At 67.8% G+C, this 56478-nt stretch carries 52 protein-coding genes and 1 riboswitch (2 of these 53 only partly in view); of the genes, 25 read left to right on the plus strand and 27 right to left on the minus strand.

The genetic code is table 11. The features are described 5' to 3' along the window. Positions 1 to 279, minus strand: partial view of a hypothetical protein gene (locus KF907_RS04190; protein WP_291218499.1) — the 5' portion only. Its footprint begins 12 nt before the window's first position; 279 of the gene's 291 nt are visible here — the first part of the coding sequence; the start codon lies at positions 277 to 279; its stop codon lies beyond the left edge, outside the window. Positions 280 to 391: 112 nt separating this feature from the next. Here KF907_RS04190 and KF907_RS04195 point away from each other — a divergent pair, with 112 nt between their 5' ends. From KF907_RS04195 to KF907_RS04215, 5 genes are all read left to right on the plus strand, one after another. Continuing rightward, a complete protein-coding gene (locus KF907_RS04195) occupies positions 392 to 1717 on the plus strand; it encodes an FAD-binding oxidoreductase (RefSeq protein WP_291218501.1) in 1326 nt (441 codons plus the stop codon). Continuing rightward, positions 1714 to 2445, plus strand: a complete 732-nt coding sequence (locus KF907_RS04200; protein WP_291218503.1) for an SDR family NAD(P)-dependent oxidoreductase — start codon at positions 1714 to 1716, stop codon at positions 2443 to 2445. The genes KF907_RS04195 and KF907_RS04200 overlap by 4 nt, the downstream gene beginning before the upstream one ends. 78 nt (positions 2446 to 2523) lie before the next feature. Further along, the gene (locus KF907_RS04205) at positions 2524 to 3180 is read left to right on the plus strand and encodes a ubiquinone biosynthesis accessory factor UbiJ (protein WP_291218506.1); all 657 of its coding nucleotides are present in this window, start codon (positions 2524 to 2526) and stop codon (positions 3178 to 3180) included. 8 nt (positions 3181 to 3188) lie between these two features. Continuing rightward, positions 3189 to 4838: a ubiquinone biosynthesis regulatory protein kinase UbiB gene (ubiB, locus tag KF907_RS04210; protein ID WP_291220244.1), complete on the plus strand. Its 1650-nt coding sequence runs from the start codon at positions 3189 to 3191 to the stop codon at positions 4836 to 4838. Positions 4839 to 4840: 2 nt separating this feature from the next. Next, positions 4841 to 5554: a pseudouridine synthase gene (locus KF907_RS04215; RefSeq protein ID WP_291220246.1), complete on the plus strand. Its 714-nt coding sequence runs from the start codon at positions 4841 to 4843 to the stop codon at positions 5552 to 5554. 123 nt (positions 5555 to 5677) lie between these two features. On the opposite strand, the gene KF907_RS04220 is transcribed toward KF907_RS04215, so the two are convergent. The 3 genes from KF907_RS04220 to aceK form a co-directional block, all read right to left on the minus strand. Further along, a complete protein-coding gene (locus KF907_RS04220) occupies positions 5678 to 6235 on the minus strand; it encodes a pseudouridine synthase (protein WP_291218509.1) in 558 nt (185 codons plus the stop codon). A gap of 58 nt (positions 6236 to 6293) precedes the next feature. Beyond that, positions 6294 to 7205, minus strand: coding sequence for a class I SAM-dependent methyltransferase (locus tag KF907_RS04225; RefSeq protein WP_291218510.1), 912 nt, complete (start codon positions 7203 to 7205; stop codon positions 6294 to 6296). 97 nt (positions 7206 to 7302) lie between these two features. Further along, positions 7303 to 8997: a bifunctional isocitrate dehydrogenase kinase/phosphatase gene (aceK, locus tag KF907_RS04230; RefSeq protein WP_291220248.1), complete on the minus strand. Its 1695-nt coding sequence runs from the start codon at positions 8995 to 8997 to the stop codon at positions 7303 to 7305. A gap of 456 nt (positions 8998 to 9453) precedes the next feature. Here aceK and icd point away from each other — a divergent pair, with 456 nt between their 5' ends. Then, a complete protein-coding gene (gene icd / locus KF907_RS04235) occupies positions 9454 to 10701 on the plus strand; it encodes an NADP-dependent isocitrate dehydrogenase (RefSeq protein ID WP_291218512.1) in 1248 nt (415 codons plus the stop codon). Positions 10702 to 10785: 84 nt separating this feature from the next. Here icd and KF907_RS04240 read toward each other — a convergent pair whose 3' ends face one another. From KF907_RS04240 to KF907_RS04290, 11 genes are all read right to left on the minus strand, one after another. Continuing rightward, entirely contained in the window at positions 10786 to 11268 is a 483-nt protein-coding gene (locus tag KF907_RS04240; protein ID WP_291218515.1) for a hypothetical protein, read from the minus strand. Between the two features lie 17 nt (positions 11269 to 11285). Continuing rightward, positions 11286 to 11606, minus strand: coding sequence for a LysM peptidoglycan-binding domain-containing protein (locus KF907_RS04245; protein ID WP_291218517.1), 321 nt, complete (start codon positions 11604 to 11606; stop codon positions 11286 to 11288). Positions 11607 to 11736: 130 nt separating this feature from the next. After that, positions 11737 to 12567 (minus strand): NADPH-dependent 7-cyano-7-deazaguanine reductase QueF, encoded by an 831-nt coding sequence (queF, locus tag KF907_RS04250; RefSeq protein WP_291218519.1) that lies wholly within the window; start codon positions 12565 to 12567, stop codon positions 11737 to 11739. A 193-nt stretch (positions 12568 to 12760) separates the two neighbouring features. Further along, complete coding sequence (locus KF907_RS04255; RefSeq protein ID WP_291218521.1) at positions 12761 to 13936, minus strand: ABC transporter permease; 1176 nt, start codon at positions 13934 to 13936, stop codon at positions 12761 to 12763. After that, on the minus strand, positions 13933 to 14667 hold the full coding sequence (locus KF907_RS04260; protein WP_291218523.1) for an ABC transporter ATP-binding protein: 735 nt from the start codon (positions 14665 to 14667) through the stop codon (positions 13933 to 13935). The genes KF907_RS04255 and KF907_RS04260 overlap by 4 nt, the downstream gene beginning before the upstream one ends. After that, a complete protein-coding gene (locus KF907_RS04265) occupies positions 14664 to 16214 on the minus strand; it encodes an alpha/beta fold hydrolase (RefSeq protein WP_291218525.1) in 1551 nt (516 codons plus the stop codon). Before KF907_RS04265 ends, KF907_RS04260 begins: the two co-directional genes overlap by 4 nt. After that, positions 16211 to 16660: a hypothetical protein gene (locus KF907_RS04270; protein ID WP_291218527.1), complete on the minus strand. Its 450-nt coding sequence runs from the start codon at positions 16658 to 16660 to the stop codon at positions 16211 to 16213. Before KF907_RS04270 ends, KF907_RS04265 begins: the two co-directional genes overlap by 4 nt. A 12-nt stretch (positions 16661 to 16672) precedes the next feature. After that, positions 16673 to 16867: a helix-turn-helix transcriptional regulator gene (locus tag KF907_RS04275; RefSeq protein WP_291218528.1), complete on the minus strand. Its 195-nt coding sequence runs from the start codon at positions 16865 to 16867 to the stop codon at positions 16673 to 16675. Next, the gene (locus tag KF907_RS04280; protein ID WP_291218529.1) at positions 16864 to 17256 is read right to left on the minus strand and encodes a hypothetical protein; all 393 of its coding nucleotides are present in this window, start codon (positions 17254 to 17256) and stop codon (positions 16864 to 16866) included. The genes KF907_RS04275 and KF907_RS04280 overlap by 4 nt, the downstream gene beginning before the upstream one ends. A 94-nt stretch (positions 17257 to 17350) precedes the next feature. After that, positions 17351 to 18640 (minus strand): M50 family metallopeptidase, encoded by a 1290-nt coding sequence (locus tag KF907_RS04285; protein ID WP_291218531.1) that lies wholly within the window; start codon positions 18638 to 18640, stop codon positions 17351 to 17353. Further along, positions 18637 to 19386: an FAD-binding oxidoreductase gene (locus tag KF907_RS04290; protein WP_291218533.1), complete on the minus strand. Its 750-nt coding sequence runs from the start codon at positions 19384 to 19386 to the stop codon at positions 18637 to 18639. Before KF907_RS04290 ends, KF907_RS04285 begins: the two co-directional genes overlap by 4 nt. Positions 19387 to 19460: 74 nt before the next feature. On the opposite strand from KF907_RS04290, the gene KF907_RS04295 reads away from it, so the two are divergent. Continuing rightward, entirely contained in the window at positions 19461 to 20408 is a 948-nt protein-coding gene (locus KF907_RS04295) for an ABC transporter ATP-binding protein (protein WP_291218535.1), read from the plus strand. Continuing rightward, positions 20405 to 21178, plus strand: a complete 774-nt coding sequence (locus KF907_RS04300) for an ABC transporter permease (RefSeq protein WP_291218537.1) — start codon at positions 20405 to 20407, stop codon at positions 21176 to 21178. The genes KF907_RS04295 and KF907_RS04300 overlap by 4 nt, the downstream gene beginning before the upstream one ends. 94 nt (positions 21179 to 21272) lie before the next feature. Here KF907_RS04300 and KF907_RS04305 read toward each other — a convergent pair whose 3' ends face one another. After that, positions 21273 to 22016, minus strand: coding sequence for a hypothetical protein (locus tag KF907_RS04305; RefSeq protein ID WP_291218540.1), 744 nt, complete (start codon positions 22014 to 22016; stop codon positions 21273 to 21275). A gap of 151 nt (positions 22017 to 22167) precedes the next feature. Next, a riboswitch (yybP-ykoY riboswitch) is annotated at positions 22168 to 22277 on the plus strand. 58 nt (positions 22278 to 22335) lie between these two features. Between KF907_RS04305 and KF907_RS04310 the strand changes: the two genes are divergently transcribed. From KF907_RS04310 to KF907_RS04325, 4 genes are all read left to right on the plus strand, one after another. Beyond that, entirely contained in the window at positions 22336 to 22929 is a 594-nt protein-coding gene (locus KF907_RS04310) for a TMEM165/GDT1 family protein (RefSeq protein ID WP_291218542.1), read from the plus strand. Positions 22930 to 23041: 112 nt separating this feature from the next. Further along, positions 23042 to 24082, plus strand: a complete 1041-nt coding sequence (locus KF907_RS04315) for a two-component system sensor histidine kinase NtrB (protein ID WP_291218544.1) — start codon at positions 23042 to 23044, stop codon at positions 24080 to 24082. After that, complete coding sequence (gene ntrC / locus KF907_RS04320; protein WP_291218546.1) at positions 24079 to 25473, plus strand: nitrogen regulation protein NR(I); 1395 nt, start codon at positions 24079 to 24081, stop codon at positions 25471 to 25473. The genes KF907_RS04315 and ntrC overlap by 4 nt, the downstream gene beginning before the upstream one ends. A gap of 167 nt (positions 25474 to 25640) precedes the next feature. Continuing rightward, positions 25641 to 25868 (plus strand): hypothetical protein, encoded by a 228-nt coding sequence (locus tag KF907_RS04325; protein WP_291218549.1) that lies wholly within the window; start codon positions 25641 to 25643, stop codon positions 25866 to 25868. A 90-nt stretch (positions 25869 to 25958) separates the two neighbouring features. Here KF907_RS04325 and KF907_RS04330 read toward each other — a convergent pair whose 3' ends face one another. Continuing rightward, positions 25959 to 26765: a hypothetical protein gene (locus tag KF907_RS04330; RefSeq protein WP_291218551.1), complete on the minus strand. Its 807-nt coding sequence runs from the start codon at positions 26763 to 26765 to the stop codon at positions 25959 to 25961. Between the two features lie 65 nt (positions 26766 to 26830). On the opposite strand from KF907_RS04330, the gene KF907_RS04335 reads away from it, so the two are divergent. From KF907_RS04335 to KF907_RS04350, 4 genes are all read left to right on the plus strand, one after another. Further along, positions 26831 to 27754: a class I SAM-dependent methyltransferase gene (locus KF907_RS04335; protein ID WP_291218553.1), complete on the plus strand. Its 924-nt coding sequence runs from the start codon at positions 26831 to 26833 to the stop codon at positions 27752 to 27754. Positions 27755 to 27771: 17 nt separating this feature from the next. Further along, positions 27772 to 29064, plus strand: coding sequence for an acetyl-CoA C-acetyltransferase (locus tag KF907_RS04340; protein ID WP_291218555.1), 1293 nt, complete (start codon positions 27772 to 27774; stop codon positions 29062 to 29064). 61 nt (positions 29065 to 29125) lie between these two features. After that, positions 29126 to 30427 carry an RDD family protein gene (locus KF907_RS04345; protein ID WP_291218557.1) on the plus strand — a complete coding sequence of 434 codons (1302 nt, stop codon included), beginning with the start codon at positions 29126 to 29128 and terminating at the stop codon, positions 30425 to 30427. A gap of 104 nt (positions 30428 to 30531) precedes the next feature. Next, positions 30532 to 32085 (plus strand): RDD family protein, encoded by a 1554-nt coding sequence (locus tag KF907_RS04350; protein WP_291218559.1) that lies wholly within the window; start codon positions 30532 to 30534, stop codon positions 32083 to 32085. Between the two features lie 177 nt (positions 32086 to 32262). Here KF907_RS04350 and KF907_RS04355 read toward each other — a convergent pair whose 3' ends face one another. Then, positions 32263 to 33450 carry a putative peptide maturation dehydrogenase gene (locus KF907_RS04355; protein ID WP_291218561.1) on the minus strand — a complete coding sequence of 396 codons (1188 nt, stop codon included), beginning with the start codon at positions 33448 to 33450 and terminating at the stop codon, positions 32263 to 32265. A 182-nt stretch (positions 33451 to 33632) separates the two neighbouring features. On the opposite strand from KF907_RS04355, the gene KF907_RS04360 reads away from it, so the two are divergent. Next, positions 33633 to 33908 carry an NHLP-related RiPP peptide gene (locus tag KF907_RS04360; RefSeq protein WP_291218563.1) on the plus strand — a complete coding sequence of 92 codons (276 nt, stop codon included), beginning with the start codon at positions 33633 to 33635 and terminating at the stop codon, positions 33906 to 33908. Here the strand turns inward: KF907_RS04360 and KF907_RS04365 are convergent. Both KF907_RS04365 and KF907_RS04370 read right to left on the minus strand, forming a co-directional pair. Continuing rightward, the gene (locus tag KF907_RS04365) at positions 33900 to 36554 is read right to left on the minus strand and encodes a putative peptide modification system cyclase (protein WP_291218565.1); all 2655 of its coding nucleotides are present in this window, start codon (positions 36552 to 36554) and stop codon (positions 33900 to 33902) included. The two genes, KF907_RS04360 and KF907_RS04365, sit on opposite strands and share 9 nt — an antisense overlap. Positions 36555 to 36644: 90 nt before the next feature. Then, positions 36645 to 36983: a hypothetical protein gene (locus KF907_RS04370; protein ID WP_291218567.1), complete on the minus strand. Its 339-nt coding sequence runs from the start codon at positions 36981 to 36983 to the stop codon at positions 36645 to 36647. Positions 36984 to 37286: 303 nt separating this feature from the next. On the opposite strand from KF907_RS04370, the gene KF907_RS04375 reads away from it, so the two are divergent. The 3 genes from KF907_RS04375 to KF907_RS04385 all read left to right on the plus strand — a co-directional run bounded on the left by KF907_RS04375 (position 37287) and on the right by KF907_RS04385 (position 41413). After that, positions 37287 to 39221: a pyridoxal phosphate-dependent decarboxylase family protein gene (locus KF907_RS04375; RefSeq protein ID WP_291218569.1), complete on the plus strand. Its 1935-nt coding sequence runs from the start codon at positions 37287 to 37289 to the stop codon at positions 39219 to 39221. Then, positions 39218 to 40306: a PLP-dependent cysteine synthase family protein gene (locus KF907_RS04380; protein ID WP_291218571.1), complete on the plus strand. Its 1089-nt coding sequence runs from the start codon at positions 39218 to 39220 to the stop codon at positions 40304 to 40306. The genes KF907_RS04375 and KF907_RS04380 overlap by 4 nt, the downstream gene beginning before the upstream one ends. A gap of 273 nt (positions 40307 to 40579) precedes the next feature. Next, complete coding sequence (locus tag KF907_RS04385) at positions 40580 to 41413, plus strand: pirin family protein (protein ID WP_291218573.1); 834 nt, start codon at positions 40580 to 40582, stop codon at positions 41411 to 41413. 36 nt (positions 41414 to 41449) lie between these two features. Here the strand turns inward: KF907_RS04385 and KF907_RS04390 are convergent, their stop codons facing one another. The 3 genes from KF907_RS04390 to KF907_RS04400 form a co-directional block, all read right to left on the minus strand. Further along, positions 41450 to 42448, minus strand: a complete 999-nt coding sequence (locus KF907_RS04390; protein WP_291218575.1) for an NAD-dependent epimerase/dehydratase family protein — start codon at positions 42446 to 42448, stop codon at positions 41450 to 41452. A 256-nt stretch (positions 42449 to 42704) separates the two neighbouring features. Next, entirely contained in the window at positions 42705 to 43088 is a 384-nt protein-coding gene (locus tag KF907_RS04395; protein ID WP_291218577.1) for a DUF4156 domain-containing protein, read from the minus strand. Positions 43089 to 43226: 138 nt separating this feature from the next. Next, complete coding sequence (locus KF907_RS04400; RefSeq protein WP_343214751.1) at positions 43227 to 46055, minus strand: M16 family metallopeptidase; 2829 nt, start codon at positions 46053 to 46055, stop codon at positions 43227 to 43229. Between the two features lie 252 nt (positions 46056 to 46307). Here KF907_RS04400 and KF907_RS04405 point away from each other — a divergent pair, with 252 nt between their 5' ends. Continuing rightward, positions 46308 to 47138, plus strand: coding sequence for a lysophospholipid acyltransferase family protein (locus KF907_RS04405; RefSeq protein WP_291218579.1), 831 nt, complete (start codon positions 46308 to 46310; stop codon positions 47136 to 47138). Then, positions 47135 to 48154: a YheT family hydrolase gene (locus KF907_RS04410; protein WP_291218581.1), complete on the plus strand. Its 1020-nt coding sequence runs from the start codon at positions 47135 to 47137 to the stop codon at positions 48152 to 48154. The genes KF907_RS04405 and KF907_RS04410 overlap by 4 nt, the downstream gene beginning before the upstream one ends. Before the next feature lie 77 nt (positions 48155 to 48231). Here the strand turns inward: KF907_RS04410 and KF907_RS04415 are convergent, their stop codons facing one another. Next, positions 48232 to 48618: an MAPEG family protein gene (locus KF907_RS04415; protein WP_291218583.1), complete on the minus strand. Its 387-nt coding sequence runs from the start codon at positions 48616 to 48618 to the stop codon at positions 48232 to 48234. Between the two features lie 110 nt (positions 48619 to 48728). Then, positions 48729 to 50204, minus strand: coding sequence for an AAA family ATPase (locus KF907_RS04420; protein ID WP_291218585.1), 1476 nt, complete (start codon positions 50202 to 50204; stop codon positions 48729 to 48731). Between the two features lie 144 nt (positions 50205 to 50348). On the opposite strand from KF907_RS04420, the gene KF907_RS04425 reads away from it, so the two are divergent. The 3 genes from KF907_RS04425 to KF907_RS04435 are packed head-to-tail and all read left to right on the plus strand — an operon-like array spanning position 50349 to position 54453. Then, on the plus strand, positions 50349 to 52457 hold the full coding sequence (locus tag KF907_RS04425; RefSeq protein ID WP_291218586.1) for a tetratricopeptide repeat protein: 2109 nt from the start codon (positions 50349 to 50351) through the stop codon (positions 52455 to 52457). 21 nt (positions 52458 to 52478) lie between these two features. Beyond that, a complete protein-coding gene (locus KF907_RS04430; protein WP_291218588.1) occupies positions 52479 to 53111 on the plus strand; it encodes a YbhB/YbcL family Raf kinase inhibitor-like protein in 633 nt (210 codons plus the stop codon). A 7-nt stretch (positions 53112 to 53118) separates the two neighbouring features. Beyond that, complete coding sequence (locus KF907_RS04435; RefSeq protein ID WP_291218590.1) at positions 53119 to 54453, plus strand: aspartyl/asparaginyl beta-hydroxylase domain-containing protein; 1335 nt, start codon at positions 53119 to 53121, stop codon at positions 54451 to 54453. Between the two features lie 20 nt (positions 54454 to 54473). Here the strand turns inward: KF907_RS04435 and KF907_RS04440 are convergent, their stop codons facing one another. Next, entirely contained in the window at positions 54474 to 55733 is a 1260-nt protein-coding gene (locus KF907_RS04440) for a heme biosynthesis HemY N-terminal domain-containing protein (protein WP_291218592.1), read from the minus strand. After that, on the minus strand, positions 55730 to 56478 hold the 3' portion of the coding sequence (locus KF907_RS04445; protein ID WP_291218594.1) for a uroporphyrinogen-III C-methyltransferase. 331 nt of this gene lie beyond the right edge of the window; 749 of the gene's 1080 nt are visible here — the last part of the coding sequence; its start codon lies off the right edge, out of view; its stop codon occupies positions 55730 to 55732. Before KF907_RS04445 ends, KF907_RS04440 begins: the two co-directional genes overlap by 4 nt.

Consider the following 56478-nt stretch of genomic DNA (forward strand, 5'->3'; position numbering starts at 1 on the left):
CACTCGCGCACGCCGCCGCAGCGCGGCCAACCAGCGGTGGCGCGTCAGCCAGGCCATGTCGAGCAGCGGGGCGGCGCACAGCCAGAACGGCAGGGTTGCGCCGAGCAGGCCACCGCCGCGCAGGCCAGGTACGAACAACACGCCCAGGGTACCGAGCACGGCCCAGGACACGAGCCAGGGCGGCACGCGGCCGGGCGGGGCCGCGGCCGGGCGCTGGGCGCTGCGGCGCGCGCGGGTTGACGGCGATACATCGGCAAGACTGAACGGGGCAAGCAGCATGCGGGGGTCCTCCGGTTTCGCGCGAGCCTCGCAGCCGGCGTTCTCACCGGCTGAGAAGCCACCGTTGGGCCTCATGCGATACTCCCGCTGTGAAAGCCCCCGCATCAATGCCATGAGCGCCCCGCGCGGATTTGCCCTTGCCGAACGCGAGCTGCGCAGCTTCGATCGCGCCGTGTCGATACGCTGCACGGTGCAGCAACCGGACCGCTATCGCGCAATCGAGGCGCTGCCGACCGATGCGCCGCGCATCAGTCGCGGCGGTGGCGTGTCCTATGTCGGCGCAAGCTTCGGCGCCGGCATCATCAGCCAGGATCTCGGCGCCTTCGACCGCTTGCTCGCCTTCGATGACACGCGCGGCCTGCTTACCGTCGAGGCCGGCGCGCGCATCGGCGATGTTGTGCGCTTCGCGTTGTCGCGCGGCTGGCTCGTGCCGGTGGTGCCGGGCCATGCGCGGGCGACGATCGGTGGCTGCATCGCCGCCGACGTGCACGGCAAGAATCCGGCACGCGACGGCACCTTCCGCGACCACGTCGTTGCCCTCGAACTGTTCGACCCGCGCGAAGGCTGGCTCGGCGCGAGTGCGCACGAGCACGGCGATCGCTTTGCCGCCTGCTTCGCCGGTTTCGGCATCCCAGGCCTGATCGGCAACGCGACGCTGCGTCTTGTGCGCGCGCCCAACGCCTACGTCGTGCGGCGCCTGCCAGTGGCCAACCTGGTCGAGGCCGCCGAGGTTCTGCAGGCACATGCTGGCGCCCCCTTGCTGTATGGCTGGCACGATGGGCGCGCGAACCAGTTCGGCCGTGGCGTGATCCGCTTCGGACTCGAAGCACAGGAGGGGTTGCGTTCCACGCCGGCCGCCGATCTGCCGGCCGCGATCGAACCCTGGCGCCTGCGCGCATGGAATGCCGCCGGCATCACGGTGCTGAACAGCTGGATCCGGCACCGCTGGTGCCGGCCCGGCAGTTCAAGCGTCGATGTCCTTTCCGCGTTGTTCCCGCTCAACGGTGCGCGCGCCTACTACGCGGGCTTCGGCAAGGCCGGTTTTGTCGAGGCGCAATGGCTGATCCCACACGCACGCCATGCCGATTTCGCCGCTGCACTGTCCGATCATGTCGCGCGCACGCGGCCGCGCATCAGCCTGATCGCCAGCAAGCTGTTCGACGGCGAGGCCAAGGGTTTTTCGTTCAACGGTCGCGGCATCGCCTATGCGATCCAGTGCCCGTCACCGCGCGTGCCGGCACAGCGTGCATTTCTCGATGCGCTGGCGGATCTGGCGCTGACCCACGGTGGCCGGCCGAACCTGATCAAGGATTCAACGCTCGACGCAGCGGTCGTGCGTCGCGCCTGGCCGGATTTCGCGGGACGCCGCGCCGACCTGCGCGCATTCGATTCGTGCGGACTGCAGCAATCCGAACTGACGCGGAGGCTGGAACTGTGACTGCGATCGTGGTCGGCGCCTCGAGCGGACTCGGCCGCGCGCTGGCGGTCGAACTCGCGCGCGCCGGTCGCCCGCTGCTGCTGATCGCCTCCGATGCACGCGATCTCGATGCACTGGCCGCCGATCTGGTGTTGCGCCATGGCGGCGAGGTCGGCACGCTGGCGATCGACCTCGCTGCGGAGCCCAATCCTGGTGGGCGCATCCTCGAAGCACTCATTGGCCTGCCGCCACCGACGGCGCTCCTGCTGGTCGCCGGCCAGTCCCGCGGCGACGACGACGGTACCCTCGGCGCGGGTGCGATCGGCCAGTTGCTCGCGATCAACCTGCATGCGCCGCTGGCGATCGCGCATGCACTGTTGCCGCGCCTGATCGAAACGCGCGGCACCATCGTCGGCTTCGGCAGTATCGCCGCCGTGCGTGGGCGCCGCCGCAACATCGTCTATGCCGCCGCCAAGCGTGGTCTGGAAAGCTTCTTCGAGAGCCTGCGCCAGCGTCATGCGCCTGGCGAACTGCGCGTGCAGTTCCATCGCCTCGGCTTCGTGCGCAGCAACCTGACCTACGGCATGAAGCTGCCGCTGCCGGCGGCCGATCCGGCCGAGGTCGCGCAGCACGTCGTCGCCGCCCTTGGCCGCGCCTCGTTCGCCCGTTACGAGCCGCGCCACTGGTCCCTGGTCGCCCTCATCCTGCGCCACTTGCCATGGTTCGTGTTCCGGCGCATGAAGGATTGAACGCAACCACTATCGTTCGTCGGGATTGCACCCGACGTGATGCGTCGAACATCCCCTGCGCCGGCTAGAATACGCGGCATGCAAACCTCGACCGAGCCCGGCGCGCGCGCGCCGAATCCGATCCTCGCCGTGTTCGGGCGCGCGCTCGAAAACGCGCTCAACCATGGGCTCGACCTCGACCCCGACACGCAGGCGGCCCTGCATGGCCTCGATGGTCGCGCGGTCACGCTGACCTTCGCAGGCACGGGCCTGGCCATGCGCGTGACCGTCGATGGCCGCCAGTTGCGGGTCGGCCCGGCGTTTGGCGCTACCAGCGATCTTTCCATCACGGCGACGCCGGGACGCCTGCTCGGCATGGCGATCGCGCGCCTGCGTGGCGACGAGGACATCGCCCTGCCGGGGCGCATCGAGATCGCCGGCGATGCCGAACTCGCGCGTCGCCTCGAACGCCTCGCCTCGCGCTTCGCCCCCGATTTCGACGAGGTATTTTCGCGCGTGTTCGGCGACGTCGCCGGTTTCCAGATCGCGCGCGCGTTGCGTCGCGGTCTCGCCTTCGCACGCACTGCCGGCCAGGGCTTCCTGCGCGATGCCGCCGACTGGCTGGTAGAGGAGCGCGGCGATGTCGTCGCGCGCGCCGAGCTCGAGGGTTTCCTCGACCAAGTCGATGACCTGCGCGAGCGTGGCGATCGTCTCGAAGCGCGTGTGCGCCGCCTCGCCGGGCAGCGCGGCACATGAGTTCGACCCTGCGCCTGTTGCCGCGCCTGGTGCGCATCCTTGCGGTGACCGTGTGCTATCGCCTCGATGACGTCATCGACGATGCGCGGCGTGTGCGCGTGCTGCGCTGGATGCGCCGGCTCGTGCCGGCCAAGGCCGGCGTCGGCGAACTGCCACGCGGTCGTCGCCTCGTGCTCGCGTTGACCGAGCTTGGCCCGATCTTCGTCAAGTTCGGCCAGATCCTGTCCACGCGCCGCGACCTGCTGCCGGCCGACATCGCCGACGAACTGACCCAGTTGCAGGATCGCGTAGCGCCGTTCCCCGGTGCACGGGCACGCGCGGCCATCGAGGCGGCGCTCGCTGCCCCGATCGACACACGCTATGCCGCGTTCGAGGAGGAACCGCTGGCCTCGGCCTCGATCGCGCAGGTGCACGCCGCGCGCCTCCCTGATGGAAGGGAGGTCGTGGTCAAGGTGCTGCGTCCGGACATCCGCATGCGCATCGCCCGCGACGTCGACCTGTTGCGCGCGCTCGGCGAGCTCGCCGCGCGCACCCATCCGAATGCGGACAAGATCCGGCCGCTCGACGTGGTCGCCGAGATCGAATCGACCCTGTTCAACGAACTCGACCTGCAACGCGAAGGCGCCAACGCAAGCCTGCTGCGGCGTAATTTCCTCGGCTCCGCCGACCTGTACGTACCCGAGGTGGTCTGGTCGCACACGAATGCCGGCGTGCTCACCCTCGAACGTGTCCACGGCATCCCGGTCGACGACCTCGCCGCGCTGGATGCCGCCGGCATCGATCGCGTGAAGCTCGCCGAGAAGGGCGTGCGCCTGTTCTACACACAGGTGTTCCGCGACAACTTCTTCCATGCCGACGCGCACGCCGGCAACATCTGGGTCGATCCGACTCGCCGCGACGACCCGCGATTCATCGCTCTTGACTTCGGCATCATGGGCTCGCTGCCCGAGCAGGATCTGTACTGGCTGGCCGAGAACTTCCTCGCCCTGTTCGGGCGCGACTACCGGCGCATCGCCGAGCTGCATCTGCGTGCCGGCTGGATGCCCGGCCACGTGCGCGGCGACGAGCTTGAAGCGGCCGTGCGCGCGGTCTGCGAGCCTTATTTCACCCGCCCGCTGAGCGAGATCTCGCTGGCCGAAGTGGTGGTCAAGCTGTTCCAGACCGCGCGCCGCTACGAGCTGACCCTGCAGCCGCAACTGATTCTGCTGCAGAAGACCCTGCTCAACATCGAAGGCGTCGGTCGCCTCCTGCACCCGCAGATCGACATCTGGGCGGTGGCGCGGCCCGTGCTGGAACGGATCTGGTGGCAGCGGCGTGGGCCGAAGGCCGTGTTGAAGAGCCTGCGCCGTCGCCTGCCGGAATGGCTTGCCCTCGCGCCGGAGTTCCCGCAGCGCGTATACGATTTTCTCGATCAGCAGACACGTGGCGAAAGCCGCTTTCACATCCGCTCGGCCGAACTCGAACAGCTCGCCACGCGCTCGCGCATCGGCCAGCGCATTGCCGTGTTGCTGACATTTGCGGCGAGCAGCGCACTCGGCGCGGTTGCTCTGCAGTTGTTCGACACGCAAGGCGCGCGGCCCGGTGGTGTGTCCGTCTGGGCGCTCGGCGCGGCACTGGCAGCCGCCGCCGCCTTCGTCGGCGCCTGGCGCGCGCGCTGAGTCTGCGCGTGCGCATCCTGCATCTCGATGACGCGCTGGTCGTCGTCGCCAAGCCGGCCGGCATGCCGGTGCATCGCAGCCGTCTGGTCAACGACGACGAGGTCTATCTGATCGATGCCGTGCGTGCCGCCGTGCCGGGGCCGCTGCACCTGATCCACCGCCTCGACCGTGCGACCAGCGGCGTGCTGCTGATCGGTCGCGGCAGCGAGGTCGCGGCGATGCTCGGTCGGCAGTTCATGGCGCGCGACGTGGCCAAGACCTATCTCGCCGTCTGCCGCGGCTGGCCCGACGAGGAAGGCGTGATCGATTCCGCGCTGCCCGGCGTGCGTGAGCACAGCGAGCGCAAACCCGCGCTGACACGCTGGCGCCGGCTTGCCACGATCGAGGTGCCGATTGCGGTCGGGCGCTATCCCCAGCAGCGCTACGCGTTGGTTGAGGTCGATCCGGAAACCGGCCGATACCGCCAGATCCGTCGCCACTTCTCGCACATCCGCCACCCGCTGATCGGCGACACCAGCCACGGGCGTACCGAGCACAACCGATTGTTCAAGCAGTATTTCGGCGTGCACCGCCTGCTGCTGCATGCGTGGAAGCTTGCCTTCACGCACCCACTCGACGGGTGTCGCCTGTGCGTCGAGGCGCCGCTCGACGAAGCCTTCGCCGGGTTGCTTGCGAGATTCGGGTGGGTGCTGCCGGCGCCTCGAGAACCGCTGTAGGAAACGGCTTTAGCCGTGATGTTCTTTCTTTGCCGTGTTGTACGGCCAAGGCCTCACGGCTAAAGCCGTTTCCTACGATCGTTTCCTACGATCGTTTCCCGTGGTCGTTTCCCGCGGCCGTTGCTATGGCTTCCCTGCACGATCGTGCACGGCGACCTGCTGCTCTCCCGGCGCAAGGTCGCCAAGCTCATGCTCACCGACGCGAATGCGCACGAGGCGCAAGGTCGGTAGGCCGACGGCGGCGGTCATGCGGCGCACCTGGCGGTTGCGGCCTTCGCTGATCGTCAACTCGAGCCAGGCAGTCGGGATGTGCCTGCGGAAGCGCACGGGTGGATCGCGTGGCCAAAGCCAGTCCGGTTCGCCATCGAGTGTGCGCACGCGCGCGGGACGGGTCGGCCCGTCGTTGAGCACCACACCGCGACGCAGCGCGTCGAGCGCGGCCTCGGATGGCTTGCCTTCGACCTGCACGAGATAGGTCTTTTCCTGCTTGTGGCGCGGATCGGTGAGGCGATGCGCGAGCGCGCCATCGTCGGTCAGCAACAGCAGGCCTTCGGTATCGCGGTCGAGGCGACCGGCGGCATAGACACCCTTGCGCCGGATGAAGTCGGCGAGCGTCGGCCGGCCTTCGCTATCGGTGAACTGGCAGAGCACGCCATACGGCTTGTTGAAAAGGATCAACATCGATGGCCGAGGCGGGAGGCGTTCCCCGTCGATTGCGGCGACGGGGAACGCGGTGTTGTCACTTCTTCTCGCCGGCAATGCCGCTGTCGTTGCTCTGGCGGAAGATCTGGTCTCCGGCCGGCTTGACGAATCTGAGCGTCATGCGGTCCGACTCACCGATGGCGAGGTACTTGTCGCGGTCGACGTCCTTGAGCGCGAGTGACGGCGGCAGCGTCCACACGCCCTTCTCATGGTCCTTGGTGTCCTTTGGATTGGCATTGATCTCGCTCTGCTCGACCAGGTTGAAGCCAGCATCGGTAGCCAGCTTGATCACATGGTCGGTCGGCAGGTAGCCGGAATCCTTCACGGATTCGAGATCCTTGCCATCCGCAGCGCGATGCTCGACCACGCCGAGCACGCCGCCCGGCTTGAGCACGTTGAAGAAGGCTTTGAACATGCCCTCCGCGCTGTCGTTGCCGATCCAGTTGTGCACGTTGCGGAAGGTCACGACGACGTCGGCGGCACCCTCCATGCCGAGGTCCGGTGCCTTCGGGTCGAACTCGGCGAACTTCGCCGCACCGAACTGCGCCGGAGCGGCGGCGAACTTCTCGCGCAGGCGTTCGTTGCTGCGCTTGGCGTAGTCGCTGGAGCTGTCGAGCGGGATCGCGGCGACGTAGTTGCCGTTGTCCTTCAGCATCGGTGCGAGGATCTCCGCATACCAGCCGCCACCCGGGGTGATCTCGACGACGGTCTTGCCGTCGGTCACGCCGAAGAACTCGAGCGTTTCCTTCGGATGACGATGGGCATCACGCGCACGGTTTTCGGCGGAACGCCACTCGCCGGCGATCGCGGCATCGAGGCGGCTCTGCGCGGCCGCAACCGGCGGCGTGGTCGTGGCCGGCTGGTCGGAAGCGGCGGGAGCCTGGGGTGGCGCGGATCCGCCGCAACCGGCGAGGGCGAAGAGGGTGGCAAAGGCGAGCAGGCGTTTCATCGGGGGAACTCCATCGGGAAGTCAGCACGCGAGCGTAGAAGTCCCCGCCGCGCGGGTCAAATCGGCCAGCCCAAGGAATGCGATGCGCGGCGATTCCTCAGTCGCGCCCCAGCCGCGCCGACTGCGGATACGGCGGGATGTCGTTGTAGTCACCGTTGGCCAGCCGCTGCTGTACCTCGCGCCACCAGGCGGCGTCGAAGATCTCGCCGTGGCGCTCGACCAGCGCGTCGCGCAGGGCCTTGGGTACGCCGAGGAAGCGCACGAACAGCTCAGGGAAGACATCACCTTCACGGACGGTCAGCCATTCCTCGAGCGGGCGCGTCTCGTCCTCGTCGCGTGCCGGTGGCACCTGGCGGAAATTGCACGCCTCGAGCAGGCAGATCTCGTCGTAGTCGTAGAAGATCGCGCGCCCGCCCTTGGTGATGCCGAAGTTCTTCAGCAGCAGGTCGCCCGGGAAGATGTTGCTGCGCGCGAGATCCTTGATCGCCTGACCATAGTCGAGCATCGCGCGTTTCGCGTCGTCGGGCGCAGCCTCGCGCACGTACAGGTTCATCGGCCGCAGGCGTCGCTCGACGTAGCAATGGCGCACCAGCACCTCGTCGCCGTCGGCAACCACCGTCTCCGCGCAGCCGGCCAGCAGTTCGTCGAGCATGCCCGGTTCGAATTGCGCGCGGCGGAAGCGCAGGTCGCGGAATTCCTGCGCATCGACGAGCCGCCCGATGCGGTCGTAGCGGAACACCAGCCGGTACTTCTCCTCGACACCGCGCCGCGCGATGTCCTTCGGGTAGGCGAACTGGTCGCGGATCACCTTGAACACGAGCGGATAGCCGACCGGCGTGAACACCGCCATGACCATGCCACGCTCGCCGTCGGCGCGCACCAGGCGCTCCTCGGGATGGTGCGCGAGATGGCGGAACAGGTGACGATAGCGCTCGGTCTTGCCCTGCTTGGCGCGGCCGAGCACGGTGTAGATCTCCTCGATCGGCTTGTGCGGCATCAGGGCATGCAGGAACGCGACCGCGTCGGCGATCGTGGCAAGGTCGACATGGAAATAGCTGCGCGTGAATCCGAACAGGCGCGAGACCGTATCGAGGTCGGTCATGACCGCATCGGCGTGCACGCCGTCGGCTTCGCTGACGAAGGCGATGACCAGCGGCGCAACGCCGCCATCGCCGACGATGCGCCCGACCAGATAGGCGCGCCGCTCACGGAAGAACGTCGCCGGCAGCAGTTCCAGCGCATCCACGTGCATGCCGGAGCGCGTGGTGATCGCGGTGGCGATCGCACACGCGTCGGCGTCGGCATCGGCATGGCCGTTGGCGAACGGAAACGTATCGAGCACGCGCGCACATGCGGCCTGCAGACCATCGCCGGTCTCGAAACGATGCAGGTTGGCCGGTGTGGCCACGCCGCTGGTCGGCTCCACGTCGAGGTCGACAAACTCCAGTTCGGGTTCGACACCGGTGGTGTGGAAGTGCCGGCGCGAGAGCGAATTGAAGAAGGTCTTCGGCAGCTCGCGGTCAAGCAGTGGCTCGATCAGCGTGGCCAGGGCCAGGCGCATCGACGCCCACATTGCGCGCGAACGCATGCGTTCCTCGAGCAGCAGCTCGAGCCGACCCAGCGTCTCGCGTACGCAGACGTCGTAAAGGTCGATACGTGCCGCCGCATCGACGCGCACATACTTCCAGTCGCGTCGCTCGAAGCGCCGCCGCGCACGCCGCGTGATGTCGGCATAGCGCGCGTTGTAGTCGAGGAAGGCATCGAGAACCAATGCCGCCGCGCGTTCGTGCATCGGCGCGCTGCGTGCCGATGGGAGATGTTCAGCCACGCCGCCTCCGCTGGTCCTGCGCAGGCGATCATACGCCGTCCCGCCACTCCGGAATCGGGGGCTCGGATCACCTCGGGACATCGCCGCAGCAACCGGCCACCGGCGCTGCGCGAGGACGTCTTCCAGCGGTTGCGACCGTCTGGGGATGCTTTGATCAATCCCGCAATGATGTCGCCCCGCCATTGGGAATCAAAAGCTTGGGACCGTCCTGTGCGGGTGCAGCCCGGCGTTGCGCCGGCTCGACAGACGGCCAGTCCGGCTTCGCCGTCGCGCCTTGATCTGCGCCCGCACAGGACGGTGACGCCGTTGTGGAATTGACAAGAACATCCCTAGCGCTTTGCCACCCCACCCCCGGCGCGCGACAATACGCGTTCCCCGCGCACGCCTCCCGCCGCGCGACTTCCATCCCCGGAGACCCCCATGACCGCAGCATCCACCGCCGGCGCGAAGATCACCATCGCCAACGGCAAGCTCGACGTGCCCGACCAGCCGATCATTCCGTTCATCGAGGGTGACGGCACGGGGCCGGACATCTGGAACGCGTCGGTGCGCGTGTTCGACGCGGTGGTGGCGAAGACCTACGGTGGCAAGCGCAAGATCCATTGGCTGGAAGTGCTGGCCGGCGAGAAGGCGTTCAACGAAACCGGCAACTGGCTGCCGGATGCGACCGTCGATGCCTGCCGCGACTACCTCGTATCGATCAAGGGGCCGCTGACCACACCGGTCGGTGGTGGCATCCGTTCGCTCAACGTGGCCCTGCGCCAGATGCTCGACCTTTACGCCTGCGTGCGCCCGGTGCGCTGGTTCAAGGGCGTGCCATCGCCGGTGAAGGATCCGTCGAAGGTCGACATGACGATCTACCGCGAGAACACCGAGGACATCTACGCCGGTATCGAATTCCAGGAAGGCACCGATGAGGCGAAGAAGTTCGCTGCGCTGATCAAGGAGCACTTTCCGGAGCGTTACAAGAAGATCCGGTTTCCGGAATCCTCTGGCTTCGGCATCAAGCCGGTCTCGAAGGAAGGCACCGAGCGCCTCGTGCGCGCCGCGATCGAATACGCGATCGCCAACGATCGCGCCTCGGTCACCCTGGTACACAAGGGCAACATCATGAAGTTCACCGAAGGTGGCTTCCGCGACTGGGGCTATGCGCTGGCCCAGCGCGAATACGGCGCGGTCGAGCTCGACGGCGGCCCGTGGATGACCTTGAAGAACCCGAAGACCGGCAAGACGATCACCGTCAAGGACGCGATCGCCGACGCCTTCCTGCAGCAGATCCTGCTGCGGCCGGCCGAGTACGACGTGGTCGCCACCCTGAACCTCAACGGCGATTACCTCTCCGACGCACTGGCCGCGCAGGTCGGCGGCATCGGCATCGCCCCGGGCGGCAACATCAACTATGTGACCGGCCATGCCGTGTTCGAGGCCACCCACGGTACCGCGCCGAAGTATGCGGGCCTCGACAAGGTGAATCCCGGTTCGGTGATCCTCTCGGGCGAGATGATGCTGCGCTACATGGGCTGGAACGAAGCGGCCGATGCGATCATCGCGGCGATGGACAAGGTGATCGGCTCGAAGTACGTCACTTATGACTTCGCCCGCCTGATGGAAGGTGCCACCGAAGTAAAGTGTTCGGAATTTGCCGACCGTCTGATCGCCGCGCTCTGAGACGAAGAAGGGCGCCGTCGGCGCCCTTCAGGAAAAGCGCGGATCACGCCGCGCCCTTTTTGCTCGATCACGTTGTCGCCGGGCTTATTCGACCTCGAACGAGTCGCTGGCGACGGCGGTGCCGTCGAGGGTGATCTCGACCCTGTAGCTGCCGGCCGGCCAGCCGTCGGGCTTGGCGATGTGGAAGGTCGTCGTGGCCGGACCGGTGGGGGCGATGGTCTGGCTGCTTTCGTCGACGAGCTGGTTGTCGGCGCCGTAGGTCCAGCGTGCGCTGAGGGTGGCGCTGGCGGCGGTGCCGGTGGTGGCGACGCCGGCGTAGATCGTGTCGGTCTTGGCGAAGATCTTCTTCTCGCGGGTGACGGCCTTGGTCGCTTCGTCGAACTTTTCACCGACGCTCAGGCCGGCGAAGGCGACCGGAGCCGGCGCGGCGGGTGGTGCCTCGACCGGGGCCGGGGCCGGGGCCGGCGCGACGACCGGCGCGGGGGCCTGCTCCTTCTTGCCGCAGGCGGCAAGGGTGAGGCTGGCGAGGGCGGTGATGAGCAGTGGTGCGGGGCGGAACGAAGTCATGTTGGTCTCCGTATGTGTCAGGACTTGGCCGGGATCTTGAGGACCTGACCGGGCTTGATCCGGTCGGGGTTGTCGAGCTGGTCGGTGTTCGCTTCGAAGATCGGGCGCCACTTGTTGGCGTTGCCGTAGAAGTGCTTGGCGATCTTCGACAGGGTGTCGCCCTTGACGACCGTGTAGGTCTCCATTTCGGGCGGCGGTGGCGGTTCGACGATCGGCGCGGTCGATTCGACGCCGCTGCGGACATTGCTGAAGTCGGGCTTCGGCGCGGGTGCGGGTGCAGTCGAGGAGGCGCCGCTCTTCACGTTGGAAAAGTCGGGCTTTCCGGGTTCGTTGGCCATGATGGATGTCTCGGGGGCGTGATCGGGATGCCAACGGTACATCCAGTCCGAGTTAAGAAACCGTTCTGGTCAACGATGTTCACAGCCGCCGGGATCAATCCGAACGTCCCCAGAGCCTTGAGGGGGTGCTTCACTGGCGCGCGAGGCGAGGGTTGCCCGGGTCGGTGCCGGCTGCGCTGGCGCGCCAGGGATTGATGTCCAGACCGCCGCGGCGTGTGTAGCGGGCCTGCACGCGCAGGTGTTCGGGCGCGCAGCGCGCGAGCAGGTCGATGTAGATGCGTTCCACGCATTGCTCATGGAAATCGTCGTGGCGGCGGAATGAGACCAGGTAGCGCAGCAGGCCCGCGCGGTCGATCGGCATGCCGCGGTAGACAATCTGCACGCTGGCCCAGTCGGGCTGGCCGGTGACCGGGCAGTTCGATTTCAGCAGATGCGAGACGAGGTTCTCCTCGACTGCAGCGGCGCGGGTGTCGACGCGCAGGAAATCCGGGCATGGTGGACCGTAGTGGTCGATGTCCAGATCGAGGTTGTCGATGCAGATGCCGGCGAGCGAGGCGATGCGTGTGTCGACGAGCTCGTCGAGTGCATGCAGGGCGACATCGACATCGCCACCGCTGACCAGCGAGAGGTCGCGTGCGATCGTGGCGCGCACGGTTTCATGGTCGTCGAAGCGGGTCTCGTTGAAACTGTTGAGGTAGAGCTTGAGCGACTTCGATTCGATCAGGCTCGGCGAGTCGCACGGCACGTGGAACGTCGCGGTCGCCACCTGCGGCTTGCCGCGCGCGTCGAGCCAGGACAGTTCCCAGGCGTTCCATATATCGGCGCCATGGAGCGGCAAGGTGCCATCGATGTAGAGCTCGGCGCGCTTCGGCGCGCGCGCGATCGGAAACAGCAGGCCGGGGTCGTAGCAGTCGCTGCCGGTGACGGTCTTGCCGAGAGGCGAATCATGCGCGGTGTGCATGAAAGGGTTTCCTGCGCGCGGTGTCCGGGAGGCGGATCATGCCAAGAATGACCGCATTGCGGCGCCGGCCGCGCCGGCGAAATCGATGTGATCCGACCTTGCCTCCGCCCCCATGGACCTGGATCAGGACGACCTGCGTTGTCACCCCCTCCCCGCGAATGGGGAGGGGGTGTCCGGCCGCTGCGTTCCCGCACTACGCCGAAATCGCCAGGCGCTCGCTGCGGTAGACACGCGCGGTGATGAAGCAGATGACGAGGGCGGCGACGGTGCTGGCGGCGAAGCACAGCAGCAGTTCGTTGCTCGCCACCGGATCGCCGCGCAGTAGACGTGTTATCGCAACCTGCTGGCCCATCAACGGCACCGCATACATCCAGGTCTGCGTCTTCACCGGAAACACCGACATCAACAACGATGGCACGGCCGGCACGAACATCAGCAGCGAGAGATAGGTCTGCGCTTCGCGGAAGCTCTTGGCGAAGGCGGCGGCGAGCGTCTGCAGGGCCGCCACCAGCACCACCAGCGGCAACATGACGAGCATGGTCACCACGGCGAAGTCGAGGCCGATCGACAGGCTCATGCCGAGTTTGCCGGTGGGCAGGAACTGGCCGGAGATCGAGAACGCGACGATGCTGAGCATGAGTGCCGTCAGCGAGAACGCCGAGGTCGCGCCGAGCTTGCCGAGCAGCAGTTGGCTGCGCGGTACCGGGTTGGCGAACAGCGGTTCCAGCGATTGCCGCTCACGTTCACCGGCGGTGGTGTCGATGGCCAGGGCCATGCCGCCGATGAAGGCGCCGAGGATGAAGAAGTACGGCAGCATTGCGAACATCATGCCGCCACGCGCCTGCGCAGTGGACTGGTCGCGGTTGGCGATGACGAGTGGGCGGGTCACGTTCGGCGACAGGCCGCGGGCAACGATGCGCATCAACGCCGTGCGTTCGCCGTAGCTTTCGAGCATGCCGCGCAGGCGCGAGACCGAGCTGCCGGCTTCGCGCTGCGACTGGTCGTGGATCAGTTCGACCTGGGCCGGCTCGCCCTTGCGCCAGGCCTGTGCATAGCTGGCCGGGATGCGCAGCACGAGGTCGACCTCCTGCTCGCGCACGGCGAGCTCGGGATCGGCCGGCGGCTCCTTGATGTCCACACCCATCTGCTTCAGGGCCTCGACGAGCTGCGGCGCGTGCTCGGCACCGATCACCGGCACCGGCAAGGGCTTCTCGGCCTTGTCGAGCTCACGTGCGACGATGCCGTTGATCAGCAGGACGAACATCAGTGGGGCGAGCAGCGGGCCGGTCAGCAGCGTGTTGAGCACGGTGCGGCGGTCGCGGATGTTTTCGCGCACCTCTTTCAAGAAAACCGTGAGCATGGTCTTCATGCGGCGAGCCCTTCTGCGGAACCGATGATCTTCACGAAGGCATCCTCGAGGTTGTCGGAACCGGCCTGGGCGCGCAGCTCGTCCGGTGTGGCGTTGGCGACGACATGGCCGTGGGCGATGACGACGATGCGGTCACACAGCGCGGCAACCTCCTGCATGATGTGGCTGGAGAACAGCACGCAGCGGCCTTCGTCGCGCAAACGGCGCAGGAACTCGCGCATCGCGCGGGTGGCCATCACGTCGAGGCCGTTGGTGGGTTCGTCGAGGATGCAGTTCCTCGGGTCGTGGATCAGCGCGCGTGCGATCGCGGTCTTGACGCGCTGGCCCTGCGAAAATCCTTCGGTGCGGCGGTCGATGATCTCACCCATGTCGAGCGCCTCGACCAGCGCATGGCGGCGCGCGTCGATAGCGGCCTGGGTCATGCCCTGCAAACGGCCGAAGTAGTCGATGTTCTCGCGCGAAGTCAGACGCTTGTACAGGCCGCGCGCGTCGGGCAGGACGCCGAGGCGACGGCGCACGGCGAGCGGATCGATGGCGGCATCGATGCCGTCGACCAGCACCTGGCCGCGATCGGGTTTCATCAACGTGTAGAGCATGCGCAGCGTGGTCGTCTTGCCGGCACCGTTCGGGCCGAGCAGGCCGGTGATCTCGCCATCGCGTGCGGTGAAGCTGACCCCGTCGACGGCCTTCACCGCGCCGAAGGCCTTGTGCAGATCCTTCAGCTCGATCATGGCGTGCCTCCGTTGAAATCGATGAAGTGTGGCGTCGGGCCGAGGCGCTCGGCACAGGATGTGTCGAGTGCGGCCGGCTCGAGCTTGTCCATGAAGCGCCCGATCACGCCCGGCAGGCAGCCGCGACCCATGATCGAGTGGCCCTGGCCACGACCGAGGATGAACTTTGCGTTGGCGAGAGTCTTGACGATCTGTTCGCCGTAACGTGGAGGCGTGACCGGATCGAACTCGCCAGACAGCACGAGCACGGGTGCGTCGCCGCTGGCCGGTTCGTTGAAGTCGGCCGGTCGCTGGCCGCGCGGCCACACCGCACATTGCGCATTCCAGGCATCGACCAGTTGTGTGCCGAGCACGCTGTCCTTGGCAGCGGGGCGTCCGGATTGTGCCGGCAGGCGGTCGCCATCCTCGCTGCACAGCACCGACAGTTGCATGCCGTTGCCGACCAGCTCGTCGATGCCCTGCATCATCAGTTCGAGCTGGCCCGCCATGGGCGCGTCGTTGCCTGCGCGCGACTGGTGCACCGTCAACGGGATGAGCGCGGCGGTTTCCGGCGTGTACGCATAGAGGCGCACCAGGGCGGCAAGGCCATGGCCATCGAGGCGGCGCTCGCGGCGTGCCGCGGTGACCGGATCGGCAAAGTGCACACTGCGCGGTGCCGCGTTCAGTGAGTCGCGCAGGGTGATCAGGTCGGCGAATGGATCGGGGAAGGCCTTCGCGCAGGCAGGGTCGGCCTTGCACAGGTCGAACTGCGCCTTGAGGGCATCGTCGAGGTTGCGCGCGAACTCGCCACCGAGGACGAGCTCGTTCGGCACCGGACTGTCGAGCACGATGCTGCGCACACCTTCCCGGTGGCGCTTGAGGTACTGCTGGGCCACGCGCGTGCCGTAGGACACGCCGACCAGGTTGAACTTCGGCGCGCCGAGCGCCTGGCGCAATGCCTCGATGTCGGCCACCGCGTCGCTGGTCGTGTAGAAACGCGGGTCGGCCGTCTTCGACACTTCCTCGAGACAGGCTTGCGTGCGCGCGGTGATGCGCGCGGGATCGAAGTCGAGGGTGGCGTCCTCGTCTTCGTCGTTGGCGCATTCGAGCGGATTCGAGGCGCCGGTCCCGCGCTGATCGAGCAAAAGCACGTGACGCCGCTTGCGGGCCGGCTCGAGCGAGGCGGCGATCTGCGGCCAGGCGTTGACCGCCGACTGGCCGGGGCCGCCGGCGAGGAAGACGATGAAATCGTCATCGGCCGCTTCACGGCTCTCGATCAGGGCGAGCTTGAGCGCGATGCGGCGGCCGTCCGGCCTTGCGCGATCCTCGGGCACTTCGAATGGCGCGCAGAAGGCTTCGGTGGTCGCCCCCGAATGCTTCCGTTCGAGTTCGCAGGCGCTGAAATCGAGCGTGCCGAAACGGAATGCCTTGGCGCTGGCGGGGATGTGGTAACGGCCGCTCGCGCGTTGCGCCTCACCCGGCGATTCGGGCTTGTCACGGAAGTGACGGAGCGCGAACACGCCGGCGATGACGGCAGCGATGATCGCGTAGCGTACGGAGGCTTTCATGGACGGCGCACCTCGTCGTTGCGGTGTTCTTCGGGGGGTTCCTCGGTGGCGCCCTGCTGCCACCAGTAGCCGTAGCGCGCGCGCACCCACAACTGCGCGCCGACCCAGCAGAAGGCCATGATGAAGGCGGCGAGATATAGCGGCAATTCGATCGCTCCATACATGCCGATGAAGGTCAGCGCGGCGACGATGCCGAACGAAAGCGCGAAGGCGATCGTCATGGTTTCCAGCTCGATGCGCTGGCGCAGTTCGTCACGCCGACGCAGGCGCTGGAGTTCGACCCAGGCCATCCACGCCAGCGCCGGCAGCGGCAGCGCTCCGGCCAGTGCGCGCAGCCAGTGCGAATCGATGCGTGAGCTGAGCACGGCGGCGGCGAACACCGAGGCGAAATAGACCAGGGTCGGCAGCCAGGTGTCGGCGATGTAGCGACGCAGGATCGGGTTCATCGGCATCTCCTTTCACGCATCCGGCTCGAACACCTGCTCGATCGCGAGGCCGAACAGGCGCGCGATCGCGAAGGCCAGCGGCAGGCTCGGGTCGTACTTGCCGGTCTCGATCGCGTTGACGGTCTGGCGCGAAACCCCGAGCTCATCGCCGAGCTGGGCCTGCGACCAGCCGCGCGCGCTGCGCAGCTCACGGACACGGTTGTTCATTGGTAGCGCCGCGTGGTGTAGGCGGCGAAGGCGCCGTACAGCAAGGCGTAAGCCGGCAGCACCATCACCAGGGCATCGCCGGCTGCGATGTCGATCACGCGCGCGAGCACGAGCAGACCGAGGGCGAAACTGCCCAGCGTGAGCACCAGCGACGCCAACGCGAAGGCTTCGAGCTGGATGCGCCTCTGCAGCTCGTCGCTGTCGCGCACGAAGCGCAGCAGGGCACGTGCCGCGAACAGGATCGGCAGCGCCGGCAGCAGGGCCAGCGCGGCCCGCCCCCAGAGTGCCTGCACCAGCTTGAGCGCTTGCAAGGACAGCACGAGGGTGACGCAGTAGGCCGCCATCGCCGGCAGGAATTCACGGATGTAGCGTCGATGGACCTTCGTCATGGCCATGGCTCATGTCAAGGTAACTTGACAGCGAGCTTAGGCGGCGCGGACACACGTGTCAAGCGTCCTTTACACCCCGCTTTTGTGGCCGACTTCAGTCGCGATGCTCCGGCTTTGCTGCTCCGCTGCAGGGAAGCGTCGCGACCGAACTCGCGCCCACAACGTCCACGGCGGCCGGGTGGCGTGCGTCCAGGCGCGACTCGAGTGCGTCGAGCGCTTCGTCGACCAGCACGCCGGTGATCGCGTCGGGCACGCGCGCCGCCAAAGCCCGCGCCGTCGCCAGGGCCGCACGTGCTGCGTCGATGTCGCCTGAGAGTTCGGCCAATTCGGCGTCGAGCCAGGCATGTAGCGCGGTGTGGTCGAGCAGGCCGCCTGCGCACAGCGGACGCCAGGCGGCGAGCAGGTCGGGGTTGCGTTCGATGCGCGCGGCGAAGATCGCCATGTTGACGGCGAGGTGTGCGCGCATCGCTTCCGGCACGCGTGCGTGGCCGGCGGCGAGCAGGCGTGCGCAGCGACGCGCCAGGCACGCGTCGTCGGCATCCAGTGCGTGCACGAACACCTGCGAGATCGCATTGAGGCCGATCAGGTTCGGCGGCTCTTCGTCATCACCGGGCAGGTCCGGCAGCGCCTCGGCCGGCCAGTCGCGTGGGCGGACGCCGGCCATGCCGAGGGCCAGCGTCGCGCGTACGCGGCGCAGACGCTCGGCATCGGCCGATCTGCGGAACAGGTCGATGATGTTGCGTCCGTCCGAGCGCCAGCCCTGCGTCTCGAACGGCACGAGGTTGCTGAGGCCAAGCAGCGCGGCGACGCTGGCCGTGCCGATGACGAAGGCGGCGAACGGTGTCGAGGTGGTCACCAGCGGATGCGCGGCGAGCCCGAGCATCAGCGCGAACGTGGCGAGGTTCGCCATCGGTCCGCCGAGCAGGTAGATGCATTGGTCCAGGCGCGACAGGCCACGCTGGCCATGCGGCACCAGGATGGCAAAGCCGAGCAGGCCGAGCACGCGGCCGCCACGGCGCAGCCGCCAGCGGTCCAGGCTTCGCTCCCACCGCCACGGACCGACGCCGAAGGCGAGCGGTTGCATGCCGCGGGCGAGACCGGCGAGGGCATGTCCAGCCTCATGGATCAGCACCTGTGGCCAGATCGTGAGGACGACGAAGAGGGCGACCCAACGGAAATCCGCCACGCGCAGGGCCGCGGAGAAGGCCGCGCCGACGCCATGCTCGCCACCGAGCATGAGTCCGAGCACGGCGCCGCAGCCGCAGCCGCCGCCGATCCACATCGCGAGACGCAGCATGCCCTTCCACCACGGACTGCGCACGGGCGGCAGCGGCGGCGGTGGCGCATACGCCAGCGCATCCGTGGAGAGCGGCGTGTCGTTCACCGGCTGCTGACGTACTTCTCGCGGCGGATGTGTGCGACCGGCAGGCCGGCTTCCTTGAGCAGGGCGAAGGCCTGATCGACCATGTCCGGGTTGCCGCAGAGGTAGGCGATGTCCGCGTTCGCATCGGGCGCGAGTGCCTCGAGTGCGACCTGCACGCGGCCGTTGCGGTCGTTGCCTCGCGGCAGCGCACGCGGCCTGCGGCTGAAACACGGGTGGAAGCTGAAGCCGGGATTGGCCGCGGCGAACGCCTCGAACTCGTCGCCGTAGAGGAGCTCGGCTTCGCTGCGCGCGCCATAGACGAGGGCAAACGTGCAGCCGCGCTCGCGCACGAGTCGGGCGATCTGCGGCAGCATCGCGCGGTACGGCGTGACGCCCGTGCCGGTGGCGACCAGCAGATAGCGCGCGTTGCGGTCGGCGTCCATCAGGCAGAAGCGGCCGAACGGGCCGCTGGCCGTCACCGTGCCACCGATGTCGAGATTGCCGAGCAGGGCGGTCGCCGCGCCACCCTCGACATACGAGACCGCAATCTCGATCCGCTCGATCGGTGTCGCATCGCCGGCACCGACCGTGCCGACCGAATAGCTGCGCTTGGTCGGCTTGCCGTCGTCGTAATGGAAATGGATCTGGATGAACTGGCCGGGGATGAAGGCGAACGGCTTGCCGTCGTCGCGCGCGAAGGCGAGGTGACGAACCGTTGGCGCGAGCATGCGCGCGTCGACGAGGCGGAGCGTGAACGGTTCGGGCACGGCGGCGAGCGGGCGAAAAAATCGGCCAGCTATACTAGCAGGGCCATGCCGGCACTCCCTGCGGTACTTTCCCGATGAGCACCCTTCCCGCGCTCGACATCGTCGACCTGCGCAAGCGCTACGACGGTGGCGTCGAGGCCCTCAAAGGCATCTCGCTGAGCGTGCAGCCCGGTGACTTCTTTGCCCTGCTCGGGCCGAACGGCGCCGGCAAGTCGACCCTGATCGGCATCGTCAGCTCCCTGGTCAATGCGACCTCCGGCAGCGTGAGCGTGTTCGGCACGGACCTGTTCGCGGAGCGCAGCGCGGCGATGCGCATGATCGGCCTCGTTCCCCAGGAGATCAATTTCAACCTGTTCGAAAAGCCCTTTGACATCCTCGTCAACTACGCCGGCTTCTACGGCGTGCCGCGCGCCGAGGCGATTGCACGCGCGCAGGAGGAACTCAAGCGTGCGCAGCTCTGGGACAAGGCCCAAGTCATGTCACGCACGCTCTCCGGCGGCATGAAGCGGCGCCTGATGATCGCGCGGGCAATGATGACGCGCCCGCGCCTGCTCATCCTCGACGAGCCTACCGCCGGCGTCGACATCGAGATCCGCCGCGGCATGTGGCGCACGCTGCGTGAGACCAACGCGGCCGGCACGACGGTGATCCTGACCACCCACTACCTCGAGGAAGCCGAGAGCCTGTGCCGCAACCTCGCCATCATCGATCACGGCAACATCATCGAGCATGGACCGATGAAAGCCTTGCTGGCCAAGCTCGATGTCGAGGGTTTCCTGCTCGACATCGACGGTGGCCTGCCGGCGATGCTGCCGGCCATCGAGGGCGTACGCCTGGTGGCCGAGGACGCGCATACGCTCGACCTCGAGATGCCGCGCGCGATGGACTTGAACGGCGTGTTCGCCGCGCTCGACGCCGCCGGTATCCGCGTACGCTCGATGCGCACCAAGACCAACCGCCTGGAGGAACTGTTCATGCGCCTGACCGCGCAGGACGAGACCGGCGCGGAGGCCGCGGCATGAGTGCGCACCCCAACCTCGTCGCCCTGTTCACCATCACGCGCCGCGAAGTCGTGCGCATCCTGCGCATCTGGGCGCAGACCCTGGTGCCGCCGGCGATCACGATGACGCTGTATTTCCTCATTTTCGGCAGCCTCATCGGGCGGCGCATCGGCGACATGGGCGGCTACGACTACATGGATTTCATCGTGCCGGGCCTGGTCATGATGTCGATCATCCAGAACAGCTACGGCAACATCTCCTCGAGCTTCTTCGGCGCCAAGTTCGGTCGCCACATCGAGGAGCTGCTGGTCAGCCCGATGCCGAACTGGGTCATCCTCGGCGGCTACGTCGCCGGCGCGGTGTTGCGCGGGCTCATGGTCGGCGTGATCGTGCTCGGCATTGCCATGTGCTTCACGCGCGTGCGCGTGCCGCATCCATGGGTGATGTTCTCGACCGTGCTGCTTGGCGCGACGATCTTCTCGCTGGCCGGCTTCGTCAACGCCGTCTACGCGAAGAAGTTCGACGACGTCACCATCGTGCCGACCTTCATCCTGACCCCGCTGACCTACCTGGGCGGCGTGTTCTATTCGGTCACCCTGCTGCCCCCCTGGGCGCAGGCGGCGACCCATGCGAACCCGATCTTCTACATGGTCAACGCGTTTCGTTACGGTCTGCTCGGCGCCGCCGACGTGCCGCTCGCCATCGCCTATGCGCTGATGCTGGGCTTCACCATTGGTCTTGGCGCGCTGGCCCTGTGGCTGCTCAAGCGCGGCACCGGGTTGCGCAGTTGATCGGAGCCGGGAATGGGGAATCGCGCGATCGAAAACGATGCCCGACCTCTTCGTGAAGGGGCTCCTGCGGGGCATTGGATTCCTGGGAGCGACTTCAGTCGCGATCCCTTCCCGCCAGCGCACGCCGCCGCGCCGCACCCCATGCATTGAACGCCATGACCGCATAGGCGATGAACAGGATCGGGGCGAGCAATACCGACCAGATCGCGATGTTGACCACGATGAAATAGGCCTGGTCGTTCGGCGAACGCTGCTCCTCGCTGATGCCGGCCATGATGTTGAACACGACGTGTTCGAGGTTGAGCAGCGACAGGGCGACGACGATCAGCGTGATCGGCAGCAGCGTGGCAACCACGATGACGTGCGCGCGCAGCCCGGCCACGCGCGCCAGGAACCACGCCAGCAGGGCGACGCGCCAGCTCGCGACGATGGCGAGGAACCATGCATTCGTCGCCTGCGCCGCGTCGAGCGGCATGAAGCGCTCGACCGGGATCGCGTACAGCAGCGCCGGCGGCGCGGTCAGGGTGACGAAAACGAGCACGTTGCGGTACGACCAGCGTGCCGGCCGCAGCGGCATCAGCAGCAGCCACAGCACGAGCGCGAGCACGATGACGTAGGCCAGCGAGCCGAGGCCGAGGTGCTGCCACCATGCCGCGCGCGGACTGTCCCAGTAGCGGCCGATGCCGGCCAGCCAGGTGCAGGCGAGACCGAAGGCGAGGTAGGCGCGCCAGTGCGTTGCCAGCGCCGGCGACGGCCGGCGAAACGTCAGCACGCGCCAGGCATCGCGCACGATCGTCGACAGCGCAATCCGGGCGACGTGATCGGGCAGTGCATTCATGGCAATCCCGGTGCGTGCGATATCCCGGCGAGGCCCCGCAGGATATCGTGGAAAACAGCTCGGGATGCGGTCGTTTCCCACGCACATCAGGGCCACGAATCGGATCCCGAGCTTGTGAAGCCGATCCAGGCGCGCCTAGAATGCGCGCGCTCCAACGGGGAGTAGCCGCGTCCGGCGAACGGCCGGGCGGTGCGCGTCAACACACTTGGCGGACACGCCATGGCGCGCACGCATCTGCGACCGCCACGGTCGCCAGGTTTCGGCAAGACCGCTGGTTCACCGCGCAGATCCCGGGTCGGGGCCGCGCGCGTGGATCACCGTGTCTCCACCGCCCTGGCCCCCGGAGTTTCCCCTGCACGCCCTGCTGCTCTCCGCCGCCGCCGTCGCCATCGCCGAGATCGGCGACAAGACCCAGCTGCTCTCGCTGATCCTTGCCGCGAAATACCGCAAGGCGCTGCCGATCTGCCTCGGCATCTTCGTCGCGACGATCGCCAACCATGCGCTGGCTGGCGCATTTGGCAGCCTGGTTGCCGGCTGGCTTTCGCCGCAGACACTGAAGTGGATCGTCGCCGTCTCGTTCCTTGCCATCGCCGCGTGGACGCTGGTGCCGGACAAGGTCGATGACGCGGAGGAAGCGTCGAAGCTGCGCAGCCATGGCGTGTTTGCCGCCACCGTGGTCGCCTTCTTCCTTGCCGAGATGGGCGACAAGACCCAGGTCGCCACCGTCGTGCTGGCCGCGCAGTACGAACCGCTGTGGCAGGTCGTGGTCGGCACCACGCTCGGCATGCTGCTGGCCAATGTGCCGGTGGTCTGGCTGGGCGCACGCGTCGCGCGGAAGCTGCCGTTGCGCGCCGCGCGCTACGCCGCCGCGGTGCTGTTCGTCGGGTTGGCGGTGTGGATCGTGGCGAGGTGAAGCCGGAATTGGGGATTCGGGAAGAGCCATGGCGCTTCGCTTCGGCCGTGGCTTTACCCAATCCAGAATCCCGAATCCCCAATCCCGGCCCCGGGCGCACTAAAGTAGTGCAATGCCGGAGAATCGCACCACTGAGGCCCAAATCACGTCGGATGAGGCCGCGGAGTGGTTGCGCGTCTGCGCGACCGGACTGGCCGAACTTGATGGGAACCTCGATTTCTCGTGGTTGAACCCGGCGTTCACCGACCTGTTCGGCGGCGCGCGGCGCTGGCTTGGCATGAGCCTGGCCACGCTCGATGCCGGCTCCGGCGCGATCGTCGATGCCGCGCGGCGCGCGCAGACCGGGCAGCAGCGCATCGTCCTGCGCCAGGCGCGCCTGCATGGCGGCAGCGAAACCGGCTTCATCGGCGATCTCGCCTTCACACCGCTGGGCGGCGAGCGCCTGCTGCTCGAAGTGCACGAGGCGAACAGCGCCGGCGACGTCGGATCGGGCGCACTGTCGGAATCACTGCGCGGCTTCGCCCACGAGGTCAAGAACCCGCTCGCCGGCGTGCGCGGCGCGGCGCAACTGCTGGCGCGCCGGGTCGATCAGGCCGAGCTGGTCGAGCTGGCCGAGCTCATCATTGCCGAGAGCGACCGCCTCGCCACCCTGGCCGACCGCCTGCTGCGCGCCGGCGGCAAGCCGCGCATGGCGCGCGTCAACGTACACGAACTGCTTGAGCGGGTGGCCGTGCTGATCGGCGCCGAAGCCGAAGCACCGACCGTGCGTCGCGACTACGATCCGAGCCTGCCGACGGCGATCGGCGATGCCGATCGCCTCTACCAGTTGCTGCTCAATCTGGCGCGCAATGCCGTCGAGGCCGGCGCGCGCACGCTGACCCTGCGCACGCGCGTCGAATTCGGCATCCGCCTCGCTGATCGCCTGCGCCGCAGCGCGCTGCGCATCGACGTGATCGACGACGGTGCGGGCATCCCTTCCGGCCTGGCCGACACGCTGTACCAGCCGCTCGTCTCGGGCCGCGCCGATGGCACCGGCCTCGGTCTCGCGCTCGCCCAGGAAATCGCCCGCGGCCATGGCGGTGAACTGCGCCACGCGAGCCGGCCGGGGGCGACCCAGTTCATCCTGTTGTTGCCGTTGGAGCTGCCGGCATGAGCGAGGCCTGGATCGTCGACGACGACCGTAGCGTGCGTCTGGTGTTGAGCGCCGCGCTGCGCGATGCCGGTCTGGTTGCGCGCGAGTTTGCCGATGCCGAAGCGGTGCTGGCGGCACTCGAGGGCGCGCGACCGGACGTGCTGTTCACCGACGTGCGCATGCCCGGCGCGAGCGGACTCGATCTGCTGGGTGCACTCGCCGCGCGCGCGCCGCGCGTGCCGGTCGTGGTCATGAGCGCATATACCGATGTGGCGACGACGGCCGCGGCCTACCGCCACGGCGCCTTCGACTATCTGCCCAAGCCGTTCGACCTCGATGATGCGGTCGGCATCGCCGAGCGCGCGCTCGCCCAGGTCAGCGCCGACCCGCTGCCGGCGAAGCGCGTGGCCGAAGTTGCAGAGGCCGAGCTGATCGGCACGAGTCCAGGCATGCGCGAGCTGTTCCGGGCGATCGGCCGTGTCGCCGCAAGCGGGCTTAATGCGCTGATCACCGGCGAGACCGGCACCGGCAAGGAACTCGTCGCGCGCGCCCTGCATCGCGAGAGCGCACGCGCGCAGCGCATCTTTGTCGGCCTCAACACCGCGGCGATCCCGGCCGACCTGCTCGAGTCGGAGCTGTTCGGCCACGAGGCCGGCGCCTTCACCGGTGCACACAAGCGTCAGACCGGCCGCTTCGAACAGGCCGAGGGCGGCACCCTGTTTCTCGACGAGATCGGCGACATGCCGCTGCCCTTGCAGACGCGCCTGCTGCGCGTGCTCGCCGCCGGCGAGTTCTACCGCGTCGGCGGGCGCGAGCTGATCCGCGCCGACGTGCGCGTGCTCGCGGCCACCCATCAGGACCTCGAAGCCAAGGTCGAGCGTGGCGAGTTCCGCGCCGACCTGCTGCATCGCCTCGACGTGCTGCGCGTGCATGTGCCACCGCTGCGTGAGCGCCGTGACGACATCGCCGCGCTCGCCGCGTACTTCCTTGCCCGTGTCGCCGCCGAGACCGGCGCGGAAGCGAAGCACTTCGCCCAGCCCGCACTCGCCGCCCTGCGCGAATACGCCTGGCCCGGCAATGTGCGCCAGCTCGAGAACCTGTGCCGGCGCCTCGCCGTGCTCGCCAGCGGCCGCGTCATCGGCCTCGCCGACCTGCCGCCCGAGATGCGCAGCGCGAGCGCCACGCGCCGCCCGGCCTGGAGCCGCGCGCTGGCCGAATGGGCCGAGCAGGAACTCGCCGGCGGCGCGCCGGACCTGCACGCCCGCGCGCTCGCCGAGTTCGAGCGTGTGCTGCTCGATGCCGCCCTCGTTGCCAGCAAGGGCCACCGCCAGAACGCCGCGCGCGCCCTCGGCCTCGGCCGCAACACGCTCACCCGCAAGCTCGGCAGCTCGCGCACTCGGCGGCCGAAGTGAGATGCCTGCACCGCTTCTTCCGGTGCTTCGGCATTGCCACCATAGGCCCTGATCGGCCTGTTCCTGCTCGACGCAGGCGTGCATCGCCTGCTTGGTCCGATCGCGGCGCAGCGTGCCGCGCTGACCGCACTGGAAGCGGAAAGGAATGCGCCGTGCGAGGGGCGAACGTGTTCGCCCTGTTCGGGCTGATGCGTTTCGACCTGCCCGATGCCGACATCGAACGCATCGCCGCGGACGACGTGCGCGAAGCCGGGGCGCGGGTCGCGGCCGGGCGCAGTCTCGAGGATCTGGTGCCGGCGGATCGTCCTTTGCTTGACGCGCCAGCCAAGGGAGATCCGGGCTTGTGCCAAGCCCACTTCGTTGCTGAAGCCGCAGAACGGATTCCTTGGGCTTGATCAGAGCATCCCTTGCGGGAGCGGCTGCAGCCGCGATCGGCAGCATCGGTGATGGTGCCGACTCGATCGCGATTCTTTCACGCCACGCACCTACGCCGAGAACGCCGCACCATCGATGTCGAGAGCGATGCCGTGCGCGGCGAGGATGGCGCGGCATTGCGCGCGGCGGGTGCGGTCACTCGAGCGCAGGTGGGCGCGGCCGCCACGCCAGGCAAGCGTTTCATTGGCGTCGAGCGCGACCGTTTCCTCGCGTTCGGGCGAGAGCAGCGCGACTTCGATGATCTGCCAGAGCGCGCCGAGCCCGGCGTGCTGGTATTGACTGCAGGCCATTGCGCAGAGATCGAAGGTGGTGAGGTGACGCGCGTGCGTCACTTCGATGCCGAATGCCTCGCCGACCGCCAGCGACAGCGCGGCGTCGGCGAGGCCGTGTTCGAGCAGTTCGAGCTCGAGCTGGCGGCCGACGTCGGCGACCGTGGCCGGTGGTCCGGCCAGCAGCCAAGGCAATACCAGCAGCGGACTGCCGTAAAGGCTTGCTTCCGGCGCGAGTGCTGGCGCCGGCGGGCGACCTTGGTGTGCGCCGAGGGCGATGATGCGGCCCGTGTCGTGGGCGGCCGGCAGGCGATCGAGCGCATCGGCGAGCGCGGCGTACAGCGGCCAGCGTGGACGCAACAGCTGGGCCTGGTCGTAGAGCGCACCGACGGCGACGAGGTCGAGTTGCGCGGCGCCACCGGCGTGGCGGGCGAGATCGGTGGCGAGCATCCCGATCAGTCGTTCGGCATCGTCGCGACCGAGCAGCGGATGCGCGGGTGCGCACGGGCCCGCGCATTCGATGGCAAGCAGGGCGGTGACATGCGAGAACGCGTGCGCGGCAGCGGAAAAGGACGATGAAACAGGCACCGGTTCGGTTTCCGCGGCAGGGGCCGCAGTGTAACATCGCAGGCCCGATTGGCCGCGCAAGCCCCATGGAATCGCAGAAGAACTACAAGAATTTCTGGAACGAAAAGGCATCCACGCCGACTGGCGCGTTCATTGCCGTCGATGGCAGCACGAATGAGGAGACGGCGCGCCTGACCGGCCGCTACAGCGCACGCCAGGTGAGCCTCGCTCTTGATCTGCAGCCTGGCGACCGCGTACTCGAGCTCGGCTGTGGAGTCGGCCGCATCGGTCGTGAAATCGCCCCGCGTGTCGCCCACTGGGAAGGCTGCGACATTTCCTCGAACATGCTCGGCGTCGCCCGCCAGCGCCTGGCCGGCCTGCCGAATACCGGCTTCACCGAACTGCACCGTTCCAGCCTGCAGCCGCTGGCCGATGCGAGCTTCGACAAGGCGTATTGCGTTGCCGTGTTCATTCACATGGACAAGGAAGATTTCTACCTGTATCTCGAGGACATGGCGCGCGTGCTGAAACCCGGCGGCCTGTTCTATTTCGACGTGTGGAACATGGCGAGCGCGGTCGGCTGGAGGCGCTATGCGCTCGAGATCAACCAGTACCGTACCGCCGATCCGGCACAGCGCAAGGATGTTGCGCGCAACCAGTTCTCCTCGCCCGAGGAAGTGCGCGTCATGCTCGACCGTGCCGGCTTCGACCTCGTGCTCGAACTCGCCGATTCGCCGTGGGTGCAGGCCATCGGCATGCGTCGCGGCGGTGGCGATCTCGTTGCGCGGCGCGCGCAGGCGCAGCGCGATGCCGCGCGCATCGCCTACACGCCTCTGTGGACGGAGCTGTTCGATGGCTTGCTTGATGTTGTCACCGGCAAGTGCGAACCGTCGTCCATGTGGAAAGTGCTCGCCGATGACGCGCGCGGCGAGGAGATTCCGATGTTCCGTGCGTGGTATCACGGTCTGTGGAAGGTGAACGAGAACGCGTGGGGCCCGGCCCCGAACTGATCGACGGAGATGCGTTGATGGCCAAGCCTGCTGTCCAACCGAACCGCGTAGGCGTCATCGGGGGCGTGCGCATTCCGTTCTGCCGCAACAACAGCGTTTACGCCGACATCGGCAACTTCGGCATGTCGGTGAAGACGCTTGGCGCGCTGGTTGAACGCTTCGGCCTGCACGGCGTCGAACTCGGCGAGGTCGCCTTCGGCGCGGTCATCAAGCACGCTTCGGAGTGGAACCTCGCGCGCGAGGCGACGCTGTCGTCGGGTCTGGCGCCGACCACGCCGGGCATCACCTCGGCACGTGCCTGCGGCACCGGTCTCGACAATGCGCTGGCCATCGCCCACAAGATCGCCAGCGGCCAGATCGAGGCCGGCATCGGCGGCGGCAGCGACACCACCAGCGATGTGCCCATCGTCTACGGCCGGGCCTTGCAGCAGCGCCTGCTGTCGGTCAATCGGGCGAAGTCGGTCGGTGACAAGGTCAAGGCCGCCGTACGCGGCTTCTCGTTCGGCGAACTCAAGCCTTCCTTCCCCGGCGTCGCCGAGCCGCGCACCGGCAAGTCGATGGGCGAGCACACCGAGATGATGGCGCGCGAATGGAAGATCACGCGCGAGGAGCAGGACCAGCTCGCCTTCGAGAGTCACCGCAAGGCCGCAGCGGCCTACGAGCGCGGCTTCTTCAAGGATCTCGTCGTGCCGTTCCGCGGCATCGAGCGCGACAACAACCTGCGCGCCGACACCACGCTGGAAAAGCTCGCCACACTCAAGCCGGCCTTCGACAGAACCTCGGGCCAGGGCACGCTGACGGCGGGCAATTCGACACCGTTGACCGACGGCGCCTCGGCCGTGCTGCTGGCCAATGACGAATGGGCGAGCAATCGCGGCCTGCGCGTGCAGGCTTGGATCACGCACTCGGCCGTCGCCGCGGTCGATTTCACGCATGGCGAAGGCTTGCTGATCGCGCCGGCGATCGCTGTCTCGCGCATGCTCGACAAGGCTGGCCTGAGCCTGCAGGACTTCGATTTCTACGAGATCCACGAGGCGTTCGCCGCGCAGGTGCTGTGCACGCTGCGAGCCTGGGAGTCGGCGGATTACTGTCGCCAACGCCTTGGCCGCGAACGACCGCTCGGTGCGATCGATCCGGCCAAGCTCAATGTCAACGGTTCCAGCCTGGCGCTCGGCCATCCTTTCGCCGCGACCGGAGCGCGCATCGTCGCCACGCTGGCCAAGCTGCTCGAGGACAAGGGATCGGGCCGCGGCCTGATCTCGATCTGCACCGCCGGCGGCATGGGCGTGACGGCGATCCTCGAACGCTGAAGTTTCACGCCGGAGGGTCACGCGTGGGGCGTGACGGCTGTCTGTCCACCAGGGGAACACGATGCCGCGACATGTCCTGATCCTGACGGGCGCCTTGCGTCCCGGTTTCGACGCCGCCAGCGTGTGGAGCGACATCGCCGCCTATCTGCGCATCGATCTCGCGCGCCTGCATACCGATGTGCGCGCACGTGCCCCGGTCATCATCAAGGAAGAACCCGAGCGCGCGCGTCTCGAGTCGCTGCGTGGCGAGATCGAGCGTCGCGGCGCCGAGGCCGAGATCCATGCGGCCGAAGGAAGCGAACGCCTGTTCGTGCTGATCGACAACGTGCCGCGTGGTCCGGTCGTGCCGGCCTTCGTCGCCGAGCAGGTGCGCCGCGGCCTGTTGCCGGCGGATGTACGCGTCGCCGTGGTCGGCACCCAGACCTGGACGGCCTTTGTCGCACCGTCCCCGGCACCACCCCCGGCTCCCGACACTGGCACCGTTCCCGCCGTGTTCGCCCTCGATGCCGGCACCGGCACGCACATGCAAAGCGAAGCCTTGCCGGCCGGCGCGGCGATCCATGCCGGTTTCTGGCGCCGCGTCGCCGCCTACCTGATCGATTCGCTGATCCTGTGGTTGCCCTCGGTGATCATCGGCATCGTACCCCTGCTCGGCTGGATCGCCGTCATGGTCGGGCGTTGGCTGTACTTTGCCCTGATGGAAAGCTCGCCGCAGCAGGCCACCCTCGGCAAGCTCGCCATGGGCATCAAGGCCACCGACGACTGCGGCAACCGTCTTGATTTCGGCCGCGCCACCGGCCGCTATTTTGCCGGCGCGCTATCGACCCTGATCCTCTACATCGGCTACGCGCTGGTCGGCTGGACCGCGCGCAAGCAGGGCCTGCATGACCTCGTCGCCGGTACCTGCGTGGTGTTCCGCGAGGTCGAACCAGGTCGCCCGCTGCCGACCGTGCGCCGGCCGATGCCGTGGTACGGCTGGTTGGTCAATATCCTGCTGATGCTGCTGATTCCGGGCGCCATCCTCGCCGCGATCGCACTGCCGGCCTATCAGGATTACCTCACGCGCGCGAAGGTCGCGACGGCCGTGGCTTCGGTGGCGCCCCACAAGATCGATGTCGCCGAGGCCATCGCCAGAGGCGATGCTTGTCCGCAAGGCCGGCGCGAGGGTACCGATGCACAGGTCGCCTCGGTGGTGTTCGCCGGCGACGCTCCGGCGTGTTCCTTCACGATGACGTTCGCCGGGGTGGCGGCGGTTCCGGCGAGCCTGCGCGGGGAGACCATCGAATGGACCTACCGCGGCGATGGCGACTGGACCTGCATGACCACGTTGCCCGGCAGGCTGGCGCCGCGCGAATGCCGATGATGCGTCGACGCGTGCATCGACGTCGCCTCGCGGCGATACTTCGCGGCAGGTCGTGCCGGCAGCGGCGCAGCAATCACCAAGTCCGATGAGGGGGAAGGGGAACGATGGACACCATCAAGCATGCCTTGGTCCTGACCGGCGAAGTCCAGCCGGGTTTCGTCGCCGATCAGGTCTGGCCAGCGTTGGCCGCATATTTCCGCATGGAGCCTGAGCGACTGCGCAACGAGTTGCTCGCGCGCGCTCCGATCTCGATCAAGGAAAGCGACGACCTCGCCAAGTTGCAGGGTCTGCAATCCGGCGCTGCTGCTGCCGGCGCGGTTACCGAGCTGCACGCGATCGGCCCCGACGGCAGCGTGTTCGTGCTGGTCGGCAACACGCCGCGCGGCCCCGTGCCGACCAGCTACGTCGAACAGCGCGTGCGCAGCGGCGCCTGGCCGTCCGACATCAGCATCGCCTCGGTTGGCAGCTCCGCCTGGCGGCCGTTCATCGCGCCATCCGCAGCGCCCGCGCGCGTGCCGCCACCGGACCAGCAGGCCACGGTCGCCTTCAGCGCGGTCAATCCCGGTGCCGCCGCGCCGGCTGCCGACCTGCGCACGGTCGCGGCTGCGCCCGGCACGCCGATGCGACCGGTGGAACCGTTGGCCGGTAGCGCCGGCCTGCTGCCCGAGGGTCTCATCGTCCATGCCGGATTCTGGCGGCGCTTCGCGGCCTATTCGCTCGACTCGCTGATCCTCGGCGTCCCGTTCGCGCTGATCTTCGGTCTGCTCGTCTACCAAGGCTTCAAGGCGGCGTTCTCTGGCGAGAACCCGGGTGGCATGTTCGTGCTGCTCTACTTCTTGTTCTACGTCGCTGCGATCGTCGGTTCGTGGCTGTACTTCGCCAAGTTCGAAAGCGGCGCCCACCAGGCCACACCTGGCAAGCGCATGATGGGAATCAAGGTCACCAGCACCAGCGGCCAGCGCATCAGCTTCGGCCGCGCCACCGGCCGCTTCTTCGCCAAGATCGTCACCAACCTGATCCCGTTCGGCATCGGCTGGATGCTGGCCGGCTGGACCGGCCGCAAGCAGGCCATCCACGACATGATGGCGACGACTTGCGTGGTGTTTCGCGAGGTCGAGCCTGGTCGTCCGATGCCGACCACGCGCCCGCCGATGCCGTGGTACGGCTGGGTGCTGAACATCCTGCCGTTCGTGTTTGCCCTGCTCGGCGCGGTCGCCTACGGCTGGTTCATGGCCACGCTGCTCGGCGGCATGAGTTCCATGTCGCGCGATCTCGGCAACATGGACATACCCGACATGGGTGGAACGGACTACAGCACGACGATGTCGAGCAGCAGTTCGGATGCCGACAGGGCCGCTGTGCAGATCGGCCTGAGCGCCATCCTGCCCGAAGTCACCGCGCTTCAGCTCGAAGCAGCGGAAGCCCTGGCCTCGACCGGCGAGTGCGCGAGCGACACGCGCGCCTCGTCGAACACGTGGATCGGGATGATCGAGCTCGGTGGCGCGGCACCGGATTGCACGATAACGGTGCGCCTGTCGGCCTCGTCCGACATCCCCTTCGCCGCGCGCATCGAGCGCATCGAGTGGACCTGGACCGGCAGTGACTGGGCCTGCTCGTCGAGCATGGATTCGAGCTACCTGCCCTGGCCGTGCGACTGACCGGCAACGCCTGAACGGGGTGGGACGAGGGCCGGTGATGCGCCGTGGTCGAACGAGCCCTTCACCGCTTTGCGGGAGAAGGGCTCGTCGAATCCCTGCGGGATCCGCAGCTTTGCGCCACCCCCGGTCAGGGGACGTGGTGGAATGAACGCGGCTTGCCTCCGACGAAGGTGACGCCTACCGCCCTGGCGCGTCCATCGCACCGACGGGCCACACCGCGCCGAGCGGATCGAACTCGGTCTCGTCGATGTGCTCGCCGCGCCAGCCGAAACCGCAAATGGCGATCACGCCTTCCCGCGCAGGATCGAGCGCGAACATGCGCTCGATGTCGACTTCGTTGACCGCGGCGGTGACGAATGCGGCAAGGCCGCATTCGGTGGCGGCGAGATAGACCATCTGCGACAGGTGGCCGGCATCGAGGATGACCGCACGGTACGCCTTGGCGTGGTCACGATATTTCCAGAACGTGCGGCGGAAACGCGCGGCCAGCACGACGATGACCTGGGCGTCCATGAAATGACGCTGGCCGGCAACGAGACGCAGGGCAAGCGCTGCGGTTTCGGCACGATCGATCGCACGCAGCGGCTCGAGCGCATGGTCGATCGGGTGATAGTGGTAGAGGCCGGGTTGCACGCCCTCGACCTCCTGCACGAGCAGATAGGCGCCGGTCGAATGCAGGCCGCCGGCCGAAGGTACGGCGCGCTTCATCACCCGAATCCCGGGCTGGTCGCTGACCGCGCGCGCGCCGAATGCGCGGAACAGGGTCTGCGCAAACAGGTCCTGCGGCACGGCTCGTCCGCGTGCGTAGTTGCGGCAGGTCACCCGCGTGCGGACCAGCGATTCGAGCGGCGTCGCAGCGCCACGGGCCAGGGCGATGCGCTCGCCTGCGGCGCAATGCTCACGTACCGGCGCCTCCGGTGCGCCGAGTTGTTCGAGCAGGCTGCGATCGGTCTCGCGTCCGCAGCGGCGTTCGGCCTCGAGCGTATCGATGCCTGTCCAGCGCGTATGACGGTGATGCACCGCCGATAACGCGCGCCAGTGGCCGGCGCGCACGGCTTCGTCGGATGTCCGCGCGGTCACATGTGCTTCGTCGTCGGCGACGAGCAGGCCGTGTTCGAGCAGCTTTCCGACGACATCGACGCCGTGTTCGCTGCGCAACGATTCGAGGGGTTGCCAGGCATCGGCCGACAACCGGCCCAGCGCGACGACGTCGCGTTCGTCGAGCACGATCTCGTCGTCGAGATGCGCAGCCAGCGCGATCCACTCACGTCGCAGCACCAGGCCGGTTCCACCGGACAACAGGCTGGCAAGATCGAAATCACAGGTTTCACGCGGCTCGATGAAGAGCACGGAACAGCGACGCACGCGCATCGTCGAAGCTCGGGAGGGGGGTAGCGGCGAGCCTACACCGTCATGGCGATCATCGGTCACGCCACGGCGCATGGATGAACCGGACGGTGATCTCGTCCCGGGTCGCGCACATGAAGGGTTACACTGTCCGTGCCAGGGTGACCTTGCATCGTTTCCACAGGGGGAGGGTAGATCGCATGACCGACTCGAAATTGACCGAGGCACAGGCCAATGCCTTGCTACGCCGGCTGGCCGACGACGATGCCTTTCGCAAGCTGTTCCGCAAAAAACCAGCCAAGGCGCTGCAGGAGATCGGCGTGCCCCTGCGCACGATCGTCGATCTGGACAGCCGTTGCCTGTGTCCGGCCCCGCTGGCGCCCAAGAAGGCATTCCGGGCCGCCGTCGAGAGCTTTGATCGCAAGACGCTCGAGACGACCATGTCGATGCGGCCACCCAAGATGAAGCTACGGTAGCGAACCCGCCCGCAGCGCCTCGTCGACCGCGTTCGCGCGTTCGTGTGGGCCGGGAGCCGCTTTCCATCCGGGCCAAGCGGTCATGAACGCCTGCAGTGACTTGCGAGCGTCATCGTTGTCGCCGAGGCGCAGGGACAGCGCGGCCGTGTCGAGGAGAGCGAGTGTCGACTGGGCGACGTTGTAGACCCGCCAAGCCGGCCCCGTGCCTGTCTCGGCGTAGACGCGACCGCGGTGCCGCGCCAGCCAGCGTGCCTGCTCACGTGCGGCCCGCGGATCGCCGACGGCACGATAGGCCTCCATCAGGGCCAGATGGGTCACATAGGGCTCGCGGCCGTCGACCAGCGGTAGCAAGCGCTCAAGGGCCAGGTTCGCGGATTGTTCGCGCAACGCGATCGCAGCTTCGACGACCTTGAGCACACGTTCCAGCAGGGGATTTGCACCGTCGCGAACGCGCTCATCCAGGCGGAGCAGCAACTCACGCGCCAAGGAGGGTTCGCCGTGGCGGGCCGCAAGCCAGGCATCGAACAAGATGCGCGCATCGTGCTCGTCGCGATTCGGCATTTCATCGACGGGCGGTTCGGCCAGGTTGCGCAGGCCACTGTTGACCACGCCGCGGACGTGATCAGGTACGCCGGTGACCGCCTGCAGTGACAACATCACGCTCTCGACGGTCCTCAGGCGTGCCGCGTCCAGTCCTGACTTCCCGGCTTCGCCAAGCATTCTCTCGGCGTCATTCCACGAGGACATGTCGACCGCGAAAGCGGTTTCCGTGAGCAGGCGATCGAGCCGAGCCGAGGGCATTCGGGACACACGTCCTTCCGCCAGCGAGCGTTTCGCTTCGGCGTACTCGCGGCGTGCTGCGTGCAGCGAGGCGGGGAGGTTGTTCTCGTACGCGACACCCAACGTACTCGCCTCGGCGAAGTGCGTGTGCGCGCTGTCGAATTGTTCCTCGCCGAGCTCCAGCGTCGCCAGCAGGTAGAGGCTCATGCCTCGATGCGGATTGTGCGTGACGGCCGCCCGCCGCGCGGCGGGAATCGCTTCGGCATAGTCGTTGGCGTATTGCCACACATAGAAGGCATACGTGCCTTGCGCCGTGAACAGGTCCGGATAGACCAAGGCGAGGGACTTCCACTGCCCGAGGGCTTCACGCGGCGAGGACAGATTCGCGCGCCAGGCATCGGCCAGCATGCGCTCGCGGGCGGCCATGCGGTCCTCCAGTGCGCGTACCTTCTCGAGCTGGTCCGCTGCCTCGGTACGGCGGTCGAGATTGAACAATGTCGCGGCAAGGGCGATTCGCGCGCGGGCAAATCCCGGATCGATGCGGATTGCCGCCTGCAACAGGCGAATCGCCTCGTCGTCGTCACCCTGGCTGCCGAGCTTCTGGCCCAGGGAATAGGCCCTGAGTGCATCGAGATTGTCGGTTGCCACCTTCTCCAGCGGCATCGTCTCGTTGGTCACGCTCGTCAGCGCCTCGCCCAGGCGCACGCGCAGCTTGCGGTTGATCGTGTCCAACGATCCGAGCACGGATTGCGCACCGGCCCCGTCCGCTGATTCGGAGTACACCGTGGCTTGCGTATGCGGGTCGATCACCTCCGCCGTGACGCGCACCCGTCCGCCGATCTCGGCGACGGTCGGCAGGATCAAGGCCTTTGCTCCGTCGCGGATCGCCACTTCGGAACCGACCATGCGATCGACCTTCGTCGTGTCGGGGTCGCGCTGCATGCGCTTGACCGTGTCGCGCACCTTGAGCTCCGGCAGCACGTTCACGTACCGCGATTGTTCCAGGCTGATTCTCAGCGCACTCTCCAGCGCGTCGTCGAACACGCTCTCGCTGGTCAGGTTGTTGAGACTTCCCACCACCACCCAATCGCGGTTCGCGAACGCGACCGCCGGTTCGGGCTTCAGCAGTGAATACAGTGGGATCGCCAGCAGGGCCAGTACCACCATGCCTTCCACCACCACCGTCGCCGGACGCCGCCAGAATGGCACCTCGCGATGGGCCTTGCTCGACCATGGTGGCGCCTTCAGAGGTGCCACGCCGTCTTCACCGACCTCGAACACCGGCACCGGGTCCGGAACGCCACGGAACCGGTAGCGGCCGTGGGTGCGCCAACGCACCTTTTCCTGCGCGATGCCCAGTTCGCCTTGCGCGCGGTGTGCGAGCACGTAAGCGATGTTCGACAGCAAGATCTGGTTCGGCAGGGCAAGGTTCATCAGGCGCGACGTGATCGGCTTGACCAACCCTTCCACTTCGGTCGGCTTGGCCCCTTTCGCCACATCTTCCGGGCGGTTGTCCCAGATCATCACGTCGCCGACATGGATGCCGACGCGCGCCGCCAGGGTCGATTCTTCCGCCGCGTTGAGCTGGCGCAGACCGCGCTGATAGTCGAGGGCGAACGCGACCGCCTGGATCGGCCGTTCGAACATCATCAGGAAGCCGTCGGTCTTGTCGATCTCGCGTCCGCCGTGACGGTCGGCGATCGTGCGCGCAAGGCGGTCGTGCTTGCGGATCAGTTCGGCTGCCGCACGGTCGCCCATGCGTTCAACGAGGCCGGTCGAGTCCACCAGGTCGCAAAGCAGCAGCGTGCGCAGGACCGGATTCGCGTCCGTCCCACTGTCGCTGGCGATTGGTACGGACGCGTCCACGCGGCATCCTCTCCATTGCGCAGTGCTATACGAATGCCCATTCTGCGACGAGCGGGGTGGAAGTGCCAGTCGTCATGGGCGTGAACCGGTTCATTCGCCGCCTGCTGTTACGGCCGCCAGGTGCGTGCGCAGTTCTCGCACTTCCGCCTGCAACGCGATCCAGGCTCGCTCCCACTGGCCGTCTCGTGGGACCGCGCGCTCGAAACGCAGCAGACTCGACGAGACGGCATCCAGCTCGGCTCGCAAACGCGTGATCTCGGCCAGTGCCGCCTCGTGTTCGTCGCGGCCGATGAAGAAGACCTTGCGGTCGCGGCAGACGCCGATACAGGTCTGCGGCGCCTCGATCCGGCCGCAACCGATGCACTGCCAGGCTTGGAGGTAGATGTCCGCGACAGGGGTGTCCGCGGCCTGGTCGCGGGCACGGGTCATGGGTGGGAGCGAAGCGCTGGGGCTACGGGGTCGTGCTTTGGCATGGCGCTGTTTCCGACGGGGCCCCCGACCGGGCGAGGGGCATCGCAACCGAAGTCTCGCACCGATGCATGGGTCTGCGGGAGCCGCCTCGGTCCCGGCCCGGAACCGGAGCATCCCGGCCGTGGAGCCTGCGCCGAAGCCGGCTCGCATGCCTTGATCCACATCAGGTGGGACCTTCCGCAGTCCGGTCATTGACCTGGATCAGCGCAGTCCGCCGCGTCGCCGCGCATGCTCGCGCCGCCGCCGCAAAGATCGATCCCCGTGCCTGCCGACCCCGCGCCGATTCCGCCCCGCGACCACGCACTCGATGCCTGTTTCCTCGGCCCATACGGCGAGAACGACACCCTGCTCGAGAAGCTGCTGGTCGAGTTCCTGCGTGACCACGTCTACTGGCGGCGCAACTTCCATCCGGAGGATCCGCCGGCAATCGGCACGGCCGCCGCGCGGCATCCGGACTACCTCGCCTTCGAGGCGCGCATGCGCCGCGAGCTGCATCAGCTCTCCGCCGCGCTGAAGCGGTCGATGCCGTTCCACAGTCCGCGCTACATCGGCCACATGGCCTCGGACCTGCTGCTCCCCGGCCTGGCCGCGCAGATGCTGGCGCTGCCGTACAACCCGAACAACGTCAGCGAAGACTCGGCGCCGGTCACGATCGACATGGAAGTGCGCGTCGGCCTGCAGCTCGCGCGCATGTTGGGTTATGTGCACGATCCGGCGCGCGCGGATTGTGCGTTCGGCCACCTGACCTCGGGGGGCACGCTGGCCAACTACCAGGCGCTGCGCCTGGCGCTGGCGATGAAAGCCTTCCCGGTCGCGCTGCGTGCCGCCGGCGTGCCGGACATCGTGTTGCCGGGCGACGACTGGCAGGCCTTCAACCTGTCCGGGGAGGCCATCGTCGCATTGCTCGATCGCTGGCAGGGCTGGCTGGCCGCGCAGGCGCCGACCGAGCGCAAGCGCTGGCGCGAGACGGTCGAGGCCGCACGCATCGAGCAGCTCGGCCTGGCCAGCTTCTTCGCCGCGCATCCGTCGCTGCAGGTGCCATGCGTGCTCGCCCCGGTGACCGCACACTACTCATGGAGCAAGGGCCTCAAGCTGCTCGGCCTCGGCCGCGCCCAGCTCGACCTGCTGCCGACGCAGGGCATGCGCCTGCATGTCGACGCTCTCGAAAGTCATCTCCAGCGCTGCGCGCGCGAATGCCGGCCGGTACTGATGGCCGTGGCCGTGCTCGGCAGCACCGAGTACGGCACGATCGATCCAGTCGACGGCATGCTCGCCGCACGCGAACGCAGCCGCGCACGAGGTCTCGATTTCGCCGTGCACGTCGATGCCGCCTGGGGCGGCTATCTCGCCACCCTGTTCCGCAACGAGGACGGCTCGCTGCGCACGCGCGATGAAATCGCCGCGGAGTTCCGCTATTTCCCCTCGCCGGCCTTGCATGCCGCTTTCGGCGCCCTCGGCAACACGGATTCGGTGACTGTCGATCCGCACAAGCTCGGCTACCTGCCGTTCGGCAGCGGCGCCTTCGTCTGCCGCGACCACCGCGCCATGGACCTGCTCGCCGAGCGGGCCGACTACGTGTTCCACGGCGGTGTGGCGACCGACTACTTCGCCCACTTCCGTGGTCTTGGCCAGTTCGTCGCCGAAGGTTCGAAACCCGGCGCGGCGGCAGCAGGCGTCTACGTGGTCCACAAGGTGCTGCCGCTCGACCACCGCCACTTTGGTCGCTTGCCGCGGGCGACGATCCGCGCCGCCGAAGCCTTCCACGATCGAGCGCTGCGCTTCGCCGACGAGGTCGCCGATCATTTGTGCGTGCGCATCCCATTCGCCCCGGACAGCAATCTCGTCTGTCTCGCCATGAATCCGCAAGGCAATCGCTCTCTGGCTACGGCGAACGCCTTCATGCATCGCCTTTCCACGGTGCTGCGCGCCGATCCACACCAGCCCCTGCAGATCAAGGAGTTCTTCGGTTCCGTGACCACGCTGCGCCCGGACCTGCTCGGTGCGGAGCAGACACAGCACATCTTTTCCTCGCTCGGCCTCGATGCGGAAGCGGCCGAGCCATTGACGATCCTGCGCCACACGCTGATGAACCCGTACCTGATCGACGTCGAGAACGGCATCAGCTACATCGAGCGCTATTTCGACTTCCTCGCGCGTTGCACGACGGCACTCATGGCGCACGGAGGCAGCGCATGAGCACCGCGCCCATGAGCGATGACCGGAGCTGGGTGCACGCGGCGATCGATGCGCTCGAACGCGAGGCCGCTCGATCGGCCGACACGCACCTGCTGAAGGTCGATCTGCCGGGTTTCCCGGGCATCGACTTCTATTTCAAGGACGAGGCCTCGCATCCGACCGGCAGCCTCAAGCATCGCCTGGCACGTTCGCTGTACCTGTATGCGCTGTGCAACGGGCGTCTGCGCGCCGGCCAGGACGTCGTCGATGCCTCCTCCGGCAGTACCGCCATCGCCGAGGCCTGGTTCGCGCGCCTGCTTGGCCTGCGCTTCACCGCGGTCATGCCCGCTTGCACGGCGCCGGCGAAGATCCGCGCAGTGGAAGCACTCGGCGGTACCTGTGACCTCGTTGACGATGCGGCTGCGGTACATGCTCGTGCCGCTGCGCATGCTGCGCGTGGCGCCTGCCACCTCGACCAGTTCGGACTCGCCGAACGCGCCACCGACTGGCGCGGCAACAACAACATCGCCGAATCGATCATCGGCCAGCTTGCGCGCGAACCGCAGGCGCTGCCGACGTGGATCGTGTGCGGCGCGGGTACCGGAGGCACCTCGGCGACGATCGGACGCTACCTGCGCTATCGCCGCCTGCCGACTCGCCTGTGCGTGGCCGAGCCGGTTGGCAGCGCCTTCGTGAACGGCTGGCGCACGCGCGATGCGTGCGCCGTCGCCAACCGGCCGACCGTGATCGAGGGCATCGGTCGCCCGCGCGTCGAACCGGGTTTCCTGTTCGATGTCGTCGATGCCGTGGTCGAGGTACCCGACGAAGCCTCGATCGCCGCGGCGTGGATGCTGGAAGACCTGCTCGGTCGCCGCTACGGCGGCTCGTCCGGCACCAACCTCGTCACCTGCCTGCAGTTGGCCGCCGACATGCGCGCGCGTGGCGAAACCGGCAGCCTCGTCACCCTGCTGTGCGACGGCGGCGAACGCTATGCGGAAACCCTGTTCGACGCCGGCTGGCTCGCCGCGCATGACCTCGATCCCGCGCGCTGGCGCGGATCGATCGAAGCCGGCCTGTGTGAAGGCTGTGCGCCTTTGCCGGATTGATCCGGGCATTTCCCGGGGCAGCATCGCGCGCAGGGTGCGCTCCGGCACAACTCTTTCGTTGGAGCACTCCGCGCGCGATGCTCTCGCCATCGATCCTTCATGCGCCGGACCAGCGTGGGGCGTCTACGCAGGACAATTTGCAGGCCGAATCAACAGGGCCAGCCTTCTCTGCTCGATTGTTCACTCCGGCGCGCCAAGCCATCCACTCATGCCGCCTTGTCGCGCGCATGGCGCAGGTCCACCTTGCCGGAATTGCGCAACCGGAGTCCTCCAATGACCACCTCCCCTCGGCGCGTCACACGCCTCGTGCATGGCCAGCCAACCAGCGATGGCGCTGGCGTCAAGCTCAACCGCGTGATCGGCACGCAGGGATTCACGATGCTCGATCCGTTCCTGATGCTCGACGAGTTCCGCTCCGACCAGGCCGGCGACTACATCGCCGGTTTCCCGAGCCATCCGCACCGTGGCTTCGAGACGGTCACCTACATGCTCGCCGGACGCATGCGCCACGCTGACAACCAGGGCAACAGAGGCCTGTTGACCGCCGGCAGCGTGCAGTGGATGACCGCAGGGCGCGGCATCGTGCATTCGGAGATGCCCGAGCAGGAAGACGGCCTGATGTGGGGCTTCCAGCTCTGGGTGAATCTGCCCGCGCACGAGAAGATGCGCGCGCCGCGCTACCAGGACATCGCGCCGGAGGCGGTGCCCGAAGTCGCCGCCGCAGCGGGCGCGACGGTGCGCGTGATCGCCGGAACCTTCGGTGGCGTCGAAGGGCCGGTGCAGGGCATCACCACCGCACCGCTCTACCTCGACCTGCATCTGGATGGCGGCGCAGCCCTCGACGTCCCGCTGCCGGCCGCGCACAGCGCCTTCGCCTACGTCTACGCCGGTGATGCCACGATCGGCAGCGAGCGCGTGCAGCGCGGCCAGCTCGCCGTGCTCGGTGAGGGCGGTGGCGTGCAGATCGCGGCCGACGCACCTGCGCGCATGATCCTCGTCGCCGCCCGCCCGCTGCACGAGCCGGTGGCGAAGTACGGCCCGTTCGTCATGAACACGCAGGACGAGATCATGCAGGCGGTCAGGGATTACCGCGACGGGCGGTTCTGAAGATGCTGCGCTCGCCCAGGTGCTGGGCGGGGCCGATCAACCGCGGCTGAGCAGGCGCTCGCGCGCCAGTTGCGTCTGCAGGCGAGTGATGCCTTCGGTCATGCTCACCTTCGGCACGTAGCCGAAATCGCGTTTCGCGGCGCTGAGGTTGAACCAGCTTGCGTGGTTGAACAGGTCGAGCATGTTGGCGTTGACCAGTGGCGATGGGCCATCGTCGCCCTGCAGGCGGGCGCCGGCGGCAAAGGCGCGCGCGGTCAGGCCGGCCAGGCGGCGCTTTTCCGGCGGAAAACCACCGGCGCGCAGCAGTGCGTTGAGGAAGGCTTCGATCGTCAGCGGTTCGCCCTGGGCGATGAAGTAGGTCTTGCCGGCAATCGGCGAACCAGGCGCGAGGCGCTCGATCGCGAGCGCGTGCGCTTCGGCCGCGTTGTCGACATGGCAGGGATCGATGCGCTTGTCGGGTTCGCCGAACAGGCGCAGCTTGCCGCGCCGGGCGAGATCGAGCAGAGCCGGGATGAACCTGGCTTCGCCATTGCCCCAGAGCAGGTGCGGGCGCAGCACGCAGGTGGCGAGGTTGCTGCCGTTGGCAGCGAGCACGCGTTGTTCTGCGAGTGCCTTGGTATGCGGCATTGGCGTCGACCAGCGGGGCGGATACGGCCGGCTCTCATCGACGCCATCGAGATCTTCGTTGCCGATGACGACGCTGGCGCACGAGGTCAACAGCAGGCGCGGTACGCCGACCAGTTCGCAGGCACCGAGCACGCAGTCGGTCGAGCGCAGGTTGGCCTCGTGCAGTGCCTCGATGCTGGCCAGTGGATCGACGCAGCCGGCGGCATGCACGACCGCATCACAACCGATCGCCGCCTCGACGACATCGTCGAAACCGCTGATGCTGCCGGGCTTCTGCTCGACCCCGGCGGCGGCCAGGGCCGGGTGTTCGCGGCGCACCAGCGCGCGCACGCGATGTCCCCGCGCGGCGAGCGCGGCGGCGATGCTGCGTCCGAGGAAACCGGTTGCTCCGGTCAGAAGTATCTGCATGACGCTCGTGCTTCCGTCGCGCGGCGACGGCCCCTGCCGCGAAGTGTGCAGGAAAACCGTGGGGGATTTCGAGGGGAGACCTGCGGGAGCGTGGCGGAATCGACGTTTCGGCGCGAAAACCAGCGGCAGGGCACGCGCCCGGAGCGGGCTGTCGGACGGCTTCCGCGATGATGTCCCTCATGGCGCGGGCCGGCGCGTCATCGGGATGGATCGCGACCGGAGCGCTCCGCGCAGGAGCCGCTCACGGGAAATGAACTCAGCGGATCGGAAACGTCTCCGCGCCGCCGTCGGCGGAGGAGGGTCGCTGCGTGGCCGGTGGACGCAGATGATCGCCGCACTGGTAGGCGCCCCAGCGTTGTTCACCATTGACGACGGCACCGAGTGGCTTGACCGTGTCTGCGCCCATGCTGGCGCCTTCGTTGCGCGCCATGATGTCGAGCTCGTCGTTGACCTTGGTGTTGCGGCGGTTGACCGGGCCGAGCTTGTCGAGCACCGAGACGGTGATCGTGCCGAGGTTGCGGCAGGCGCCGACGTCGTCGTTCCAGGCCACGCGCACGCGGCTGCCGGCGGCATCGAGCTTGATGCCCCAACTGCAGGCGGCGAGCGGAACGACGAGGGCGGCGGCGAACAGGGCTTTCATCGATGCATGATCGGCGATGGAAAAGGGCGTTCAGGCTAGCGGGATGATGCTGAATGGTCGCGGTTGCCCGGCACAGGCGAAAAGCATCCCCTCAACCCTCTTGGCAGCGCCCCCCGCGGTGCAGGGGGAGCGAAGTGGTCAGCGCACGACCTTGCCGTCGGCATCGAGCACCTTGACCTCGCCGAGGCCGAGGGCGCGGACCGGCTCCTCGATCTTCGCGAGATCACCGACCACGACCCAGGTGTAGGTGTCGGCACGGATGACCTCGCGCGCGGCGGCTTCGATGTCGGCATCCTTCAGGCCTTCGTAGCGTGCCTTCAGCGTGGTCGCGTAGTCGTCCGGGCGGCCGTACAGCGCATTGCTGGACAGCGTGCCGAGTACCGCGGCGGTGGTCTCGTAGCTGCCCGGCAGTGCGCGCACACGCTGTTCCCGGATCTTGGTGATCTCGTCCGCGCTCGGCGGGCGCTCGCCGACGATGGCACGCGATTCGCGAAGGATCTCGGTGATGGACTCGGCGGTCTTGTCGGTCTGCACGGACACCGAGGCAATGAATGGGCGTTGTCCGAGCGCGTCACTCATCGAGCTGCGCGCGCCGTAGGCCCAACGCTTGTCCTCACGCAGGTTCATGTTGAGGCGCGAGGTGAAGGTGCCACCGAACACGGCGTTCATGGTCGCGAGTTCGATGTTGTTGGCGGCCGTGGTCGACGGCGCCAGCGCACCGGCGAAGATCAGGGTCTGCGGGGCCGCCGGACGGTCGATCAGGAAAACGCGCGCCTGCTTCTGTGCGGCGACCGCTGGAATCGCCCGCTTGGGCGGCAGGGCGATGCGTGTCGCCGGCCATCGGCCGAAATGGCGGTCGAGCGCGGCGACGATCTCGTCGAGTTCGATGTCACCGGCGACGAGCACGCGCACATTGTCCGGGCGGATCAGTTCGCTGTGGAAACGCTTCAGTTCCGCTGCATCGATCGCGCCGATCGAGGCCTCCGTGCCGCTGCCGGTGAACGGAATCGCGTACGGATGACCCTCGCCGTACAGCAGTGGCGGCAGCGCGCGCAGGGCAAGCGCACCGGCTTCGGTCTTCTCCTGGGCGATGCCGGCCAGCCATTGGCCACGCACGCGTTCGATGTCGGCTTCGCGGAAGGCCGGGTTGCGCACGATGTCAGCGAACAATGCCAGCGAAGGTTCGAGTTCGGCTTTGAGTGCATTGAGCGAAACCGACGAGGCGTCGAGGCCCGAACCGGAATTGATGCGTGCGCCGAGGCGCTGGCTGCGGCGGGCGATCTCGAGCGAGTCGAGTGCCTGTGTGCCTTCGTCGAGCATGGCCATGGCGAACGACGAGGTGCCAAGCGGGCGACCGACGTCGCTGGCATAGCCGGCGGCGAACTGCAGCTGGATCTGCACGACCGGAATCGTGTCGCGCCGCGCGAGCACGACCTCGATGCCGTTGGCGAGCCTGCCGCGCTCGACCGCCGGAAAGCTCAGCGCCGGGAACGTGGTCACTGCGGGGACGCCGGCACTGCGGTCGACGTTGCTCTTGACTGTCGCGTACTCGCGCTTGGGCGGCAGCTTCGGCGCCGGCTTGCCTTTGGCCGGGCCGAGAGCCTTCGGCGGCGCCTCGTCGATCGCCTCGCCTTCCTTCGGCGGGCGCACGACCAGCGTGTAGTCACCTTTTGCGATCCAGCGCTTCGCCGCCGCCTTCACGCTGGCCGGCGTCGCCGCCTGCAGGCGCTGGTAGTCGATCTTCCAGGCATCCGGGCTGCCGCGGTAGACCTGCGCTTCGGCCAGCACGGTGGCCTTGCCGCTGAAGCCGCCGACTTTCTCGAGGCCGCGGATGAATCCGGCACGACTCGCCATCTTCGCGCGCGCAAGCTCGTCGTCGGTCGGCCCCTCGGCGAGGAACTTCTTCCACTCCTCGGCGATGGCCTTCTCGACCCGGGCCGGGTCGACGCCGGAACGCACATCGGCACTGAGCATGAATTGGCTGACCAGGGCGAACGGTGCCACCTCGACGGAGACATCGTCGACCAGCTTGTCCTTGTAGACGAGGCGTTCGTACAGGCGTGAGGTCTTGCTGCCGCCGAGCGCAGCGGCGGCGAGCGTGAGCAGCGGCTGGTCGGCATGGCCGAGCTCGGCGACGTTCCACACGCGATGGATGCGCACCTGGGCGACATGGTCGACCTGTTCGCCGCGCGTCGAGGTCGTGCGTTGCGCGACCCAGGGCTGCTGGCGCGGCACCGGTGGGCCGGCCGGAATGTCGCCGAAGTAACGGGTGACCTTGTCCAGCGCCACGGCAGGCGTGACATCACCGGCCAGAACGATGGTCGTATTGGCCGCGCCGTAGTAGTCGTGGAACCACTGCTTGACGTCATCCAGCGAGGCCGCGTCGAGGTCGGCCATCGAGCCGATCGTGTCGTGCTGGTACGGATGATTGGCCGGGAAGGTGTTGGCGAGGATGTTTTCCTCGACGCGTCCGTACGGGCGGTTCTCGCCCTGGCGCTTCTCGTTCTGCACGACGCCACGCTGGGTGTCGAGTTCGTGCTGGCCGATGGCGCCGAGCAGATGACCCATGCGATCGGATTCCAGCCACAGCGTCATGTCGAGCGCGGTGGTCGGTACGGTCTGGAAGTAGTTCGTGCGGTCGAACCAGGTGGTGCCGTTCTGGTCGGTCGCGCCGACCTTCTCGAACGGCCCGAACCAGGTGCCTTTGTGGTTCTCCGAGCCCGAGAACATCAGGTGTTCGAACAGGTGCGCGAAACCCGTCTTGCCGGCCGGTTCGTCGGCCGAGCCGACGTGGTACCAGATGCTGACCGCGACCACCGGAGCCTTGTGGTCCTCGTGCACGATCAGGGTCAGGCCATTCGGCAGCACGTGGCGCGTGTACGGGATGTCGACAGCGTCAGCCGCGGCGAGGGCATGGCCGATGCAGCCGACGGCGGCAAGCACGGCTGCAGCGATACGCTTGTTCATGGGGTTCCTTCAGGGCTGGAATGCGCGGGGCGCGCAGGCTAACCGCGCCCGTCACCAACGGCAACCGCCGTGCGTCACGGCGATTCCCGCGCGCTGGCGTGACGCCGGGACGGAAGGCCACACGATCCAGGTGGGTGCGTCGTGCCACCGCACGGTCCGCCCCGGGCCGCCGTCGCCGTCCCCCCGCAGCGCGAAGCAGGAATCCCCGGCTCATGCCGCACCGCCGCATCGTTCCGGTACGATAGCGTCTCGATGAGCGCATCCACGGACAGCACGACCCTGCCGCGCCGCCGCGATTTCATGCGGCCCGTGCGCTACGTGGTGCGCACGCCACTGCTCGCGCTGCACATCGCCCTGTCGCTGCCACTGGCGGTGCTCTCGCTCAATCCCTGGTTCGCGAAGATCCCGATCGGCCGGCGTCGCTTCGACCACGTCATGATCAGCTGGTGGTCGGGCACGATGGTGCGTCTGTTTGGTTTCCGCATCCGTCGCTTCGGCACGCCGCTGCCCGGCGCGGTCATGTACGTGGCCAACCACATCTCCTGGCTCGACATCGAGTTGATGCACAGCCAACGCGCGATCAGCTTCGTCGCCAAGAGCGAGATCGCGCGCTGGCCACTGGTCGGCTGGCTGGCCACCCGCGCCGGCACGATCTACCACCAGCGTGGCAACACCCATTCGATGAATTCGGTGATGGAGCGCGTGGTCGAACGGCTGCGTGGCGGTCGCCCGGTCGGCATCTTCCCCGAAGGTGGCACCGGCCGCGGCGACGAGGTGCGCGTCTTCCATGCGCGCGTGTTCCAGGCCGCGCTCGATGCCGAGGTGCCGGTGCAGCCGGTAGCGCTGCGCTATGGCCGCGACGGTCGCCAGGACCCCGCTGTGCCGTTCGCGCGGGGCGAACACTTCGCCGGCAATTTCTTCCGCCTGCTCGGCAATCCGTCGATGGATGCCGAGGTGCACTTCCTCGAACCGGTGCAATCGACGCCCGATGCGCGCCGGCGCATGGCCGAGGAGTCGCGCGCACGCATCATGGCCGCGCTCGGCCAAGTCGACACGAAGAAACGTCGCGGAGTCGAGGAGTGAACGCGGCCGACTACCGGCCGCCCCGCCTGCTGCGCAATCCGCATGTGCAATCCGTGCTCGCCTCCAGCGGCGTACGCCGCCTGCTGCATGCGCGCCGACGCGCCCTGCTCGAGGACGGTGCCGTCGCACATGTGCTCGACTGCGGCGACGGAGTGCGTCTGCAGGGATTCCACACCGCGCAGCGCGCGCAGGCGCAGGCGCGCGGCCTCGTCGTCCTGCTGCACGGCTGGGAAGGCAGCGTCACCTCGAGTTACCTGCTGCACACCGGCGCGCGCCTGCTCGCCGAGGGCTTCGACGTGTTCCGCCTCAACTTCCGCGACCACGGCGACACACATCATCTCAACCGTGGCCTGTTCCACTCCTGCCGGATCGATGAAGTCGTCGGTGCGGTCGGTGCGATCTCGCGCATGTTCCCGCGATGGCCCCTGGCCGTCGCCGGCTTCTCGCTAGGCGGCAACTTCGCCCTGCGCGTCGCCCTGCGCGCACCCGGCGCCGGCATCGACCTGAGCTACGCGCTGGCCGTCTGTCCGGCCATCAACCCGCGCGGCGTGCTGCACGCGATCGAGTCGGCGCCGTGGTTCTACGAACACTACTTCCTGCGCAAATGGCGCCGCTCGCTGCTGCTCAAGCAGCGCGCTTTTCCCGATGCCGACCTGTTCGATGCCGCCGACCTGCGCGGCAACCTGCGGGAGATGACCCGCATGCTGGTCCAGCGCCACACCGACTTCGGCACGCTGGAGGCCTACCTCGACGGCTACTCGATCGCCGGCGACCGCCTCGCCGCGCTCGCCGTGCCTGCCACCATCCTCACCGCCGCCGACGACCCGATCATCCCGGTCGAGGACTTCCACGTCCTGGTCCTGCCGCCCATCGCCGAACTCGACATCGCCCCCGGTGGCGGCCACTGCGGCTTCATCCGCGATCTCTCGCTGAGAAGCTGGACCGAGGACTACATCGCCGAGCGGATGGCGGCACGGCTGAGCGCGTCGCGACGAGCCGACGATCCAGGCACCTGACCGGGGTGCGCCGCGCGGCCCGGACATCCACCGTTCGCATGGCCAACCGGCGGCGTGATCGAAGCGGGTGCGAACACTCAGCCGGCAGCGTTGCGGATGATCCCGACCAGGCCGGCGATGAGCAGGGCAAGCACCGGAATCATGGACAGCGCGAAACCCAGACCACGTCGCGCCGGTGCGGCGGTATAGCTGCGCCAGTAGATGAGCCGGCCGATCAGGTACACGGCACCGATGCCCGCGATGTACTGCGCCGGCCAGTATTTCGCGGCGATGTACAGCGCGGGCAGGAACATCACCATCAGCTCGAGGGTGTTCATCTGCACCCGGTAGGCACGCTCGAACATCTCGTGTCCGGACACGGCCGGTGCCTTGACGCCGTATCGGCCGCGCGCGCGGCCGACCAGGATCGCGAAGAACACCAGCTGCACCACGGCAAGCAGCGCGACGAGATCAATGTGGTTCATGGCTTCCCCCTGTGCATGGCATGCGGGCAGTGACACGCACCAGGGTCGGCTGCGCGGGTCACCGCGCGGATGGGCGCGCCGATGGCAATCGCCGCGCCGGCCCTGGCAGTTCAATCCGCCGGCACCGTCCTTTCCCGCGCCCAGGCACGCAAGGCCTCGACCTGGCTGGCCATCATCACCGAGAGCGGGCGCGTGGCGCGCGCTTCGTCGATGAGATGGGCGGTATCGAGCGGGCGGTTGGCGGCGGCGGCGGCGTACAGACCGGCGACGACGAGTTGTTCGATTTCCGCGCCGGAGAAACCTGCGCTGGCGCGGGCGACCTCGGCCAGGTCGAACTGCGCCGGGTCGAGATCGCGCTTGGCGAGGTGGATGCGGACGAGTTCGACGCGGGTCGCTTCGTCCGGCAGGTCGACGAAGAAGATCTCGTCGAAGCGACCCTTGCGCAGCAGTTCGGGTGGCAGTGCCTGCACGTCGTTGGCGGTGGCGACGAGGAAGACCGGTGTCTTGCGCTCGGCCATCCAGGTGAGCAGGTATCCAAGCACGCGGCGCGAGACGCCATCGTCGTTGCCGGCGGTGGCGAGCGCTTTCTCGATCTCGTCGAGCCAGAGCACGCAGGGCGCTAGCAATTCGGCGCTCTTCAGCGCGCCGCGCAGGTTGCGCTCGGTTTCGCCATGGTACTTGTTGTACAGCGCGCCGATGTCCAGGCGCAGCAGGGGCACGCCGAAGCCGCCGGCAACGGCCTTGGCGGCGAGACTTTTGCCGCAGCCCTGCACGCCGAGCAGGAGGATGCCTTTCGGTGGGTCGAGCCTGACCGGCATCTTGCGGCCGACGAAGGCCGGTTCGCGCTGGGCGATCCAGCGCTTGAGGCGGCCGAGGCCGGCGACATCGGTGAAGCGTGCGGTTTCGTACTCGAAGTGCAGCAGATTGTCGCGGTCGAGCAGGGCGAACTTGGCCTTGGCGAGTTCGGGCAGGTCGGCGGGCCCGAGCGCGCCGTCGGCATAGATCAACTTGCGCACGATGCGCCGGGCGTCGGCGACGGTGAGGCCGCGCAGGTTGCGCACGACGGTGCGCGCGGCCTCGGGATCGACTTCGACGCGCCGGCCGTGCTCGCGCGAATAGTTGAACGCCTCCTCGCGCACGATCTTCGCCAGCGCGTCGGCATCGGGCAGGGCGAGCTCGAAGCGCGTCGCCATCGGTGCAAGGTCGTCGGGCAGTTCGATGCGCGCGCCGACCAGCACGAGGGTATGTTCGGCGGCATCCTGGCGCAGCACGATCTCGCGCAGCAGGCGCAGCGTCATCGTGTAGCGCAGGTACGGCTGGAAATCGAGCAGCAGGAACACGGCTGGCTCGGGGCGCTGCTTGATCGTGGTCAGGGTGAGCGTGGCATCGGGCAGGCCTTCGATCTCGTCGTCGTCCATGTCCAGCCGACGCAGGCCATCGGTGATGCTCCACTGGTACAGCGGGCGCAGGCTCTGCGCGATGGCGTGCCGGAAACTTTCGATGACGCGTTTTTCCTCGGGCGTTTCGACGACCAGCAATGGCGTGCGCGCGCGCAACAGGGTGGCGAGGTCCTGGTTGGCTCCCATCGGTGGCGGTTCCGGCGGATTCGGTTCGAGGTGCGGGCCGCTGAGCCTAGCACGGAGGCACGCAGCGTCCTGCGGGCCGAATCGCCGTCGTGCGGCATAATGTACGGTCCCCGTGCGGCCCCGGCCCTCCCATACCGAATGACCATGACCAGAGAAGAAACCCTCGAACTGCACCGCCAGGGCCGCCTTGAAGAGGCCGAGCAGGGCTACCGCGAGCTGCTCGCCGCGAATCCGAATGACGGCGAGGCCTTGCGTCTGCTGGGAGTCGTGCGCCGCGCGCGCGGCGACCTCGAGGAGGCGGCGACGCTGATCCGGCGCGCCCATGAGCTCGCGCCCGAACAACCGCGCCTGCTGCTCATGCTTGGCGCCATACAGTTCCAGCTCGGCAACATCGAACGGTCGCGCACTGCCTACGAACAGGCGCTCGCGCTCGATCCGAACAGCGCCGGCGCGCATTCCACGCTGGGCCATATCGCCATGCTCAACGCTGATCCGACCCTCGCCGAGCAGTACTTCCGCACCGCGCTGCGTGTCGAGGAGGATGCGCAGGCCTATGCCGGTCTCGGCATGATCGCGCTCGATCGCGAGGACATCGATACGGCGATGAAATACCTGTCGCGCGCGGCCGACCTTTCGCCGAACGACGCCTCGGTCGCTTTCGCGCTCGGTCGCGGTTTCGTCAAGCGGGGCATGATCGCGTTCGCCGAGCAGTCGTTCCGCCGTGCGCTGGAGCTGCAGCCCGGCCAGGCACACGCGAGCAATGCGCTCGGGCAGCTCCTGCTGCGCGAACACCGCGCGGCCGAGGCCGAGCCGTTCATGCGTTCCCTGCTCAACAGACGCAACTTCGAGCTGGCTGGCGAACTTGGCCTCGGTGACGTCTACCGAGCGCTTGGCCGCCACGAGGACGCGGTCGCCCAGTACCGCCGCGCGCTCGAGCGTGCACCACATCACGAAGCCGGCTTCGAGGCCTTGCTGTGGTGCTTGCGCCAGCTCGGCCGCGCGCGGGAAGCGCTCGCCTTGCTCGATGAGCGCATCGAGCGGTTTCCGCTGCAAACCCGCTGGCGTGCCGAGCGCGCGATGCTGAACACCCAGCTCGGCCGCGACGTCGAGGCCGTCGATGAATGGCAGGTGCTGCATGACCGTGATCCGTCCAACGACCAGGTCGTGCTCGAACTGGCCAGGCAGCGGGAACGCATGGGTGATTTCGACGCGGCCAACGAGCTCGCCGAGCGTCTCGCCGTGCGCTATCCGGACGAACAGGAAGCGACCCTGATTCGTGCGCGCGCGCGCCTTCGCAGCGGCAACGACGAGGCCGCCAAGGCCCTGCTCGACCTGATCGCGGGTCGCACCACGCGCGATGACGTCGCCCGCCACTCGCTCAACCTGCTCGGCCGCCTGCACGATCGTGCAGGCCGTTACGACGAGGCCGTGAAGCACTTCCGTGCCTCACAACATGGCCTGACCGGCATGTTGCCGCGCCTGGAAACGCTGCCGGATGCAAGCGAGTACGCGCGCGTCATCGCCCAGGCGCAGGGCGAGAAGTGGGCGCATGCACCGATTCTGCTGGTCGGCACGCCCGGCAGCGGGGTCGAACGCATCGCCGCCCTGCTCGGCGACCAGCCGCAACTGAGCGCGCTGCTCGATCGTGCCGAGGGGGTACGCAACGATGGCTTCGACACGCGCGCCTTCGATCACACGCGCAGCGAGCTGAGCGAGGAGAATGTGCGTGCGCTGCGGGAGGAGTACCTCGAGCCGCTGCGCCGCATGGAGATCGATCTCGACAAGCCGATCATCGACTGGATCCCGCGCTGGGATGCGCGCCACCTGGTCTTCGCGCAGCGCCTGATGCCCGGCACGCGCGTCGTCGTCGTCGATCGTGACATCCGTGACGCCTTCCTGAACTGGCTCGCTTTTGGCTGGTTGCCGTATGCCGGCCTCAACGACTTCGATGCAGCCGTCGATTGGCTGCCACGCGCGTTCGCCCACGTGCGCTATGTGGTCGCCCACGGCGGCCTGCCGCATCTCGTCGTCGATGCCGATACGGTGATGGCCGACGTCGACGGTGCGCCGGCGCGCGAGCTGGCCGCTTTCGTCGGTGTCGAGCGCCTCGTTCGTGGTGACTTCGTCAAGCGTACCGACACCGGGCTCGGTGGCCTGCCGACACGCTTCGCCAACGGCCACTGGCAGGTCTACGCGCAGGCACTCGCCGAGCCATTCGAACGCCTGCTCAAGGACCCGTACGCCAACGCCTGAACCACTTGCCGGAGCCATGCCATGCACATCCGCAGCCAGAGCTTCCACGACATGCAGCCGATTCCGTCGGAATTTGCCTTCGGCAAGCCGGGGCCGGACGGTGAACCCTGCGTACTGTCGACGAACCGCAATCCACACCTCGCCTGGACCGACGTACCGGCAGGCACGCGTGCGTTCGCGCTGAGCTGCATCGATCCCGACGTGCCGAGCGTGGGCGACGATGTCAACCAGGTTGGCCGCCACGTACGCGCCGACCTGCCGCGCGTGGAGTTCGTGCACTGGCTGATGGTCGACATCCCGGCAGAGTGTCGCGAGCTGGGAGCCGGCCGTTGCAGCGACGGCATCGTTGCGCGCGGCAAGCGTGAGCCGGTCGGGCCGAACGGCTCGCGCCAAGGCCTGAACGACTACACCGGTTGGTTCGCCGGCGATGCAGACATGGGAGGGAGTTACCTCGGTTACGACGGTCCCTGCCCGCCGTGGAATGACGAGCGCCTGCACCACTATCACTTCTGTGTTTACGCGCTTGACGTGCCGACGCTCGGTCTCGAACCCGGCTTTACGCTCGCCGACTTCCGCCGTGCGATCGATGGCCACGTGCTCGCCGAGGCGCGGATCGTAGGCACCTACACGCTCAATGCGGCCTTGCGCCGCTGAGTCGTCGGTGGGCACTGCGCCGGCGATGACCGCAACCCTGCTTGCACAGGCGCGCACCGCGGTGCGCGATGGTCGCGGCGCCGATGCCGAGAGGCTGTACGCCGCCGTGCTGGCCAACTCGCCCGATTCGGTCGAGGCATTGCAGCACCTCGGCATGCGTGCCTTCGCCGCAGGTCGGCTCGACGAGGCCGAGCGCCAGCTCGCACGTGCGCGTGCATTGGCCGCGGACGAGGCGCAGGTTGTCGCCAACCACGGCCTGGTACTGCGTGGCCAGGGTCGCCTCGACGAGGCCTTGGTCGCCCTGCGCGACGCCATCCGCATCGAGCCTGATTTCTTCATCGCACGCCTGCAACTCGGTTTCGTGCTCGAGGAGCTCGGACGCACGCGCGAGGCCGTTGCGGCTTTCTTCGGCGCGGTAACCACCGCGCAGCGCCAGGGGCGCTGGCTCAACGCGCAGACAACGGCGCCGCCGATGCGTCCGCTGGTCGAGCACGCGATTCGCGTGATCGACGAGGGTCGCGCCCGCCTGTTCACCGAGCTGCTCGAGCCCTTGCAGGCGAAACACGGTGCTGACGCATTGCGCCGGGTGACGAAATGCCTGTCGATCTGGCTCGGCACGCTGCCGGCCGACTATCCGGACCCACGCCAGAAGCCACTGTTCCTGTACCTCCCGGATCTACCAACCGTGCCCTGGTTCGAGCGCTCGCTGTTTCCGTGGTATGCGCCGCTCGAAGAACGCGCGCCGGAGATCCTCGGTGAACTCGAAGCCGTGCTCGGCAACGAAGCCGTGTTCGAGCCCTTCCTCAAGTTCCAGCCCGGACGCTCAACCGAGGAGCATCTGAGCGGCACGCGCGGCACGCCGCACTGGGATGCCTATTTCTTCTATCGCCATGGCCGCCGCTACGACGACAACTGCGCACGCTGCCCGGTCACGGCAGCGGCACTCGACGCAGTGCCGCTCGTTCGCCTGCGCGGCCACGCGCCGGAGTGCCTGTACTCCAAGCTCACGCCGGGCTCGCATATCCGCCCGCACCATGGTGTCACCAACACGCGCGTGGTCACGCATCTTCCGCTGATCGTGCCTGGCAATGGCGCCCTGCGTGTCGGTGGCGACGATCACGCCTGGCAGTTCGGCCGCTGCATCACCTTCGACGATACCTTCCTGCACGAAGCCTGGAACCACAGCGAGCACACGCGCGTGGTCGTCCTGATGGACACCTGGAACCCCTACATGACCGCCGCCGAGATCGAGGCGTTCAGCACGCTCGTGCTGGCGATCCGTGATTTCTCCGAAGACGCGAAGCTGGCCGATCCGATGAAGGATCGGGCGCATGGTGGTTGACCGGCCCCGATTGCGCGGGATCAGCCCGCTCTCGGCAACCTTGGCACGCCGTGCTGGTCGCGTTCCTCGACGATCAGCGCATGCGTGTCGACCGGGCCGGCGGCGCGCTGCGCGAGCGGGATCGCGGTTTCGCCACGGTTGATGCGCAGGGCGTTGGCGTAGCACCGGTTGGCAAGGGATTCATCGCCCTTGCCGGCGTGCGCGTTGCCGAGGGCCTCCCAGGCGAGGGCGCCGGCATCAAGCGCAGTGGCGCGATCGAGGTACTGGATTGCCTTACCCCAGAGTTGCTGGTCGCGGCAGAGAATGCCGAGGGTGGTCAGCAGGGCCGGACTGTTCGGTGCAATCGCCAACCAGTGTTCGGCATGCTGTGTGCGCGTCGGCAGTTCGGCAGGACCGAGTTCGCCGTAGACGCGGGCGAGGGCTTCGCTCCATTCGCGGCGCTGTGCGGCTTCGATCTCGTCCATGGCAGCAAGCATCTGGCCGAATGCCGCCGAGCGACGCGCGAATGCGGCAATGGTGACGGGATGGCGACGCTGTGCGCGCGTGGCGGAGCCCCACAGCGTGTTGAGGCGTGCCGCGCTCGGCGCAGCGGAGAGGTGCGCGGCGAGGACGCGCACCTCGAGGTCGGCGAACGTGCTCGAAGCCAGTGATTGCGACTTGCCGAGCGGCGCCAGCGCATCGTAGGCGGTCTGGGTATCACCTGCGGCGAGGGCGGCCTCGATCAGCACGCGCCAGCCAACCGGCGGTAGCGCACCGGTTGCGACTTTCGGCTTGAGCAAGGCCAGCGCGTCGAGGTGACGTCCGCGCTCAACGAGGAACTTCGCGCGTTGCGCGAGTGCGGCCGGTTCGGCTTCGAGTGCGGCTTCGTCGAGCGCGCTTGACGCACGCTCGTCCTCGCCACGCGCATGCGCCGCACGTGCCAATGCGAGCAGGGCCGGGCCGCGCAGGGCGGGCTGCTTCGCAGCCTTGGCGAGATCGCGTTCGGCCTGCAGGTAGCGCCCTTCGGCGAATGCGGCAAGGCCGCCGGCGAGGCGTTCGCGGCCACGCCGCCGCTGCGCGCGACCCCAGGCGCGCAGCGGCCATCGCAGCAAGCGCCAGCCCAGGCTCAGCGCGCCCCAGGTGAAGAGCAGGGCGACCAGGGCAAACACGAGGCTGGTTTCGATTGACAGGCCGCGCACGCGCACGAGCACGTAGCCGGGATCAGCGGCGAGCCATTGCCAGCCAAAGGCCGCAGCGACGGCAACCGCAAGCAACAGCAGGATGACGACCCAGGTCTTCACCGTGACGAATCCTGTACCGGCGGCGGCACCTCACGCGAAAGCGCGCGCAAGGTACGCAGGTTGCGCAGCTCGCCGAGCGCGCTGCCGAGTTCGGGCAGTTGCGGCGCCATCGGCGTGGCGGCGAGGCGATCGATCTCGCCGAGCACGTTGCGCACCGCTTCGGCATCAGTGTCGAAGGCGGCGGTGACCCCGCCACGTGCCCGCACGAGTGCAGCAGTGAAGGCTTCGGCGTCGCGCGCGAACAGCGCGGCTTCCGCGGCGCGCAGGTCGAGCGCGGCGAGCGAACGCGTGATCGCGGCATCACGCACCTCGAAGGTCGGTTGCGCATCGGTGCGGCTGACGCGCACGAACTGGCCGAACACGCGTGCGAAACGCGACTCGGGCGGGTCGACGGCCGGCGCGGCCAAGCCATTCGCTCGTGACGGCAGGTTGACGAGGCGGGCGCGCAGGTTGGCCAATGCGTCGAGCGTGGGCTGGACACGCAGGGACTGCGCGGCTTCGAGTGCGGCAATCTCGGCACCGATGGTCTGGCGCACCGAAGCGAACAGGGGATCCTCGGCGGCGGCGAGCGCGCTGTCGGCAAGTCGGTAGGCGGTGATCGCGGCCGCGGCGTCGTGGAACAGGCGCAGACGTTCGGTGGCGATCTGGAGCAGGAACTCGGCTTCGTTCAGGGCGAGTGCGTCGCGGCCGGTCAGGCGCTGGTCGGCGAGATGGGCGACTGCATCCTCGACCGCGCGCGCACGCT

The sequence above is a fragment of the Dokdonella sp. genome (genome assembly GCF_019634775.1).
Taxonomy (GTDB): domain Bacteria; phylum Pseudomonadota; class Gammaproteobacteria; order Xanthomonadales; family Rhodanobacteraceae; genus Dokdonella.

What these genes read in the sequence shown, in the direction of transcription:
- KF907_RS04385 (WP_291218573.1), top strand. Translation starts at nt 40,580, where the DNA reads ATGACCACCTCCCCTCGGCGCGTCACACGCCTCGTGCATGGCCAGCCA.
- KF907_RS04280 (WP_291218529.1), bottom strand. Translation starts at nt 17,256, where the DNA reads ATGACGAAGGTCCATCGACGCTACATCCGTGAATTCCTGCCGGCGATG.
- KF907_RS04205 (WP_291218506.1), top strand. Translation starts at nt 2,524, where the DNA reads ATGCAAACCTCGACCGAGCCCGGCGCGCGCGCGCCGAATCCGATCCTC.
- KF907_RS04195 (WP_291218501.1), top strand. Translation starts at nt 392, where the DNA reads ATGAGCGCCCCGCGCGGATTTGCCCTTGCCGAACGCGAGCTGCGCAGC.
- KF907_RS04275 (WP_291218528.1), bottom strand. Translation starts at nt 16,867, where the DNA reads ATGAACAACCGTGTCCGTGAGCTGCGCAGCGCGCGCGGCTGGTCGCAG.
- KF907_RS04305 (WP_291218540.1), bottom strand. Translation starts at nt 22,016, where the DNA reads ATGAATGCACTGCCCGATCACGTCGCCCGGATTGCGCTGTCGACGATC.
- KF907_RS04390 (WP_291218575.1), bottom strand. Translation starts at nt 42,448, where the DNA reads ATGCAGATACTTCTGACCGGAGCAACCGGTTTCCTCGGACGCAGCATC.
- KF907_RS04395 (WP_291218577.1), bottom strand. Translation starts at nt 43,088, where the DNA reads ATGAAAGCCCTGTTCGCCGCCGCCCTCGTCGTTCCGCTCGCCGCCTGC.
- aceK (WP_291220248.1), bottom strand. Translation starts at nt 8,997, where the DNA reads ATGCACGAACGCGCGGCGGCATTGGTTCTCGATGCCTTCCTCGACTAC.
- icd (WP_291218512.1), top strand. Translation starts at nt 9,454, where the DNA reads ATGACCGCAGCATCCACCGCCGGCGCGAAGATCACCATCGCCAACGGC.
- KF907_RS04415 (WP_291218583.1), bottom strand. Translation starts at nt 48,618, where the DNA reads ATGAACCACATTGATCTCGTCGCGCTGCTTGCCGTGGTGCAGCTGGTG.
- KF907_RS04400 (WP_343214751.1), bottom strand. Translation starts at nt 46,055, where the DNA reads ATGAACAAGCGTATCGCTGCAGCCGTGCTTGCCGCCGTCGGCTGCATC.
- KF907_RS04350 (WP_291218559.1), top strand. Translation starts at nt 30,532, where the DNA reads ATGGACACCATCAAGCATGCCTTGGTCCTGACCGGCGAAGTCCAGCCG.
- KF907_RS04245 (WP_291218517.1), bottom strand. Translation starts at nt 11,606, where the DNA reads ATGGCCAACGAACCCGGAAAGCCCGACTTTTCCAACGTGAAGAGCGGC.
- KF907_RS04345 (WP_291218557.1), top strand. Translation starts at nt 29,126, where the DNA reads ATGCCGCGACATGTCCTGATCCTGACGGGCGCCTTGCGTCCCGGTTTC.
- KF907_RS04370 (WP_291218567.1), bottom strand. Translation starts at nt 36,983, where the DNA reads ATGACCCGTGCCCGCGACCAGGCCGCGGACACCCCTGTCGCGGACATC.
- KF907_RS04220 (WP_291218509.1), bottom strand. Translation starts at nt 6,235, where the DNA reads ATGTTGATCCTTTTCAACAAGCCGTATGGCGTGCTCTGCCAGTTCACC.
- KF907_RS04405 (WP_291218579.1), top strand. Translation starts at nt 46,308, where the DNA reads ATGAGCGCATCCACGGACAGCACGACCCTGCCGCGCCGCCGCGATTTC.
- KF907_RS04335 (WP_291218553.1), top strand. Translation starts at nt 26,831, where the DNA reads ATGGAATCGCAGAAGAACTACAAGAATTTCTGGAACGAAAAGGCATCC.
- queF (WP_291218519.1), bottom strand. Translation starts at nt 12,567, where the DNA reads ATGCACACCGCGCATGATTCGCCTCTCGGCAAGACCGTCACCGGCAGC.
- KF907_RS04295 (WP_291218535.1), top strand. Translation starts at nt 19,461, where the DNA reads ATGAGCACCCTTCCCGCGCTCGACATCGTCGACCTGCGCAAGCGCTAC.
- KF907_RS04255 (WP_291218521.1), bottom strand. Translation starts at nt 13,936, where the DNA reads ATGAAGACCATGCTCACGGTTTTCTTGAAAGAGGTGCGCGAAAACATC.
- KF907_RS04300 (WP_291218537.1), top strand. Translation starts at nt 20,405, where the DNA reads ATGAGTGCGCACCCCAACCTCGTCGCCCTGTTCACCATCACGCGCCGC.
- KF907_RS04360 (WP_291218563.1), top strand. Translation starts at nt 33,633, where the DNA reads ATGACCGACTCGAAATTGACCGAGGCACAGGCCAATGCCTTGCTACGC.
- KF907_RS04270 (WP_291218527.1), bottom strand. Translation starts at nt 16,660, where the DNA reads ATGAACCCGATCCTGCGTCGCTACATCGCCGACACCTGGCTGCCGACC.
- KF907_RS04240 (WP_291218515.1), bottom strand. Translation starts at nt 11,268, where the DNA reads ATGACTTCGTTCCGCCCCGCACCACTGCTCATCACCGCCCTCGCCAGC.
- KF907_RS04315 (WP_291218544.1), top strand. Translation starts at nt 23,042, where the DNA reads ATGCCGGAGAATCGCACCACTGAGGCCCAAATCACGTCGGATGAGGCC.
- KF907_RS04420 (WP_291218585.1), bottom strand. Translation starts at nt 50,204, where the DNA reads ATGGGAGCCAACCAGGACCTCGCCACCCTGTTGCGCGCGCGCACGCCA.
- KF907_RS04340 (WP_291218555.1), top strand. Translation starts at nt 27,772, where the DNA reads ATGGCCAAGCCTGCTGTCCAACCGAACCGCGTAGGCGTCATCGGGGGC.
- KF907_RS04425 (WP_291218586.1), top strand. Translation starts at nt 50,349, where the DNA reads ATGACCAGAGAAGAAACCCTCGAACTGCACCGCCAGGGCCGCCTTGAA.
- KF907_RS04430 (WP_291218588.1), top strand. Translation starts at nt 52,479, where the DNA reads ATGCACATCCGCAGCCAGAGCTTCCACGACATGCAGCCGATTCCGTCG.
- KF907_RS04225 (WP_291218510.1), bottom strand. Translation starts at nt 7,205, where the DNA reads ATGAAACGCCTGCTCGCCTTTGCCACCCTCTTCGCCCTCGCCGGTTGC.
- ntrC (WP_291218546.1), top strand. Translation starts at nt 24,079, where the DNA reads ATGAGCGAGGCCTGGATCGTCGACGACGACCGTAGCGTGCGTCTGGTG.
- KF907_RS04380 (WP_291218571.1), top strand. Translation starts at nt 39,218, where the DNA reads ATGAGCACCGCGCCCATGAGCGATGACCGGAGCTGGGTGCACGCGGCG.
- KF907_RS04260 (WP_291218523.1), bottom strand. Translation starts at nt 14,667, where the DNA reads ATGATCGAGCTGAAGGATCTGCACAAGGCCTTCGGCGCGGTGAAGGCC.
- KF907_RS04265 (WP_291218525.1), bottom strand. Translation starts at nt 16,214, where the DNA reads ATGAAAGCCTCCGTACGCTACGCGATCATCGCTGCCGTCATCGCCGGC.